This window comes from Lentzea sp., from assembly GCF_035525475.1.
Classification (GTDB): Bacteria; Actinomycetota; Actinomycetes; order Mycobacteriales; family Pseudonocardiaceae; genus Lentzea.
The window spans coordinates 1-56407 of record NZ_DATLEC010000142.1 but is presented as its reverse complement, the minus strand read 5'-3'; the positions used below and the strand labels follow the sequence as shown (position 1 = coordinate 56407).

The 56407-nt window shown below is 70.1% G+C and carries 57 protein-coding genes and 1 riboswitch (1 of these 58 cut by a window edge); of the genes, 36 read left to right on the top strand and 21 right to left on the bottom strand.

Annotated features, from left to right (window positions below):
• The 3 genes in view from VM306_RS23805 to VM306_RS23795 are tightly spaced (at most 45 nt apart) and all read right to left on the bottom strand, a layout consistent with a single transcriptional unit that may run on beyond the window.
• A protein-coding gene (locus VM306_RS23805) for a winged helix DNA-binding domain-containing protein (protein ID WP_325518756.1) crosses the window boundary here: on the bottom strand, positions 1–43 show its 5' end (the start). Its footprint begins 1049 nt before the window's first position; 43 of the gene's 1092 nt are visible here — the first part of the coding sequence; its start codon is at positions 41–43; its stop codon lies off the left edge, out of view.
• On the bottom strand, positions 40–1143 hold the full coding sequence (locus VM306_RS23800; RefSeq protein ID WP_325518754.1) for an epoxide hydrolase: 1104 nt from the start codon (positions 1141–1143) through the stop codon (positions 40–42). The genes VM306_RS23805 and VM306_RS23800 overlap by 4 nt, the downstream gene beginning before the upstream one ends.
• Positions 1144–1188: 45 nt before the next feature.
• On the bottom strand, positions 1189–1860 hold the full coding sequence (locus tag VM306_RS23795; protein WP_325518752.1) for a FadR/GntR family transcriptional regulator: 672 nt from the start codon (positions 1858–1860) through the stop codon (positions 1189–1191).
• Positions 1861–1965: 105 nt separating this feature from the next.
• Between VM306_RS23795 and VM306_RS23790 the strand changes: the two genes are divergently transcribed.
• Positions 1966–3153 (top strand): MFS transporter, encoded by a 1188-nt coding sequence (locus tag VM306_RS23790; RefSeq protein ID WP_325518750.1) that lies wholly within the window; start codon positions 1966–1968, stop codon positions 3151–3153.
• A 56-nt stretch (positions 3154–3209) separates the two neighbouring features.
• Positions 3210–3614, top strand: coding sequence for a VOC family protein (locus VM306_RS23785; protein ID WP_325518748.1), 405 nt, complete (start codon positions 3210–3212; stop codon positions 3612–3614).
• A 4-nt stretch (positions 3615–3618) separates the two neighbouring features.
• Here VM306_RS23785 and VM306_RS23780 read toward each other — a convergent pair whose 3' ends face one another.
• The 3 genes from VM306_RS23780 to VM306_RS23770 form a co-directional block, all read right to left on the bottom strand.
• On the bottom strand, positions 3619–4032 hold the full coding sequence (locus tag VM306_RS23780; protein WP_325518746.1) for a hypothetical protein: 414 nt from the start codon (positions 4030–4032) through the stop codon (positions 3619–3621).
• Between the two features lie 64 nt (positions 4033–4096).
• The gene (locus VM306_RS23775; protein WP_325518744.1) at positions 4097–5470 is read right to left on the bottom strand and encodes a mycothione reductase; all 1374 of its coding nucleotides are present in this window, start codon (positions 5468–5470) and stop codon (positions 4097–4099) included.
• Positions 5471–5662: 192 nt separating this feature from the next.
• A complete protein-coding gene (locus VM306_RS23770; protein WP_325518742.1) occupies positions 5663–6190 on the bottom strand; it encodes a YbhB/YbcL family Raf kinase inhibitor-like protein in 528 nt (175 codons plus the stop codon).
• A 179-nt stretch (positions 6191–6369) separates the two neighbouring features.
• Between VM306_RS23770 and VM306_RS23765 the strand changes: the two genes are divergently transcribed.
• The 3 genes from VM306_RS23765 (at position 6370) to VM306_RS23755 (ending at position 8182) form a co-directional block, all read left to right on the top strand.
• On the top strand, positions 6370–7053 hold the full coding sequence (locus tag VM306_RS23765; protein ID WP_325518740.1) for a polysaccharide deacetylase family protein: 684 nt from the start codon (positions 6370–6372) through the stop codon (positions 7051–7053).
• Positions 7054–7166: 113 nt separating this feature from the next.
• Entirely contained in the window at positions 7167–7634 is a 468-nt protein-coding gene (locus VM306_RS23760) for an AMIN-like domain-containing (lipo)protein (RefSeq protein WP_325518738.1), read from the top strand.
• 71 nt (positions 7635–7705) lie between these two features.
• Positions 7706–8182 (top strand): AMIN-like domain-containing (lipo)protein, encoded by a 477-nt coding sequence (locus VM306_RS23755; RefSeq protein WP_325518736.1) that lies wholly within the window; start codon positions 7706–7708, stop codon positions 8180–8182.
• 71 nt (positions 8183–8253) lie between these two features.
• Here the strand turns inward: VM306_RS23755 and lon are convergent, their stop codons facing one another.
• Positions 8254–10602: an endopeptidase La gene (lon, locus tag VM306_RS23750; RefSeq protein ID WP_325518734.1), complete on the bottom strand. Its 2349-nt coding sequence runs from the start codon at positions 10600–10602 to the stop codon at positions 8254–8256.
• 168 nt (positions 10603–10770) lie between these two features.
• On the opposite strand from lon, the gene VM306_RS23745 reads away from it, so the two are divergent.
• Positions 10771–11565 (top strand): SAM-dependent methyltransferase, encoded by a 795-nt coding sequence (locus VM306_RS23745; RefSeq protein WP_325518762.1) that lies wholly within the window; start codon positions 10771–10773, stop codon positions 11563–11565.
• Here VM306_RS23745 and VM306_RS23740 read toward each other — a convergent pair.
• The 5 genes from VM306_RS23740 to VM306_RS23720 form a co-directional block, all read right to left on the bottom strand.
• Entirely contained in the window at positions 11538–12566 is a 1029-nt protein-coding gene (locus VM306_RS23740) for a hypothetical protein (RefSeq protein ID WP_325518731.1), read from the bottom strand. The two genes, VM306_RS23745 and VM306_RS23740, sit on opposite strands and share 28 nt — an antisense overlap.
• Before the next feature lie 128 nt (positions 12567–12694).
• The gene (locus tag VM306_RS23735; protein ID WP_325518729.1) at positions 12695–14575 is read right to left on the bottom strand and encodes a patatin; all 1881 of its coding nucleotides are present in this window, start codon (positions 14573–14575) and stop codon (positions 12695–12697) included.
• Between the two features lie 126 nt (positions 14576–14701).
• On the bottom strand, positions 14702–15334 hold the full coding sequence (locus VM306_RS23730) for a CatB-related O-acetyltransferase (protein WP_325518727.1): 633 nt from the start codon (positions 15332–15334) through the stop codon (positions 14702–14704).
• Complete coding sequence (locus VM306_RS23725) at positions 15331–17205, bottom strand: ABC transporter ATP-binding protein (RefSeq protein ID WP_325518725.1); 1875 nt, start codon at positions 17203–17205, stop codon at positions 15331–15333. Before VM306_RS23725 ends, VM306_RS23730 begins: the two co-directional genes overlap by 4 nt.
• Before the next feature lie 34 nt (positions 17206–17239).
• Positions 17240–18136, bottom strand: a complete 897-nt coding sequence (locus VM306_RS23720; protein WP_325518723.1) for an alpha/beta hydrolase — start codon at positions 18134–18136, stop codon at positions 17240–17242.
• A gap of 69 nt (positions 18137–18205) precedes the next feature.
• Between VM306_RS23720 and VM306_RS23715 the strand changes: the two genes are divergently transcribed.
• Together VM306_RS23715 and VM306_RS23710 are read left to right on the top strand one after the other, a co-directional pair.
• On the top strand, positions 18206–19228 hold the full coding sequence (locus VM306_RS23715; RefSeq protein WP_325518721.1) for a M48 family metallopeptidase: 1023 nt from the start codon (positions 18206–18208) through the stop codon (positions 19226–19228).
• A gap of 15 nt (positions 19229–19243) precedes the next feature.
• A complete protein-coding gene (locus VM306_RS23710; RefSeq protein ID WP_325518719.1) occupies positions 19244–20020 on the top strand; it encodes a serine protease in 777 nt (258 codons plus the stop codon).
• An 88-nt stretch (positions 20021–20108) separates the two neighbouring features.
• On the opposite strand, the gene VM306_RS23705 is transcribed toward VM306_RS23710, so the two are convergent.
• A complete protein-coding gene (locus VM306_RS23705; protein ID WP_325518717.1) occupies positions 20109–20717 on the bottom strand; it encodes a LysE family translocator in 609 nt (202 codons plus the stop codon).
• Positions 20718–20865: 148 nt separating this feature from the next.
• On the opposite strand from VM306_RS23705, the gene VM306_RS23700 reads away from it, so the two are divergent.
• On the top strand, positions 20866–21600 hold the full coding sequence (locus VM306_RS23700) for a serine protease (protein ID WP_325518715.1): 735 nt from the start codon (positions 20866–20868) through the stop codon (positions 21598–21600).
• Positions 21601–21613: 13 nt separating this feature from the next.
• Positions 21614–22072: a GNAT family N-acetyltransferase gene (locus VM306_RS23695; RefSeq protein WP_325518713.1), complete on the top strand. Its 459-nt coding sequence runs from the start codon at positions 21614–21616 to the stop codon at positions 22070–22072.
• Here the strand turns inward: VM306_RS23695 and VM306_RS23690 are convergent.
• A complete protein-coding gene (locus tag VM306_RS23690; protein WP_325518711.1) occupies positions 22026–23225 on the bottom strand; it encodes an 8-amino-7-oxononanoate synthase in 1200 nt (399 codons plus the stop codon). The two genes, VM306_RS23695 and VM306_RS23690, sit on opposite strands and share 47 nt — an antisense overlap.
• Positions 23226–23262: 37 nt before the next feature.
• Between VM306_RS23690 and VM306_RS23685 the strand changes: the two genes are divergently transcribed.
• The 15 genes from VM306_RS23685 (at position 23263) to VM306_RS23615 (ending at position 41100) form a co-directional block, all read left to right on the top strand.
• The gene (locus VM306_RS23685) at positions 23263–24324 is read left to right on the top strand and encodes a hypothetical protein (protein ID WP_325518709.1); all 1062 of its coding nucleotides are present in this window, start codon (positions 23263–23265) and stop codon (positions 24322–24324) included.
• Positions 24325–24346: 22 nt separating this feature from the next.
• Positions 24347–25306 (top strand): threonine aldolase family protein, encoded by a 960-nt coding sequence (locus VM306_RS23680; RefSeq protein WP_325518707.1) that lies wholly within the window; start codon positions 24347–24349, stop codon positions 25304–25306.
• A 186-nt stretch (positions 25307–25492) separates the two neighbouring features.
• Positions 25493–25641, top strand: a riboswitch (cobalamin riboswitch).
• A 41-nt stretch (positions 25642–25682) separates the two neighbouring features.
• Positions 25683–27611: a putative cobaltochelatase gene (locus tag VM306_RS23675; protein WP_325518705.1), complete on the top strand. Its 1929-nt coding sequence runs from the start codon at positions 25683–25685 to the stop codon at positions 27609–27611.
• 12 nt (positions 27612–27623) lie between these two features.
• A complete protein-coding gene (cobO, locus tag VM306_RS23670) occupies positions 27624–28238 on the top strand; it encodes a cob(I)yrinic acid a,c-diamide adenosyltransferase (RefSeq protein ID WP_325518703.1) in 615 nt (204 codons plus the stop codon).
• Positions 28235–29632, top strand: coding sequence for a cobyrinate a,c-diamide synthase (locus tag VM306_RS23665; protein WP_325518701.1), 1398 nt, complete (start codon positions 28235–28237; stop codon positions 29630–29632). The genes cobO and VM306_RS23665 overlap by 4 nt, the downstream gene beginning before the upstream one ends.
• An 18-nt stretch (positions 29633–29650) precedes the next feature.
• Entirely contained in the window at positions 29651–30697 is a 1047-nt protein-coding gene (locus VM306_RS23660; RefSeq protein ID WP_325518699.1) for an SAM-dependent methyltransferase, read from the top strand.
• Positions 30697–31524: a hypothetical protein gene (locus VM306_RS23655; RefSeq protein WP_325518697.1), complete on the top strand. Its 828-nt coding sequence runs from the start codon at positions 30697–30699 to the stop codon at positions 31522–31524. The genes VM306_RS23660 and VM306_RS23655 overlap by 1 nt, the downstream gene beginning before the upstream one ends.
• Positions 31521–32777 carry a cobalamin biosynthesis protein gene (locus VM306_RS23650; protein ID WP_325518696.1) on the top strand — a complete coding sequence of 419 codons (1257 nt, stop codon included), beginning with the start codon at positions 31521–31523 and terminating at the stop codon, positions 32775–32777. Before VM306_RS23655 ends, VM306_RS23650 begins: the two co-directional genes overlap by 4 nt.
• Before the next feature lie 100 nt (positions 32778–32877).
• Entirely contained in the window at positions 32878–34248 is a 1371-nt protein-coding gene (locus VM306_RS23645) for a M36 family metallopeptidase (protein WP_325518694.1), read from the top strand.
• Positions 34249–34372: 124 nt separating this feature from the next.
• Positions 34373–35146, top strand: coding sequence for a serine protease (locus VM306_RS23640; protein ID WP_325518692.1), 774 nt, complete (start codon positions 34373–34375; stop codon positions 35144–35146).
• Between the two features lie 51 nt (positions 35147–35197).
• Positions 35198–35914, top strand: a complete 717-nt coding sequence (locus VM306_RS23635) for a PIG-L deacetylase family protein (RefSeq protein WP_325518690.1) — start codon at positions 35198–35200, stop codon at positions 35912–35914.
• A gap of 51 nt (positions 35915–35965) precedes the next feature.
• Positions 35966–37171 carry a uroporphyrinogen-III C-methyltransferase gene (gene cobA, locus VM306_RS23630; RefSeq protein WP_325518688.1) on the top strand — a complete coding sequence of 402 codons (1206 nt, stop codon included), beginning with the start codon at positions 35966–35968 and terminating at the stop codon, positions 37169–37171.
• A gap of 84 nt (positions 37172–37255) precedes the next feature.
• Entirely contained in the window at positions 37256–37984 is a 729-nt protein-coding gene (gene yaaA, locus VM306_RS23625; protein WP_325518686.1) for a peroxide stress protein YaaA, read from the top strand.
• Positions 37985–38359: 375 nt separating this feature from the next.
• Positions 38360–39343, top strand: coding sequence for a serine protein kinase RIO (locus VM306_RS23620; protein WP_414672439.1), 984 nt, complete (start codon positions 38360–38362; stop codon positions 39341–39343).
• A gap of 233 nt (positions 39344–39576) precedes the next feature.
• Positions 39577–41100 carry a DEAD/DEAH box helicase gene (locus VM306_RS23615; RefSeq protein ID WP_325518682.1) on the top strand — a complete coding sequence of 508 codons (1524 nt, stop codon included), beginning with the start codon at positions 39577–39579 and terminating at the stop codon, positions 41098–41100.
• 78 nt (positions 41101–41178) lie between these two features.
• Here the strand turns inward: VM306_RS23615 and VM306_RS23610 are convergent, their stop codons facing one another.
• A complete protein-coding gene (locus tag VM306_RS23610; protein WP_325518680.1) occupies positions 41179–41535 on the bottom strand; it encodes a hypothetical protein in 357 nt (118 codons plus the stop codon).
• Between the two features lie 3 nt (positions 41536–41538).
• Positions 41539–41766 (bottom strand): hypothetical protein, encoded by a 228-nt coding sequence (locus VM306_RS23605; RefSeq protein WP_325518678.1) that lies wholly within the window; start codon positions 41764–41766, stop codon positions 41539–41541.
• Positions 41767–42006: 240 nt separating this feature from the next.
• Here VM306_RS23605 and VM306_RS23600 point away from each other — a divergent pair, with 240 nt between their 5' ends.
• The gene (locus VM306_RS23600) at positions 42007–42969 is read left to right on the top strand and encodes a GNAT family N-acetyltransferase (protein ID WP_325518676.1); all 963 of its coding nucleotides are present in this window, start codon (positions 42007–42009) and stop codon (positions 42967–42969) included.
• Between the two features lie 178 nt (positions 42970–43147).
• Here VM306_RS23600 and VM306_RS23595 read toward each other — a convergent pair whose 3' ends face one another.
• Positions 43148–43507: a VOC family protein gene (locus VM306_RS23595; protein ID WP_325518674.1), complete on the bottom strand. Its 360-nt coding sequence runs from the start codon at positions 43505–43507 to the stop codon at positions 43148–43150.
• A 134-nt stretch (positions 43508–43641) separates the two neighbouring features.
• On the opposite strand from VM306_RS23595, the gene VM306_RS23590 reads away from it, so the two are divergent.
• Positions 43642–45384, top strand: coding sequence for a proline--tRNA ligase (locus tag VM306_RS23590; protein WP_325518672.1), 1743 nt, complete (start codon positions 43642–43644; stop codon positions 45382–45384).
• A 58-nt stretch (positions 45385–45442) separates the two neighbouring features.
• Here VM306_RS23590 and VM306_RS23585 read toward each other — a convergent pair whose 3' ends face one another.
• Both VM306_RS23585 and VM306_RS23580 read right to left on the bottom strand, forming a co-directional pair.
• Complete coding sequence (locus VM306_RS23585) at positions 45443–46459, bottom strand: hypothetical protein (RefSeq protein WP_325518670.1); 1017 nt, start codon at positions 46457–46459, stop codon at positions 45443–45445.
• A 79-nt stretch (positions 46460–46538) separates the two neighbouring features.
• On the bottom strand, positions 46539–46946 hold the full coding sequence (locus VM306_RS23580; protein WP_325518668.1) for a secondary thiamine-phosphate synthase enzyme YjbQ: 408 nt from the start codon (positions 46944–46946) through the stop codon (positions 46539–46541).
• A gap of 89 nt (positions 46947–47035) precedes the next feature.
• Here VM306_RS23580 and VM306_RS23575 point away from each other — a divergent pair, with 89 nt between their 5' ends.
• Genes VM306_RS23575 through VM306_RS23565 form a run of 3 tightly spaced genes read left to right on the top strand, consistent with a single transcriptional unit; the run spans position 47036 to position 49233 of the window.
• Complete coding sequence (locus VM306_RS23575; protein ID WP_325518666.1) at positions 47036–47500, top strand: DUF4442 domain-containing protein; 465 nt, start codon at positions 47036–47038, stop codon at positions 47498–47500.
• Positions 47493–48446, top strand: a complete 954-nt coding sequence (locus VM306_RS23570; protein ID WP_325518664.1) for an aminotransferase class V-fold PLP-dependent enzyme — start codon at positions 47493–47495, stop codon at positions 48444–48446. Before VM306_RS23575 ends, VM306_RS23570 begins: the two co-directional genes overlap by 8 nt.
• Positions 48447–48501: 55 nt before the next feature.
• Entirely contained in the window at positions 48502–49233 is a 732-nt protein-coding gene (locus VM306_RS23565; RefSeq protein ID WP_325518662.1) for a hypothetical protein, read from the top strand.
• Here VM306_RS23565 and VM306_RS23560 read toward each other — a convergent pair.
• The gene (locus VM306_RS23560; RefSeq protein WP_325518660.1) at positions 49230–49658 is read right to left on the bottom strand and encodes a ferritin-like domain-containing protein; all 429 of its coding nucleotides are present in this window, start codon (positions 49656–49658) and stop codon (positions 49230–49232) included. The two genes, VM306_RS23565 and VM306_RS23560, sit on opposite strands and share 4 nt — an antisense overlap.
• A complete protein-coding gene (locus VM306_RS23555; RefSeq protein WP_325518658.1) occupies positions 49655–50095 on the bottom strand; it encodes a hypothetical protein in 441 nt (146 codons plus the stop codon). Before VM306_RS23555 ends, VM306_RS23560 begins: the two co-directional genes overlap by 4 nt.
• Positions 50096–50233: 138 nt before the next feature.
• Here VM306_RS23555 and rimP point away from each other — a divergent pair, with 138 nt between their 5' ends.
• From rimP to rbfA, 6 genes are all read left to right on the top strand, one after another.
• Positions 50234–50758 carry a ribosome maturation factor RimP gene (rimP, locus tag VM306_RS23550; RefSeq protein ID WP_325518656.1) on the top strand — a complete coding sequence of 175 codons (525 nt, stop codon included), beginning with the start codon at positions 50234–50236 and terminating at the stop codon, positions 50756–50758.
• Positions 50755–51768 (top strand): transcription termination factor NusA, encoded by a 1014-nt coding sequence (gene nusA, locus VM306_RS23545; protein WP_325518654.1) that lies wholly within the window; start codon positions 50755–50757, stop codon positions 51766–51768. The genes rimP and nusA overlap by 4 nt, the downstream gene beginning before the upstream one ends.
• A 117-nt stretch (positions 51769–51885) precedes the next feature.
• Positions 51886–52152, top strand: a complete 267-nt coding sequence (locus VM306_RS23540) for a YlxR family protein (protein ID WP_325518652.1) — start codon at positions 51886–51888, stop codon at positions 52150–52152.
• A 62-nt stretch (positions 52153–52214) separates the two neighbouring features.
• The gene (gene infB / locus VM306_RS23535) at positions 52215–55427 is read left to right on the top strand and encodes a translation initiation factor IF-2 (protein WP_325518650.1); all 3213 of its coding nucleotides are present in this window, start codon (positions 52215–52217) and stop codon (positions 55425–55427) included.
• 71 nt (positions 55428–55498) lie between these two features.
• Positions 55499–55795 carry a DUF503 domain-containing protein gene (locus VM306_RS23530; RefSeq protein ID WP_325518648.1) on the top strand — a complete coding sequence of 99 codons (297 nt, stop codon included), beginning with the start codon at positions 55499–55501 and terminating at the stop codon, positions 55793–55795.
• A gap of 13 nt (positions 55796–55808) precedes the next feature.
• Positions 55809–56258 carry a 30S ribosome-binding factor RbfA gene (gene rbfA, locus VM306_RS23525; protein ID WP_325518646.1) on the top strand — a complete coding sequence of 150 codons (450 nt, stop codon included), beginning with the start codon at positions 55809–55811 and terminating at the stop codon, positions 56256–56258.
• The last annotated feature ends 149 nt before the right edge of the window (positions 56259–56407 follow it).

Below are 56407 nucleotides of genomic sequence, written 5' to 3'. Positions count from 1 at the left end.
GGAGCGTGCGGTTGAGGGTGCGGTTCGAGAGTGTTGTGCTCACAGTGATCCGAAGAACTTCCTGATGTCTTGGACCAGCAGGTCCGGCTCCTCCATCGCGGCGAAGTGCCCGCCGCGGTCGAACTCGGTCCAGTGCACGATCGACGGAATCATCTTCTCCGCCAGTGATCGCACCGGCACGCTGATGTCGTGCGGGAAGACCGCGACGCCCGTGGGCACGGCAGACGGCTGCGACCGGCCCCACGTCGCGGCCTGTTCCTTGTAGAGCGCCGCGGACGAACCCGCTGTGCCAGTGAACCAGTAGACGGACACGTTGGTCAGCATCTGGTCGCGGTCCACGGCGTCCTCGGGCGCACCGTCGTTGTCCGTCCAGTCGTGGAACTTCTCCGCGATCCACGCCAGCTGCCCGACCGGTGAGTCCGTCAGCGCGTAGGACAGCGTGCGCGGCCGGCTGCGCTGCAGGTGCATGTAGCCGGACAGTTCCTTCTGGTAGAGGTCGAGCGACTCCAGCGCGCGCAGTTCCTCCTGCGTGAGGTCGTTGACCCCGGACGGCCGGAACGTCTGCAGCATGTTCACGTGCACGCCGATGACCTGCTCGGGGAACACGCGGCCGATCTCCTGCGCGATGCCGGAACCCCAGTCGCCGCCCTGCGTGCCGTAGCGGTCGTAGCCCAGGCCCTCCATGAGCTTCGCGAACGCCCACGAGACGCGCAGGACGTTCCAGCCGGGCTTGCGCACCGTCCCGGAGAAGCCGAAGCCGGGGATCGAGGGGATGACGAGGTGGAAGTCCTGCGACAGGGGCTCGATCACGTTCAGGAACTCGACGACCGACCCGGGCCAGCCGTGGATCAGCAGCAACGGCACGGCGTCCGGCTTCTCCGAGCGGACGTGCAGGAAGTGGATGCGCTGGTTGCTGATCTCGGTGGTGAACTGCGGGTACGAGTTGAGACGCTCTTCCTGGGCGCGCCAGTCGAACCCGCCGCCCCAGTATTCGGCGAGCGGGCGCAGGTAGCTCAGCGGGATGCCGTAGGACCAGCCGACGCCCGGCAGGTCGTCCTCCGGCCAGCGCGTGCCGGCGAGGCGTGAGCGGAGATCGTCGACCTCGGCCTGCGGGATCTCGATGCGGAACGGCGTGATCTCCATGGCCCCCACGCTGTGAGCTCGTGCGGACAGCCCTCGTCCGCGTTGCTAGCAGAACTTCTCGATCAGCTCCTCGAAGAACCCGCCCGCCTCGATCGCCGCCTTCTCCTGGTCACCGTCGCGGACCGCGTGCAGCAGCCCGGTGTGCGACACCTGGTCGTTGCCGGGCTGGCTGGTGTCGACAGAGGCCGCCACCGAAGCTTTGACCGCCTCGGTCAAGCCCTGGTAGAGCTCCGCTAGAAGCGCGTTGTGCGAGCACTGCACGAGCAGCACGTGGAACGCGGTGTCGTGCTCGATCACCTCGGCCCACTGCTCGTCCTCCATCGCCGCGTCGCGCTTGTGCAGCAGTTCCGTGAGGCGCGCGAGCTCGGCTTCGGTGCGGTGCTTGGCGGCCAGGCGGGCGCCCTCGACCTCCAGGGTGCGGCGGACCTGGAGCACTTCCTTCAGCTCGGTCCCGCACATGCGGCGGACCGCGCCGGAGATCTCGCTGGTGGCGCGGACGAACGTGCCGTCGCCCTGCCGCACCTCCAGCAGACCGGCGTGCGAGAGCGCGCGCACGGCCTCGCGAACCGTGTTCCGGCCGACCCCGAGCGCGGTGACCAGCTCGGGTTCGGGCGGGATGCGCTGCCCGACGGGCCATTCGCCGCTCGTGATCGCCCCTCTCATCTGGTCGATCACCTGGTCGACGAGGCCTGCACGTCGGGTAGTGGCCAACGGCACAGCATCATCCTTTCATCCGAACATCCCATGTCTGCGATAGTGGTGCCTGTGACGATCCCGCAGACGACCTTTGCCGCACAGACTGCCACCGATCGAGGTCGCAGGGTGACGGTCGTCAAGAATCGTCACGTTCCGCTTGTCGGGTCCATGCTGCTCGCGATCGGGGTCGCCCTCGCTGCCGCGAATCTCCGGCCCGCGGTGACCAGTCTGGCCTCGGTCCTCGGTGACGTCCGCGCCGCCCTGGGCGTTTCGGCCGCTTGGACCAGTGCGCTGACCGCCGTTCCGGCGCTCTGCTTCGGCTTCGCGGCGTTCGCGGCGCCGTGGCTCGGCCGCCGTCTCGGCATGGCCCGCGCGATCGGTCTGTCACTGGGGGTGCTCACGCTCGGCCTGGTGCTGCGTGTGATCGACGGTCCGTGGGTCGTGCTGGGTGGCACCTTCATCGCGTGCGCGGGCATCGCCGTGTCCAACGTGCTGATCCCGGTGGTGGTGAAGGCGTCCTTCCCGAACAAGGTCGGGCTGCTCACCGGTGTGTACACGGGAACGTTGTCCGCCGGCGCCGCCCTCGCCGCCGCGTTGACGCCACGGCTGGAGGACTACCTCGGCTCGTGGCGGCTTGCTGTCGGCGCGTGGGCGTTGTTGTCAGCCGGTGCGGTCATCGTGTGGTTCGCCGGCGCGCGTCACGGCTCCGCGGCGTCCGTGGTGCGGTCGGTCACCCCGGTGGAGAAGCGCTCGTTGCTGCGCAGCCCGCTGGCGTGGGTGGTCACGGTGTTCTTCGGCCTGCAGTCGCTGTTCGCCTACACCGTCATGGGCTGGCTGCCGGCGATGCTCGTCGACTCCGGTGTGGACCGCAACACCGCCGGCATGCTGCTCGCCGTTTCCATGCTGCTCAGCGTTCCGGTGAGCCTGTTCGTGCCGCCGATCGCCGCCCGGTTCTCCAGCCAGGGCCCGATGGTGCTGGTGCTCGGCGTGCTGTCGTTCGCGGGCATGCTCGGGATGCTGGTGGCCCCCGCCGCCGCACCCGGCCTGTGGGTGGTGCTGATCGGATTCGGCATGGGCATGTTCCCGCTGGCGCTGCTGATCATGTCGCTGCGCACCAAGTCCACTTCGGACACCGCGCGGCTGTCGGCCATGGCGCAGAGCCTCGGGTACCTGATCGCGGCATCCGGGCCGTTCGCGTTCGGCGTGCTGCGCGAGTCCACGGGGTCGTGGACGACGTCCCTCGTGCTGCAGCTGGTGCTGCTCGCCGCGCTGACCGCGCTCGGCATGGTCGCCGGCCGTCCGCGCTACGTCTAGCCAGCTGGTCAGGAATCGAGAAGCACGGCGTTCTCGCTGGTCCTAGCGTTACCGACATGGACATCACCATTCACGCGACGTTCCTCCCGCACACCGACCCCGAGGCGTCGCTGGCCTTCTACCGCGACCTGCTCGGCTGGGAGGTCCGCGCCGACGTCGGCCAGGGCACGATGCGCTGGATCACCGTCGCCCCGGTGGGGTCGGGCTCCGCGGTCGTGCTGGAACCGCCCGCCATGGCGGAAGGACTCACGGACGTGCAGCGCACCGCCATCGCCGAGATGATCGAGAACGGCTCGTACGCGTTCATCAACCTGTCCACGCCCGACCTCGACGGCGTGTTCGACAAGCTGCAGGCGGGCGGCGCCGACGTCGTGCAGGAACCGGCTTCGCAGCCGTGGGGCGCCCGCGACTGCGTGTTCCGCGACCCGGCGGGCAACACCGTGCGGATCCAGCAGGCCTAGGGCCCTAGTTCGAGACGAATCCGCGGTGCAGCACCGTGAGCTGGTCGGCGAGGTAACGGGCCCACGCCTTCGCCCGGTCCCGGTCCGGTGCCGCGCCGCCGAAGCTGACGGGCCCGATCGCCCCGAGCCGGCGCACCATGCGTGTGACGTCGTGGGGCACGGGCGGAGTGCCGCGGTGGAACAACCACAGCGGCGTGTGCTTGAGAGAAGCCTTGTGCCGCCGCACGAAACGATGTGCGTCCCGTGCGGCGGCATCCCCCAGGATCACGGCACCGAACCCCAGCAGCGTCTCCGCGGCGGCGACCGGGAGAACGGTGACTCTCAGCCCGCAGCACGTGAGCTCGGCACCGATGATCTCGGCGATCTCGTCCGTGGCAGCGGTTCTCGATGTGTAGGCGACGAGGACTTTGTCGGTCATCGCTGCATAGTGCTGGGTTTTGTGCCGTGGCGGCAGCGGCGGAAGACCCTGTCCTTTGGGACGTTCAGTCCAACGGCAGGTTGAGCAGCGCGTTCTCCACCAGCTCCGGCATGGCCGGATGGATCCAGTACTGGCCCTGCGCCATGGACCTCGCGTCCAGACCGAAGCTCATCGCCTGGATGAGCGGCTGGATCACCGTCGACGCCTGCGGGCCGAGGATGTGCGCGCCGATCAGCTGACCGGTGGCCGGGTCGGCGAGCAGCTTCGCGAAGCCGGTCGTGTCCTCCATGGCCCAGCCGTACGCGATGGACGCGTAGGCCTGGCTGGAGGTGACGTACCGGATTCCCCGTTCCCTGGCCTGCTCCTCGGTGAGACCGACGCTCGCGATCTGCGGGTTGGAGAAGACGGCCGCAGGGACGAAGCGGTGGTCGGACTTCCTGGGGTTCCCGGGGTTCAGCAGGTTGTGCTGGACGACCTTGGCCTCGTGGTTGGCGACGTGCTTGAGCTGGTGCTCGGAGCTGATGTCGCCGAGAGCGTGGATGTGCGGCTGAGAGGTCCTCTGGAACTCGTCGACCTTGATGCGGCCGTCGGCGTGGAGCTCGATGCCCGCCTTGGCGACGTCCAGCAGGTCGGTGTTCGGACGGCGCCCGGTGGCGATCAGGAGCTGTTCCGCCTCAACGGTTTCCTCGCCGTTCGGGCCTTCCAGGTGGAGCCGGACGCCGGTGCCGGTCTTCTCGGCGCGGGTGGTCTTGCGCTGGAGCCGCACGTCCCACTTCTGCTTGGCGATCTCGGTGAAGCGCTCGGCGATCTCGAGGTCCTCGTGGCGGAGGAGGAGGTTCGAGCGGGCGATCACGGTGACCTTCACGCCGAAGCTGCTGAAGACGTGGGCGAACTCCGAGGCGATGAAGCCGCTGCCCACGATGATCAGGCTCTTCGGGAGCTCGTCCAGGCGCATGATGGTGTCGCTGGTGTGGTAGGCGGTGGTGTCCAGGTCCGCGATGTCCGGGATGCTGGGGCGGCTGCCCGCTGCGATCACCACCCTGTCGGCCGTGATGGTCTCGCCGGTGCCCGTGCTGATCGTGTTTTCGTTTACGAACGTCGCTGTGCCCTCGTAGACCGTGACGTTCGGGTTCTCGTTGGCGCGCCAGTTGCGGCCGCCCTCGGCGATCGGGTCGATCCTGTTGAAGATCCGGTCTCGGATCTCTGGCCAGTGGATGGCGTCGGTGTGCGCGTCTACGCCCAGCTTCTTGGCGTTGGCCGGGGCTGCTGCCTGGTCCGCGGTGTGGACGAACATCTTGGTGGGGATGCAGCCCACGTTCAGGCAGGTGCCTCCGAAGGTGCCCTTTTCCAGGATGGCGATCTGCCAGCCTGCCATGGCTTCGTTCGGGATGCTGTTGCCGGAGCCGGTGCCGATGATGACCAGGTCGAAGTGCCTCACGTGTCGATCCAACCATTTTGTGTGGTGGCGTGTTCCCTGGTCCGGGGGTTACGTGGGGCTTACGGTTCCTGTTCTACTGCTCGGGGCTCCGCCCCGGACCCCGCCAACTGATCGAGGACCGGGACCACCCTGCCAGGCGGCTTTGCGAAGAGCGTTCAAGCGGCTCGCGTCGCTCGCCTTCGGCTTCGTCTGTCAGTGCTGGTAGATCGGGGTGATGATGGCCCTTGCCAGGGTGTGGAAGGCCAGGTTGAAGCTCACCACCGCCGGGGAGGCGTCTGCGTCCACGTCCAGCTTCTCCACGTCTACCGCGTGCACCACGAAGAAGTAGCGGTGCGGCTGGTCGCCCTTCGGCGGGGCGGCTCCTCCGAAGGCTCGGGTGCTGTAGTCGTTGCGGACGTGGAAGGCGTCGCCTGGGAGCGTGTCGTCCGAGGCTCCTGCTCCTGTGTCCAGCGAGGTGGTGGTGGCGGGGATGTTCACCGCCACCCAGTGCCAGAAGCCCGACGGGGTCGGGGCGTCCGGGTCGTAGCAGGTGACCACGAAGCTCTTCGTTTCTTCTGGGTGGCCTGACCAGGAGAGCTGGGGTGAGGTGTTGCCGCCTTCGAAGACCTGGTCTTCGGGGAGCTGCTTGCCGTCCCGCACGTCCGCTGAGGTGACGGTGAAGGTGCCCACCTGGGGGAGCAGCAGGTAGGGGTCTGGAGCGACTGGGCGCTCGAGGCTCATGGAACTCCTCCTTTTTGTGATCAGTTCGAGCCTATCCCCGTGCAACGGACAGGGCCTGTGGGACGTCAACTCGGTGGAGGGGGAGATTGATGTCCAGGTTGCGGCTTTGCGCTGCCTTTGTGCTGGTTGTTGGGCTTGTTTCGTGTGGGCCGGCGCCCGATGAGCAGGTCGGTGGGCCCGTGTTGACCACGGCGCCTACCACCACTGCGGCCACCACGTCCGTCGAGCGGCCCAAGCGGATGTTCGAGCCGCCTTATCCGTACGGGACCGTGCAGGCCAAGGCACCTGCCGTCGTGGACGGGATGGTGCCTGTCGTCACGCACGTTCCCACTGACAAGCCGTACGTTTTCATCACCATCGACGACGGGGCCGTGCAGCACCCGAAAGCTCGGGAGCTGATGATCGAGGCCGGGGTGTGGCCTTCGGTGTTCCTCAACACCAAGTACGCCGAGGGGCACAAGGACTACTTCAAGCAGTTGCCGGTCACCGTGCAGAGTCACACGACCAACCACCCGAACCTGCTCGGCAGGCCGTTGGAGTTCCAGAAGCACGAGATCTGCGGGAACGCCGACTTCCTGGCGGCGGACTACGGGAAGCGGCCCACGTTGTTCCGGCCGCCGTTCGGCAACTACGACGCGACTACGCGCCATGCTGCTGCCAGCTGTGGGTTCAAGGCGCTCGTCAACTGGACTGCCGCGGTCAACGACGGGCACGTGCAGTTCCAGTCCGGGGACCGGCTCAAGCCGGGGGACATCGTGCTCATGCACTTCCGGACGACGTTCGTCGAGGACTTCACCGCGTTCCTCAACAGGGCCAAGCAGGACGGGCTCACCCCGGTGCCGCTGGAGGACTTCCTCGGGTAGCGGTGCAACCTCGGTGCGTGTTCGCGCGTGGTCAGGGTGGGGGACCTGGGGAAGAGTCCGCCCGGTCGCGTTCTGACGGCCGTGGCGGGCGTCGAACGTCCTGAGGGAGACGAATGAAGAAGCGTCTTGCCGCGGTGCTGCTCGCAGTGGTCGCGGTGTTCACGTTCGTTCCAGTCGCGTCGGCGAGCGGTCATGCCGAGCTGACGGACATCCAGACGAGCAAGCACGACGGCTTCGAGCGGGTCGTGCTCGCCATGAACGGCCTGCCCAGCGGTTCCGTGTCCAGTGTGGGCACCGAGGTGTGGGACTGCGCCGCGGACAAGCGGGTTCCCGTCGCGGGGCGGGAGATCGTCAACACGACGCACTTCAGCGCCGCGACGTACGACGAGAACTTCAAGCGGACCTACACCGGGCCGCGCAACTTCGTGCCGCAGGGCCTGACCAACGTCAAGGGCATCGCCATCTCGTGCGACTTCGAGGCGACGCTCGGCATCGCGGTCGGGTACGAGAACCCGGACTCGTGGCACGAGATCCGCACGCTGACCAACCCCGACCGGGTCGTCATCGACATCCACTCGTAGAGCAGGAAGCAACTGTGGCGTGAGTCACACGTCTTCCAGTCATCGATAAGCCCTGGAGAGGGGGCACGAAGATGAACAAACGCCTTGCCGCAGTGCTCGTGGCGGTGCTGTCGGTCTTCACGTTCGTCCCGATGGCGTCGGCGCAGAGCACGCCGACCATGTCGGACATCCGCACCGGGCAGCACGCCGGGTTCAGCCGCGTGGTGCTGGACATGTCCGCGTCGCCGTCGGAGCACCGGGCCAGTGAGGTCACCAGCGTCGCGCACTGCGCCTCCGGCAACCCGATCACCGTCGCCGGCGGTGACGTGCAGGAGATCCTGCAGGTCACGCTGATCGGCGCCGCCGCGCACGACGACAACGGGAACCCGACGTACACGGGGTCGCGGAACTTCGCGACGCCCGGCCTCGCCAACATCCGCGGGATCGCGCTCACGTGCGACTTCGAGGCCACGCTGGGCATCGCCGTCGGGTACAGCAACACGTACTCGTGGCACCGGGTCTTCACGCTGACGAACCCGAACCGGGTCGTCATCGACGTCGGCCTGTAGACAGCGGAAAGCCTCGTGGGAGCAGCAGTCGCCGCTGCTGCTCCCACGAGGGGTCTTACCGGTCGGAGGTGTCACGCCGCCATGGTGGCGACGGCCTCCTTCGACAGCGCGTGCTCCAGCACCTCGGCCACGTCCGAGACGAAGTGCACGGTCAGCTGCTCGCGCACCGACTCCGGCACGTCGTCCAGGTCCGGCTCGTTGCGCTGGGGCAGCAGCACGGTCGTGATGCCCGCGCGGTGGGCGGCGAGGAGCTTCTGCTTCACGCCACCGATCGGCAGGACGCGGCCGGTCAGCGAGATCTCGCCCGTCATCGCCACGTCCGAGCGCACGGGGCGGCCGGACAGCAGCGAGGCCAGTGCCGTCGTCATCGTGACGCCCGCGGACGGTCCGTCCTTCGGCACCGCACCTGCCGGGACGTGGATGTGCACTCCCCGGTCGGCCAGTGACGCGGCCCTCTCGTCGTGCGAACGCAGGTACGACAGCGCGATCTGCGCGGACTCCTTCATCACGTCGCCCAGCTGGCCGGTCAGGGTCACGCCGGACGCGCCGGTGTCCTTCGGGGCCAGCGAGGCCTCGATGAACAGGACGTCGCCGCCGACACCCGTGACGGCCAGGCCCGTCGCCACACCGGGGACCGAGGTGCGCTCGGCCGACTCCGGGGTGTTCTTCGGGCTGCCCAGGTACGACCTGAGCGACGGCTGGTCGACCGTGATCGGCAGGTCCTGCTCGCCCAGGGCGACCTTCGCGGTCACCTTGCGCAGGATGCGCGAGAGCGCGCGCTCCAGTTGCCGCACACCGGCTTCACGGGTGTACTCGCCCGCCAGCTGGTGCAGCGCGGGCTTGTCGAACGTGACGTCCTCCGGCGTGAGGCCGGCGCGTTCGACCTGCCGCGGCAGCAGGTGCTCGCTGGCGATCGTGACCTTCTCGTCCTCGGTGTAGCCGTCGAGCTGGACGAGCTCCATGCGGTCGAGCAACGGCGCCGGGATCGACTCCAGCACGTTCGCGGTCGCGAGGAACACCACGTCCGACAGGTCGAGCTCGACCTCCAGGTAGTGGTCGCGGAACGTGTGGTTCTGCGCCGGGTCCAGCACCTCGAGCAACGCCGCCGTGGGGTCGCCGCGGTAGTCGGAGCCGACCTTGTCGATCTCGTCGAGCAGCACGACCGGGTTCATCGACCCCGTCTCGCTGATCGCCCGGACGATCCGGCCCGGCAGCGCGCCGACGTACGTGCGGCGGTGACCGCGGATCTCGGCCTCGTCACGCACGCCGCCGAGGGCCACGCGGACGAACTTGCGGCCCATCGCCCGTGCCACGGACTCACCGAGCGACGTCTTGCCGACGCCGGGAGGGCCCGTCAGCGCGAGCACGGCGCCGGAACGACGCCCGCCCACGACGCCCATGCCGCGGTCGGCACGCCGCTTGCGCACGGCTAGGTACTCGGTGATGCGCTGCTTCACGTCGTCCAGGCCGGCGTGGTCGGCGTCGAGGATTTCGCGCGCCGCCTTGATGTCGTAGGAGTCCTCGGTCCGTTCGTTCCACGGGATCTCGAGGACGGTGTCGAGCCACGTCCGGATCCAGCCCACCTCCGGCGACTGCTCGGAGGTGCGCTCCAGCTTGTCGACCTCGGCCAGCGCGGCCTTGAGGACCTTCTCCGGCAGCCCGGCGGCCTCGACGCGGGCGCGGTAGTCCTCCTGCTCGGTGGCGGGCTTGCCCTCGAGCTCGGCCAGCTCCTTGCGGATCGCGGCCATCTGCTGGCGGAGCAGGAACTCGCGCTGCTGCTTCTCGACGCCTTCCTTGACGTCCTTCGCGATCGTCTCGTTGACGTCGAGCTCGGTCAGGTGCGCCTGGCCCCACTCGACCAGCTTCTCGAGCCGCTCGGTGACGTCGGACGTCTCCAGCAGCCAGATCTTCTGCTTCTCGTCGAGGTAGGAGGCGTATCCCGCGAGGTCGGCGAGTGCCGACGGGTCGGTGATCTGCTGCACCGAGTCGACCATCTGCCACGCGCCGCGCGTCTGCAGGATGTTCGTCACGAGAGCGCGGTACTGCTTCGCGAGCTCCCTCGTCCGGTCGGTGATCGGGGAGTCGTCCGCGATCGTCGCGTTCACCCACAGCGCCGCGCCCGGCCCCGTGGTGCCCGTGCCGATGCGCACGCGCTTGGTGCCGCGCACGACGGCAGCGCGTTCGCCGCCCGGCAGGCGTCCCACCTGCTCGATCTCGGCCAGCGTGCCCACGGGGGCGTACTTGCCGTCGAGCCGCGGGACGAGCAGCACTTGATGATTCGCGGCTGTCGTGGCGGCGTCTACCGCCGCCCGAGCCTCGGCGCTGGCGTCCGCACCGGAGATGCGGACCGGCACCACCATGCCGGGGAGCACCACAACGTCGTCCAGCGGCAGCACCGGCAGGGCCAAAGTCTCGCCCATCTCCATCACCCTCCAAAGTTGAGTCTTTACCGCTCAACCAACTTCAGCGGGGTGGTGTTCCCCCGTGGCGTTCGCTGTGAGCGAGCAGCCCTCACAGGCCGACACGATCGCCGTTGACGCGGCCGGCGGTGGACACCCGTGCGGCGCGCGGGTGAGGATGCGCGCGTGATGGAAGAGCTGAAGTGGGTCCCGTCCACGGTCGACGTCACGCGCCCGAGCGTGGCGCGGATGTACGACTACTACCTGGGTGGCTCGCACAACTTCGAAGCCGACCGCGCCGCCGCCAAGCAGGTGGAGCAGCACTTCCCCGGCGTCGCCCAGAGCGCGCAGGCGAACCGCTCGTTCCTGCGCAGGGTCGTCCGCCACCTCGTCGCCGAGGGCGTCGACCAGTTCCTCGACCTCGGATCGGGCATCCCGACCGTGGGCAACGTCCACGAGATCGCCCAGCAGGACAACCCGGACGCCAAGGTCGTCTACGTCGACTTCGAGCCGGTCGCCGTCTCGCACAGCAACGCCCTGCTCGCCGACAACCCCAACGCCAGCGCGATCCTCGCCGACCTGCGCGCGACCTCGTCCGTGATCAAGGGCGCCCGCGAGGTGCTCGACTTCTCCCGCCCGGTCGGCGTGCTGATCATCGCCGCGCTGCACTTCGTCCCCGACTCGGACAAGCCCTACGAGGCCGTCGCCGAGTACATGGCCGACCTGCCCTCCGGCTCCTACCTGGCGATCACGCACGCCAGCTGGGACACGCTCAGCGACGACGAGCGGACGGAGGCCGCCGAGATCAAGAAGATCTACAACAGCTCCGACAACTCGCTGACCATGCGCACGCTCGCCGAGGTGACCAGGTTCTTCGACGGCATGGAGCTGCTGGAGCCGGGCGTCGTCGCGGTCAACGACTGGCGCCCGGACTCCTTCGAGGACCACACGGGCATCTACGGCGCCGTCGCCCGCAAGCCCTGAAGCAGGCGGTCCCGGATCGCGTTCGTCTCGCGGTCGGTGAGGGTGCGTTCCGGCGCCCTCATCGTCACGCGGACGAGCACGTTCTTCTGACCGGGCCGTGCCCCGAGGCGTTCCCGGACGTGCCGCGGCAGGTCCTCGGTCCTCGTCTCGCCGAGGATCTCGATCTCCTCGACGACGTCCTCGGGGACCAGGGCGCGGATGCGGTCGCCGAGCGTCTCGACGTCGTCGTCGCCGTCCGCCATGATCGAGATGTCCCTGATGGCGGCGGGGTGCCGCGAGATCGGCCGGTACTCGGCCAGGTCCAGCATCTGGCCCGCGATGCGCGGGTCAGCGTTGCGCAGCAGCCGGATGTCCGGGATCCCCTTGCGCAGCATGAGGATCCGGTCCAGCCCGAGTCCCATCGCCAGACCGTGCGGGTGGTCTTCGAGGACGTGCGGTGCGGCCCGTCCGCACTCGCCGATCTCCAGCCACTCACCGTCGTGCTCCGCGTCGATCTGCTTGCCGTGCGTGGTGTACGGGTGCTGCGCGTCGATCGTGCGGTAGCGCCTGCCGGGGAGCACCGTCGTGACGACGGTGTGGATGAGGTCGTCCAGTTCTTCGCGGTTGTGGGAGATCCGCCAGATGTCGAGCTGGTGCGGCGTGCCGGTGTGCAGTCGGTCGACGGTGTCACGGCGGTAGACGAGGCCGGGGCAGAGCAACGTGACGTCCGGGATCGCGTCCTTGAGCGCCGGTGGGATCATCGCCGTGGTGTGGCTGCGCAACATGCACGTCTCGCTGACGTACCGGGTGTAGCGGGCGTCGCGGGTGATCGCGTCGGCCGGGTAGCCGAGGCGCTCGTAGTTGTGCTCCACCGGCACGAGCGGGTGGTGGCGGACCTCGCGCGGGTCGTCGAGGGCGGCCTCGAGGTCCGCGATCAGCAGCTGCATCGCGTGCGGGCCCTGTGCGGGGTCGGTGAGGTCGCGGACGCTCAGGGCGTGCACGAGTTCTTCGGTGCGGTACATGGGACTTCCCGTTCTGCTGGTCGGGCTGGGATGCGGAGTCCCCCGACCGACGGGAAGGTTTTCTACGCGCGAGCCACCCACGCGGGCCGGGGGTGGCTAAATCGCGTCATGGAACCAGGCTAGCGCGGCTACTCCGGCGGTGTCAGCCGCAAATCCGGGTCCACCGGCGGAGCTCCGTCGAACGGCCCGTCGTCCTTCAGCCGCCCGACGTGGTCCAGCGCGAGCTCGATCTCCGCCCGGAACGGGTCGCCGTCGGCCGGAGGAGTGCGGAACCACTCGTGCAGCTCCCGCGGGATCTCGAACCGCTCGAGCAGCTCGTCGTACATCGCGTCGCGGTCGGCGGCCTGCTCGCCGAGCTCCTGGTACTCGCGCAGGGCCATGCGCAGGCGGATCCAGCGGTAGCGGTCTGTGTTGCGCTGCTGCTGGAACCGTTCGCGCAGCAGGTCACCCGCGTGCTGCCCGCGCAGGGCGAGGCGCCGGATCGTGGCGGGCGGCATGAACAGGTTCGAGCCGCCCTCGTCGGCGGCCTGCCGGACGTGCGCGATGCGGCCGCGGTAGCCGGGCAGCGCCGACTGCATGGTGTCGCGCCAGTCGAGGAACGTGTCCAGGATCGACACCAGGAAGCGCGGCATCGTGGTCAGCGACGCGTACCGAGTGCCGGAGGTCGACGCGTCCTGCTCCGGCAGCCACACCTCGTCCGTGTCGCCGTTCGGGTAGGACTGCAGGCTCAGGCCGAACGTGGGCCAGCGCGGCAGCAGCGAGTCGAAGAAGTGGATCGGGAAGTTGCTGGTGATGCCGCCGTCGGAGAACCAGTGCACGCGCCCGTCCCTGCACAGCGGCACGGCGGCGATCAGGCCGGGGAACGACAGCGACATCCGCACGGCCAGCACGACCGGCAGGTCCTCGAGGCCCGGCAGGTCCCGCAACGGCATGTGCTCGTGAAGCGGGCACTTCGCAGCCGTCGGAGCGCCGTTCATCCGCTCGACCACCCGGCGCGGCAGCACGTAGCCGAGGCACTCCTCGCAGTACTGCCAGCTCTCCTTGAACGGCAACCGGTACGGCCGCCCCTCGGACAGGTCGGTCGTCATCAGCACGAGGGTGATCTCGCCGAGGTCGCCGAACGTCAGCACGTCCCCGGTCCCCGCGATGTCGTCGAGGCGGTCCGCGATCCAGTCGGCCAGCGGCGGCACACCCGTCGACTTCGGCATGCCCGCCAGCCGGTCGAGCCACGACGGCGTGAAGTCACCCGTGCCCGGCACGAGTCCGAAGTGGATGGACCGCGCGTTGTTCCTCATGAACCGCTGCATCGCGTACCCGTACGTGATGATCAACGCGCTGACCGCCGCCAACGACAGCACCAGCCACACCAGCAGCCCGACCGCCGCCGTCGCGTGGTGCCGCGAGAAAGCCAGCCCGAGCACGAGCGGCACGGCGACGAACACCCAGCCGGGCCAGGGCAGGCTCGACCGCAACGGCCACAGCACCAGCACCAGGCAGGCCACCGCCAGCACGACGACCAGCACCCCGAGCCAGGCCGGGTACGCCGACGGCGCCAGCAAAGCCGACCACAGCACCGGCCCGCCCAGCCACAACGACACCATCAACGTGAGCACCGACTTCGCCCGCCAGCCCACAGCACCCAGCAACGCGAAGAACAGGCAAGAAATGGCGCTGCGCCCGGTCGTCTCGCGTTTCTGCATGGTCGCGACGACGATCCGGTAGAGCGCACGCGTCCTGTCGGTGGGCTGGAACAGCTGAGCCATCCGCCACCGGTCGGCACCCGTGCCGGAGGTGAACCAGTCGATCAGCTCCGCGAGCTTCTCGAACCCGCCGGAAGCACGACCACGCTCCGCGGCCGCCGTGAACGCCGCGGCGATCGCACCCGCCGACGCGCCACCGATCTGCTTGAACTCGTAGTGGCGCGCCAGCGACGCGACGGCGAGCGGGTACACGACTCCGCTGGTCGTGCCTCCGCGCATGGTCAGGTCGCAGTAGCGGTCGTACTCCATGTGCTCATGATCGCGCGGCCGAGGTGAACCTCGGGAAAAGTTCACTCAGACGCCTCGTGACTTGTTCCAGGGCCGTTCGGCGTAGGAGCCGGCCCATGACCACGTCCTGGGCCGCCGGCAGCGCCTTCACGCGAGCTCCGCCAGCTCCGCCGGCGTCCCCGTCATGATCACGCGGACGTGCTCCGTCACCTTCTCCACCGGCCAGTCCCACCACGCGACCCGCTCCAGCACCGCGATCTCGTCCTCGCTGTACCGCTTCTTCAGCAGCCGCGCGGGATTCCCGCCGACCACCCCGTACGCCGGCACGTCCGACACCACCACCGACCCGGACGCGATGATCGCGCCGTTGCCGATGCGCACGCCGGGCATGATCAACGACTGGTAGCCGATCCACACGTCGTTGCCCACCACCGTGTCGCCGCGGCTCGGTGCGCCCAGGGCGATGTCCAGGGTCTTCTCGGCCCAGGCGCCGCCGAAGATGGTGAACGGGAACGTCGACACGCCGTCGGTGCGGTGGTTGGCGCCGGCCATGATGAACCGCACGCCCTCGGCCAGTGCGCAGTAACGGCCGATGACCAGCTTTTCGGTGCCGAAGTTGTAGAGGACGTTGCGTCGTTCGAAATCCTCGGCGTGGTGCGGGTCGTCGTAGTAGGTGTACTCGCCGATCTCGATCTGCGGGTTCTTCACCAACGGCTTGAGGAGCACCGTGCGGGCGATGTCCGGCAACGGGTAGAGGTTGTCGGGCGAGGGGATGGTCACGGCGCTCCGATCGGCTCTTCGCTGAACTGCGTGCGGTACAGCTTGGCGTAGTGGCCTTCCAGGGCCAGCAACGACTCATGCGTACCACGTTCGACGACCTGGCCGCGGTCGACGACGAGGATCTGGTCGGCCGCGCGGATGGTCGACAGCCGGTGTGCGATCACCAGGGAGGTGCGGCCGGCCAGCGCCTCGACCAGCGCCTCCTGCACCGCCGCTTCCGAGCGCGAGTCCAGGTGTGCGGTCGCCTCGTCCAGGATCACCACGCGCGGCTTGGCCAGCAGCAGGCGTGCGATGGTCAGCCGCTGGCGTTCACCGCCGGAGAGCCGGTAGCCGCGTTCGCCCACGACCGTGTCCAGCTGGTCGGGCAACGACGACACCAGGTCGGCCAGCCTGGCTCGCCCCAACGAGTCCCAGATCTCCTCGTCCGTGGCCGCGGGGGCCGCCAGCCGCAGGTTCGACCTGATCGACTCGTGGAACAGGTGCCCGTCCTGCGTCACCATGCCCACGGTCTCGCGGATCGAGTCGAACGACAGGTCGCGCACGTCCACACCGGACAGACGCACCGCGCCGGAGTCCGTGTCGTACAGGCGGGGCAGCAGTGACGCGATCGTCGACTTGCCCGCACCCGACGAACCGACCAGCGCGATCAGGGAACCCGGCTCGGCGACGAACGACACCCCGCCCAGGATCTCCTCGCCGCCGCGCGTGTCGAGCGCCGCGACCTCCTCCAGCGACGCTAGCGACACCTTGTCCGCCGACGGGTAGGCGAAGCGGACGTCCTCGAACTCGACCGACACTGGCCCGTCCGGCACCGAGACCGGCGAGTCCTTCTCCTTGATCAACGGCGGCAGGTCCAGCACCTCGAAGACCCGCTCGAACGACACCAGCGCGGTCATCACGTCCACCCGTGCGCCTGCCAACGCCGTCAACGGCGCGTACAGCCGCGTCAGCAGCAGCGCCAGCGTCACGATCGTGCCCGGCGCCATCTGCCCGGCGAACACGAACCAGCCGCCCAGGCCGTAGACCAGCGCCAGTGCCAGCGACGACACCAGGGTCAGCGCGACCAGGAACAGCCACTGCGCCACCGCCGTCCGCACCCCGATGTCGCGCACCCGCCGCGCCCGCGACCCGAACTCCTCGCTCTCCAGCGACGGCCTGCCGAACAGCTTGATCAACGTCGCGCCCGGCGCCGAGAAGCGCTCGGTCATCTGCGTCGTCATCGCCGAGTCGAGGTCCGCCGCCTCGCGGTGCATGGACGCCAGGCGCTTGCCCATCCGCCGCGCCGGGATCAGGAAGATCGGCAGCAGCAGCATCGCGAGGACCGTGACCTGCCACGACAGCGTCAGCATCACTCCCAGGGTCAGCGCCAGCGCGATCACGTTCGTGACGACGCCGGAGATCGTCTCGGAGAACGCCCGCTGCGCCGCGATCACGTCGTTGTTCAGCCGCGACACCAGAGCGCCCGTGCGGGTGCGGGTGAAGAACGCGATCGGCATCCGCTGCACGTGGTCGAAGACGGCCTGCCGCAGCCGCAGGATCAGGTCCTCGCCGACCCGCGACGACTGCCACCGCTCGGCGAGCGAGAAACCGGACTCCAGCACCGCCACGCCGGCGATCGCCAGCGCCAGCCACACCACCAGCCCGAAGTCGCGCCCCTCGAAGATGGTGTTGACCACGCGACCGGCCAGCACCGGCGACGCCACGGCCAGCACCGCGGACACCGCGCTCGTGGCCAGCAGGGCGTAGACGGCCAGCCGCTGCGGGCGGGCGAACCGGGCGACACGCTTCAACGTCACCCGGCTCACGCGACGATTCTTCTCGTCCTGCATAGCGCTTTCGAGCGCGTACCAGTAGTTGAAGTCGATGCTCATGACGGTCAGTCTCGAACTTCGACCTATGACGAGGTCAAGCCGTTTCGAGGAACTCGTCCACCTCCGCCAGCGCCGCGGCGCGCACCGGCTCCGGCGACAGGAACAGGTCGTGCATGCCGGCCTTGATCTCCACGACCCTGACCGATGACCCGATCTTCGGACCCCACTTCCGCATGCCCTCGACGTCGAGCACCGCGTCGGCCTTCGACACGTCCTCGCTCCACTCGCGGGCGTTCAGCACGCTCCTGTCGGAGTGCAGCACCAGGACGGGCACGCGCACGTCGAGTCCCTTGTGGACCTTCTCCTGGGCGAGGAGGACCGCGCGGATCCACCCGGCCAGCACGGGGAAACCGGCGAGCGGCTTCCACCTCAGGTCGAAGTCCCACTCGCCGTTGCGCGAGCTGTGGATCGCGGCCCCGTAGGCCTCGCCGAGGTTCGCGCGGATCTTCGTCTTCGGGGCGATCCGGCCGACCAGCTTCACGACCTGCCGCATGAGCGGCGGCTCCACCACGTCGAGCCACGGGCTGTTGAGCACCAACGCGTCGATGAGCTCACCGGCCCGTCGTTCGTGCGCCCACAACGACGTCGTGAGCCCGCCGGTCGAGTGCCCCATGAGCACCACGCGCGTGTGCTCCTCGCGGACCTTCGCCACCGCGGCGTCGATCTCCTCGAAGTACACCGCCATGTCGGTCGTGTAGTTCGGCACCTCGCCGTCGCGCAGCGAACGGCCGTATCCGCGCAGGTCGACGGCGTAGAAGTCGTAGCCCTGCGCCGTGTAGTGCTCGGCCACGTGCTCCTGGAAGAAGTAGTCCGCGAAGCCGTGCACGTAGAGGATCGCTCCCCGGTCGTTGGCCGCGGCACGGCGGCGGACCAGGGTGGCCGCTGCCCCGCCGCGCAACGGCAGAACGGTGGTGTCTTCGTCGCTGCTCACCGGGCAAGTCTGCAACGGTCCTCGGCCGATTCCGCACACCCTTGTCCGGATCGTGTCTAACCTGGGCACATGACGGGGGACATCGAACAGTCATCCAGGGTGCGCTTTCCGGGGATCAGCCCGCGCGCCTACGAACATCCCGCCGACCGGGGCGCCCTCGCGGTGCTGAGGGCGGTGCCCGCCGTGGCACCGATCCTCAAGGCGGTCGCAGGAGCCTTCTCCGAACGGGGTGAGCGCCTGCTGCAGGTGGCGTCCTCCGTGCGGGTCGGCCCGAAGCAGTACCCGCAGCTCGACCGCATCCGCAACGAGGTGGCGGCGGCGTTCGACCTGACCGAGGTGCCCGAGCTCTTCGTCGAGCGCAGCGCGGGGGCCTACGCCTACACCTACGGCATCGACAAGCCGTTCATCGTGATCAGCACCGGTGCGGTCGACCTGCTCGACAACGAGTCGCTGCGGTTCCTCATCGGTCACGAGACGGGCCACGTGATGTCGGGCCACGCGCTGTACAACACGCTGTTGCGCAGGCTCATCGACCTGACGACGTCGTTCGCGTGGGTGCCCGCCGGTGCGATCGCCATGCGGGCGGCCATCGCCGCGCTGCGCGAGTGGCAGCGCAAGACCGAGCTGTCGTGCGACCGGGCGGGCCTGCTGGCCTGCCAGGACCCGCAGGCGGCGCTGCGCACGCACCTCGCGCTGGCGGGCGACCTCGGCGGTCAGGTCGACATCGCGTCGTTCCTCGCCCAGGCCAAGGAGTACGAGGAGGTCGAGGACATCCGCGACAGCATCCTCAAGCTCCTGCACACCGAGACCCGCTCGCACCCGCTGGTCGTGGTGCGCGCCGCCGAGCTGCAGCGCTGGTCGGCGAGCGAGGAGTACCGGGAGATCCTGACCGGCACCTACGCGCGCCGCGAGGACGACAGGCCGACCAACAACCTCACCGAGGACGTGAAGGGCGCCGCGCGCTCCTACCGCGAGTCGATGAACAACTCGGTCGACCCGTTGATCAAGACGATCAACGACATCGGGGAGTCCGTGATGGGCGCCGCGAGCAAGGTTTGGAACAAAGTTGCTCCAAATGGCCCAGCGGAGTAGCTACCATGTGGAGTCATGAGACGACTCCTCGTGCTGGTTCTCTCCGCATTGCTGGCTTCGACGGGTGTCGCCACCGCCGACGAGCGCATCGTCGGCGGTGAGCGGGCCTCCATCGAGGCCAACCCGTGGGCCGTCCACCTGACCGACTCCCGCGGCGGCCAGTTCTGCGGCGGCACCCTCGTCGCGCCGACGAAGGTGATCACGGCGGCGCATTGCGCCCTGGGGCGTTCGACCAGGGACCTGCGGGTCGTCGTCGGCCGCGAGGACAAGCTGGACCGCGAGTCCGGCATGTCGGTGGCGGTGTCCGACATCTGGATCCACGAGCGGTACGTCTCCGCCGACCAGGGCGAGGACGTCGCGGTCCTGACGCTGCGCAGGGCGGTGCCCCAGACGCCGCTGCCGTTCGCCGAGCCCTCCGACGAGGCGCTCTACCGGCCCGGCACGGAGCTGCGCGCGCTCGGCTGGGGCCGCACCAGCGAGAACGGCAGGACGTCGCGATACCTCCTGCAGGCCACGCTGCCGGTGCTGCCGGACGACTACTGCGTCGACGCGTACCCGCAGTTCGTGAGGGCGGACATGTTCTGCGCGGGCTACGAGGGCGGCAAGGTCGACACCTGCCAGGGCGACTCGGGCGGCCCGATCGTCGCGGGCGGCAAGCTCGTCGGCGTCACGTCGTGGGGCGAGGGCTGTGCGCGCAAGGGCAAGCCCGGTGTGTACGTCCGGATCTCCCGGTACGCCGAGGACCTCCACCCCGTCGTGGGCACGGCGCCGCCGGTGACCGCCGAACCGTAGTGCCGCAGGACGTGCGAACCTGGCCCTTCGAGGCGACTCCACGGCGGGCCAGGGGTGATCCCCGGCCGCGTGCTGCCGTTGCTGCGGGTCAGACCACGAGACCGACGGACATCGTGAGGAACACGGCCGCGCACACCGCGTCCAGCGCGGTCGTCACACCGGGGCGCTTGAGCCGGCCGGCGACGCGCGAGGCCGCCAGCACGATCATCAGCTCCCAGATCGCGGCCAGGCCGAGGAACACGACGGCCAGCATCGTGAGCTGAGGTGCCGGTTCACCCGATCCGATGAACTGCGGCAGGAACGCGAGCGAGAACAGGATCATCTTCGGGTTCGTGATGTTGGTCAGGAACCCCTGCCGGAACGGCCGGTCGCCCACGACCTCCTCCGGCGCGCCGCCGGAACGCCTGATCAGCCCTCGCGTGATGGAAACCGCCAGGTAGAGCAGGTAGGCGGCACCGGCCCAGCGCAACGCCGTGAGCACCACCGGATACCGCGCGAGCACCACGCCGAGGCCCGAGATCACCAGGGCCACCTGGACCGCCGCGGCCGAGTGGATGCCACCCAGGGCGAGCAGCCCGGCGCGGGTGCCGGAGCGCATCGACGTGCGCAGCAACAGGAACGCGTCAACACCGGGGGTCACGATGACGACCGCGCACGCGATGAGGAAGGCCGGAACCTGGCCGAAGTCGAACAACACCGTACATACCCCCGTGATCTGTGCCACTGACCGCAAAATCTCCGGCCCGACGCGACACTAACACGAGAATCTCCGGTTTTGACGCCGTCCCAGTGCGATCGCTACGGTAGGTGACCGGTCGTCCACCTGGCGCAACGAGGAGTGGTCCGTGAGGGGTAAGCGAGTTGCCGTGCTCATGGCGGTGATCGCACTGGTCAGCGGTGGGCCGACGGCCGACGCGATCGTCGGGGGGACGCCCGCGCGGATCTCGGACACCCCGTGGGTTGTGGCGGTCACCACCACGGACGGGCAGCTGATCTGCGGTGGCGCCCTGGTCGCCCCGGACAAGGTCGTGACCGCCGCGCACTGCGTCACGCTGAAGGGCGTCGTCGGCAGGAACCAGCGCGCGCCCGAGCAGCTCCGCGTGGTCGCCGGCCGCACGGACCTGCGGCTGCAGGCCGAGGGCGTCGAAGCCGCGGTCGCGAGCGTCTGGCGCCACCCCGAGTACCGCGAGGTCGTCCAGGGAGACGACGTGGCGGTGCTGACGCTGGGCCGCGCGCTGCCGTACCGGACGATCTCGCTCGGCGAGGCCGGCGACGAAGGCGTGGTGCTCGGCTACGGCCGCACCGCGGAGAACGCGCCGCCGGCCATGACGCTGCGCAAGGTGACGGTGCCGATCCTGTCCGACCAGGAGTGCGAGCAGAAGGAGCCGGCCTTCCGGCCGGGCCCGATGCTGTGCGCCGGGCGTGGTGGCCGTGACGCGTGCACGGGCGACTCGGGCGGGCCCCTCGTCGTGCGCGGCAGGCTCGCGGGCGTCGTGTCGTTCGGCCGCGGGTGTGCGCGCCCCGACGAACCGGGCGTCTACACCAGGCTGGCTCACTACCGGTCGGCTCTGGGCTTCTGATATCCAAGGTGCGGTGCGAACCACACCGTTTCCCGCCACCCTGCGGCGGCAGTGGGGCCTCGATCTGAGCCCCGGCCAGCTCTACGCGATCCTGCGACTGCGCCAGGACGTCTTCGTCGTCGAGCAGAACTGCGTCTACTGCGACGTCGACGGCCGTGACCTCGAACAGGGCACACGGCACTTCTGGCTGGAGGCGGACGGGTCGCACGATCCGGTCGCCTACCTGCGGCTGCTCGAGGAACCCGACGGCACGTTCCGCATCGGACGTGTCGTCACCGCGCGCATGGCCCGGGGCCGGGGCTTCAGCCGCAGGCTCATGGAGGCGGCACTGGCCGACATCGGCGACACGCCGTGCGTGCTCGACGCGCAGACGTACGTGACGTCGTTCTACGCGTCGTTCGGCTTCGTGGCCGAAGGCGCGGAGTTCATCGAGGACGGGATTCCACACCTGCGGATGCGGCGCACTCCCTGATCACGCGCACCGCGCGCTCGACGTCGGCCTCGGTCAGATCGGCGCGCGCGGTGAGCCGCAGCCTGCTGACCTGGTCCGGCACCGACGGCGGCCGGAAGCAGCCGACGACCACGCCGTTCGCGCGGCAGGCCTCCGCCCACCGCAACGCCTGCTCAGGACCCGGCGCCCGCACGCTGACCACGGCGGCCGTCGGCGTGCTGGCCTGGAAACCGGCTTCCTTCAGGCGGTTGCTCAGGTCGTGCGCGACGGTCAGCGCGCGCTCGGGGCGGTCCGGCTCCTCGCGCAGGATCTTGATCGCCGCGAGGGCCGCCGCCGCGCTGCTCGGCGCGAGGCCGGTGTCGAAGATGAACGTGCGCGCGGTGTCGATGAGGTGCTTCATCACGCGGCTCGGGCCGAGCACCGCGCCGCCCTGCGAGCCGAGCGACTTGCTCAGCGTCAGCGTGGTGACCACGTCCGGCGCCTTGATGAGACCCGCCTCGGCGACCGCGCCACGGCCACCCGGCCCGACGACACCGAGGCCGTGGGCGTCGTCGACGACCAGGCCGGCACCGGTCGCGCGGCAGGCCTCGTACAGCTCGGCGAGCGGCGCGATGTCGCCGTCGACGCTGAAGACCGAGTCGGTGACGACGATCGCGCGCCGCTTGCCGCGGGTCTCCAGCGCGTGCCGGACCTTGCGCACGTCGCAGTGGTCCGCGACGACGACGTCGGCCTTCGACAGGCGCGTGCCGTCGATCAGCGACGCGTGGATGTGCTGGTCGGCGACGATCGCCGTGCCGGGACCGGACAGCGCCGTGACCGCGCCGAGGTTCGCCATGTAACCGCTGCTGAACACCAGCGCCGACTGCGCGCCGCAGAAGTTCGCGAGCTCGTACTCCAGCTCGTTGTGCAGCTCCGTCGAGCCGGTGACCAGACGCGACCCCGTCGAGCCCGCACCCCACTTGAGCGTGGCGGCGGCCGCGGCACCCGCGACGCGCTTGTCCTTCGCGAGTCCGAGGTAGTCGTTGCTGGCGAGGTCGAGGTCCGTCGAGTCGGCCGCGCGCGGCCGCACCCGCCGGGTCAGACCCGCCTTGGCGCGCGCTTCGGAGCGGACGTCGATCCAGTCGAACGCCGACTCACTGCCGCTGGACACTGCCTCGGTTGTGCTCACGGTCACCGCCTGAGTCTCCCATCCGCCGACTAGCGTGCCGCTCGTGGACCTGTTCACCTTCACGCGCGCCGAACTCACCTCGCCGGTGCAGTTCCTCGACGGCCGCTGGGTGGTGTCCGCCTACGACGACGTGCGCGCCGTGCTGGCAGACCCGGTCACGTTCCTGCCCGACAACGCTTTGACCGCCGTCACGCCGGTGGCGCCCGCCGCGTTGCGCGCCCTGGTGAGGGCCCGCTTCTCGCTGCCGCCGACCTTGGCGAACAACGGTTCGCCGTCACACGCCCGGCTGCGCAAGCTGGTGGCGTCGTTCTTCACGCCGGCCCGCGTCGCCGCAGCGGAGCCTCGCATCCGGTCCCTCGTTCTGGAACGGCTGGGTGGCTCAGATCTCGTGCGCTCGCTCGCGTGGGACCTGCCCGCGATCGTGCTGATGGACCTCCTCGGTTGTCGGAATGTTGACATTCCGACATTGAAGCGGTGGAGCTCCGCGTCGCTCGAGTTCTTCTGGGGCGACCTGTCCCGCGAGCGGCAGATGGAGCTGGTCGACGACGTCGGCGAGTTCCACCAGTGGCTGGTCAAGCGCTACGACGCGCGGGACGGTGAGCTGTTCTGCGCGCTGGCCGATGCCGGTGTGTCCGCGGAGGACTCCGCCGGTCTCTGCTACTTCCTGTTGATCGCGGGTCAGGAGACCACGACCCAACTGTTGTCCACGGCGTTGCGCCGCGCTTTGCAGGATCGCGCGTTGTGGGCGCGCCTGCCGCTGCCCGGCGTCGCCGAGGCGTTCGTGGAGGACGTGCTGCGGACCGAGACGCCCGTGGTGACCTGGCGGCGGTTGACCGCGCGTGAGGTGGTCTTGTCCGGTGTGCGTGTTCCGGCCGGTGCCGAGCTCGTGTTGTTGCTGAGCGGTGAGGAAACCGACCCGCGCCATCTGGCGTTCGGGTACGGCCGACACTTCTGCCTGGGAGCCGGGCTGGCCCGGCTGGAGGCCGCGGTGACGTTGCGGACGGTGGCCGAGCACGAGCCGTCGCTGGAGCTCGCGGGCCCGGAGCCGGAGTGGCTGCACCTGCTGTCGTTCCGCGCCCCTAAGTCGGTGGCCGTCAGCCGTTGAGCTGAGGTTGGATGCGGTGGTGATGAACCGCCAGCTCTCGGGTGTCCGCAAGAAGTCGCTGCTCGAAGCGCTCGGCCCCGTGCCGGACGTCGACCCCGACCGCTACGGCGACGGTGGCCCGGTGGGAGCCCTGGAAACCCGCGTGGCCCAGCTGCTCGGCACCGAGGCCGCGCTCTTCGTGCCGACGGGGACGATGGCGCAGCAGATCGCGCTGAAGTGCTGGGCCGACCGCACCCACAACCCGATCGTGGCGATGCACCCGCAGGCCCACCCGCTGCACCACGAGGACGACGCGCTGACCGTCCTGTCGGGCCTGCGCCCTGTCAAGGTCCGCGACGCCGACGTCGCCACCTGCCCCGAGCCGTACGGGACGCTGCTGCTGGAGGTGCCGGACCGCGAGGCCGGGTTCGTCCTGCCGACGTGGGACGAGCTGACCTCGCTCGTCGACGCCGCCCGCGAACGCGACGCGGTCGTGCACCTCGACGGCGCGCGGCTGTGGGAGAGCACGTTCGGCCTGGGCAAGCCGCTGGCGGAGATCGCCGGCCTGTTCGACTCGGTGTACGTGTCGTTCTACAAGTCCCTCGAAGGCATCTCCGGCGCGGCGCTCGCCGGCACCCGGGACTTCGTCGACCAGGCACGCGTCTGGCGGCACCGGTACGGCGGCATGCTGTTCCAGCAGTGGCCGGCCGCCCTGTCGGCTCTGCACGGTCTCGACACCGTGCTGCCGAAGCTCGGTTCGTACGTCGAGCACGCCAAGGTCGTGGCGGAGGCGATGGGACTGCCAGAGCCGCACACCCACCAGTTCGCGCTGCACATCCCCGGCGACCCCGCGCGGCTGACCGAGCTGAGCGGCGAGTTCCTCGGCTCGTTCTGGCGGGACGGGACGCTCGCGAAGACCGAGATCACGGTCGCCGGGCCCGCGCTGGAGTGGACGGCGGACGAGGTGCGGGAGGCCTGGACGGAGTTCCAGGGCCTGCTCTGACGCCACGCCTCTGTCTGGTCTGATCATTGCGAACCCGGCCAGGTGCGTTACTCGCGTCGCCTGATTGGTCACGGCGGTGCAAGCCGTCTGAAATCGCGAAACCCGGCCCACCCACCGTCCGGAAGGCTGCCGGGTCCACTTCGCAGCGCTACTGCGACTGCACTCTCCCGACGCGATGTCGCTCACCTGGCTGTTGGTCGCGGGGGTGCGAGGTGCGACGATGCCGGGGCTGTGAGGGGAGCGCGAGGAAGCCGGTGCGAATCCGGCGCCGTCCCGCGACTGTGACCGGTTTGGAGAACCGGGAGTCAGGAACTCGTCCCCCTCTTTACTCCGACCGACCGCGGGCGTGGACACCCGAGGAAGGACTTCACCGAGCATGTTCCCCTTTTCGGCTGTCGTCGGACATGACGACCTCCGGCTGGCCCTGCTGCTGAACGCCGTTCATCCCGGCATCGGCGGCGTTCTCGTCCGCGGCGAGAAGGGAACCGCGAAGTCGACGATCGTGCGTGCCCTCGCCGCGTTGCTGCCGGAGCTGGACGTTTCGAAGAACTGCCGGTTCGGCTGCGCGCCCGGCACGACGGACTGTCCCGACGCGCCGCACGACGGTGTCGAGCGCAGGCCGGCGAAGCTCGTCGAGCTGCCGGTGGGCGCCACCGAGGACCGGCTGGTCGGGTCGCTCGACCTGGAGAAGGCGCTGACCGAGGGCGTGCGGGCGTTCCAGCCTGGGCTGCTGGCCTCGGCGCACCGGGGCGTGCTCTACGTCGACGAGGTCAACCTGTTGCACGACCACCTGGTCGACCTGCTGCTCGACGCCGCGGCGATGGGGCGTGCTCACGTCGAGCGCGAGGGCGTGTCGGTCTCGCACCCGTCGCAGTTCCTGCTGGTCGGCACCATGAACCCCGAGGAGGGGGAGCTGCGGCCGCAGCTGCTCGACCGGTTCGGGCTCACGGTGTCGGTGAAGGCCGCGCGGGACGTCGGTGTGCGCACCGAGGTCATCCGGCGCCGGCTCGCCTACGAGGCCGACCCCGTGACGTTCGCGGCGAAGTGGGAGGCCGAGGACGCGAAGCTGCGGCAGCGGATCGACGACGCCAAGGAGAAGCTGCCCGGAGTGTCCCTCCCGGACGGTGAGCTGCGCCGGATCGCCGCCGTCTGCGCGGCTTTCGAGGTCGACGGCATGCGCGCGGACCTCGTCGTCGCCCGCGCCGCCACCGCCCACGCCGCGTGGCGCGGGGCCACCGAGGTCGAGGAGTCGGACGTCGAGGCCGCGGTCAGGCTCGCCCTGCCGCACCGGCGCCGCCGCGACCCGTTCGACGAGCCCGGCATCGAGGAGCAGCAGCTCGAGGACGCGATGCGCCAGGCCGCCGAGCACGCGGAAGAACCCGGCGACGACGACAACGGCCCGGATGACAACGGCCCTGACGACGACGGTCCCGGCGGCGGTGAGCTGCCCGAGCCGCAGGAAGGCCCGAAGGGCAACGGGAACGCGCCGCAGGACCGTCCGGCACCGGAACCCGCGCCCGCGTTCAAGGCGCGGATGCTGGAGGTTCCCGGAGTCGGCGAAGGCGCGCCCGGCAAGCGTTCCCGGGCACGCGCCCGCACCGGCAGGGTCGTGCGGTCGTCCAAGGTGGACGGCAGCGGCCTGCACCTGGTCGACACCCTCACGAACGCGGCGCCGCACCAGGCGGCGCGCGGACGGACGGGTCCCGGGCTGCTCCTCACCGCCGCGGACCTCCGCAAGGCGGTCAGGGAGGGCAAGGAGTCGAACCTCGTCCTGTTCGTCGTCGACGCCTCGGGCTCGATGGCGGCGCAGAAGCGGATGTCGGCCGTCAGCGGCGCGGTGATCTCGTTGCTGCGCGACGCCTACCAGCGCCGCGACAAGGTCGGCGTGGTCACGTTCCGCGGCAACCAGGCCGAGGTCGCCCTTCCTCCGACGACTTCCGTCGACGCGGCGGCGACGAGGCTCAAGAAGATGCGCACGGGAGGCCGCACCCCGCTGGCGGACGGTCTGCTGAAGGCCCACCGGGTCCTGGAGATCGAACGGCTCAGGGACCCGCGCAAGCGCCCGCTCGTCGTGCTGCTGACCGACGGCCGCGCGACGTCGTCCGGACTCGGCGGCGACCCCACCAAGGACGCGTTGAAGGCCGCCGGACTGCTCGAACAGACCGCCGTCGTCGTCGTGGACTGCGAGCAGGGCCACGTCCGGCTCGGGCTCGCGCAGAAGATCGCCGAGGCGCTGCGGGGCACCTGCGTCCGGCTCGACCAGCTCAGCGCCGACCACCTCGCCGGCGTCGTCCGGGCAGCGTGAGGGGAGACCACAATGCCTCAGGGACAACCGACCGAGGTTCCGAAGGACGGCCTGACCACCCGTCAGCGCCGCAACCGGCCGTTGCTGATGCTGCACACCGGGGAGATGAAGGGGAAGTCGACGTCGGCGTTCGGCATGGCGCTGCGCGGCTGGAACCAGGGCTGGGACATCGGCGTGTTCCAGTTCGTGAAGTCCGCCAAGTGGAAGGTGGGCGAGGAGACCGCGTTCAAGGCGCTCGGCAGGCTGCACGACGAGACCGGCGAGGGCGGCGCCGTCGAGTGGCACAAGATGGGCGAGGGCTGGTCCTGGACCCGCAAGCAGGGCACCGAGGACGACCACGCCGACGCCGCTCGCGAGGGGTGGGCGGAGATCGCCCGCCGCCTGAGCGCCGAACGCCACGGCTTCTACGTCCTCGACGAGTTCACCTACCCGCTGCACTGGGGCTGGATCGACGTGGACGAGGTGGTGGACGTGCTGACGAACCGGCCCGGTCACCAGCACGTCGTCATCACCGGCCGGTACGCGCCGCAGAAGCTCGTCGACGCCGCCGACCTCGTCGTGGAGATGACCAAGGTCAAGCACCCGATGGACGCCGGGCAGAAGGGCCAGCGGGGGATCGAGTGGTGAACCGGCTCGTCGTCGCGGCGCCCGCCTCCGGCAGCGGCAAGACCACGGTGGCGACGGGCCTGATGGCCGCGTTGCGCCGGGCCGGGTCGCGGGTCGCGCCGTTCAAGGTCGGGCCCGACTACATCGACCCCGGCTACCACTCGCTCGCCACCGGCAGGCCGGGGCGCAACCTCGACCCGGTGCTCGTCGGCGAGCAGCGCGTCCCCGGCCTGTTCGCGCACGGTGCCAAGGGCTGCGACATCGCCATCGTCGAGGGCGTGATGGGCCTGTTCGACGGCCGCGTCGACACCGCGGGCGTCGGCTCGACCGCGCACGTCGCCAAGCTGATCAACGCACCCGTGCTGTTCGTCGTGGACGCACGCGGGCAGAGCCGGTCGCTCGCGGCGCTGCTGCACGGGTTCCGCAGCTACGACCCCACGGTCCGGCTCGGCGGCGTGATCCTCAACCAGGTCGGGTCGGAGCGGCACGAGCAGGTGCTCCGGTCGGCGTGCGACGAGGTAGGGCTCGACGTGCTCGGCGTCCTGCCGCGCGATCCGCAGTTCTTCCTGCCCTCACGGCACCTGGGGCTCGTGACGGCGGCGGAGCGCGGTCCGGAGGCCGTGTCCGCGGTCGACGCGATCGCCGCCGCGGTGGCCAAGCACGTCGACCTCGACGCGGTGCGCGCACTCGCCAGGTCGGTGCCGTCGATGGCCGTCGCCGCGTGGGAACCGCAGGTCGACCGCGTCGAGGACGAACCGGTGGTCGCGGTGGCGGGCGGAGCGGCTTTCACGTTCGGCTACGCGGAACACGTCGAGGTGCTGAGGGCGGCGGGTGCCGCCGTGGCCGTCGTCGACCCGCTCCGCGACGAGGACCTCCCGGAGGGCACCACGGGCCTGGTGCTGCCGGGCGGTTTCCCCGAGCAGCACGCGGAAGCGTTGTCGGGCAACGTGAAGTTGCGAGAGGCGGTGGCGCGGTTCGCTCGATCGGGTGCCCCGGTCCACGCGGAGTGCGGCGGGTTGCTGTACCTCGCGAAGTCGCTCGACGGCCACCCGATGTGCGGCGTGCTGGACGCCGAGGGGTTCATGACGCCGAAGCTGACCCTGGGCTACCGGGACGCCGTGGCGTCCGCGGACTCGCCGCTGCACCCGGCCGGCAGCCGCGTGACCGGCCACGAGTTCCACCGCACCCAGCTGTCCACGCCGCACTCGGCCCCGCCCGCGTGGCACTGGCGCGGCGTCGACTCGCGGCCCGTCGCCGAGGGGTTCGTGGCCGGTGGTGTGCACGCGTCCTACCTCCACACGCACCCGGCAGGCGACCCGGAGGCGGTGGCCCGTTTCGTGCGGGCCTGCCACCCGTTCGTGGACAGATCGGCAGGCGGTACGGTCATCGCTCAAGCCTCTCTCCGAACCCCCTGAACCCCCTGTGGAGCTGTCGTGACGACGACCGGTCGGGTCTCCTTCGTCGGCGCCGGTCCCGGTGCCGCCGACCTCATCACCGTCCGCGGCGCGCGCCGCATCGCGGAAGCCGACGTGGTCATCTGGGCTCCCAGCGCGGTGGACGTGGAGTGCGTCCGCGAGCACGCCCGCGCCGAGGCCGAGCTGGTCGACTTCTCGCGCGTCACGCCCGAGGAGATCACGGACCTGTACCGCCGTGCCGCCGCGTCACGTCAGATGGTCGTGCGCCTGCACGCGGGTGACGCCGCGACCGGTGGTGGCGTGCAGGAGCAGCACGACCTGTGCGTGCGCCTCGGTCTCGACGTGGAGGTCGTGCCGGGTGTGTCGGTGGTGGCGGCCGCCGCCGCCAGGATCGGCCGCGAGATCACGTCGACCGAGGCCTCGTCGGCCGTGCTGATCTCGCCGGAGAGCAGCGAGCTCGTGCGCGAGTTCGCCGCGCTGCAGACCACGATGGCCGCCACGGTCTCGGGCGCGCGGGTCGGGCAGTTCGTGGAGAAGCTGCTGGAGGGCGGCTACGCGGCCGAGACCCCGGTCGTCGTGGCGTACAAGGTGAGCCAGGCCGACGAGCTGGTCGTGCACACCACGGTCGGTGAGCTGGAGTCGGTCGTGAAGCAGCACAAGTTGTACCGCCCGACGCTGTTCCTGGTCGGCGCCGCGGTGAAGGCGCCCACGCGCCGCGTCTCGGCCTCGGTCACCGCCTCCGCCGACGAACCGGCCCGCACCGCCCGCCCGACCCGCTGGTCGCGCCGTGCCGCCTCGCGCATCGCCACGCGCACCGACGAGCCGATCCCGGCTCCCCTGCCCGTTCCCGCCACCGCCGCCACCTCGGAGCCCAACCCGGCGTGGACAGCGGTCGAGGAAATACAGCAGTCGGTTCGCAAGCCCGCCGAGGAGCCCGCGCCCAAGCCGAAGCTGACCGTGGTCGCGGCCGAGATGTCGAAGCCGCCGACGGTGCGCGCCTCGACGTCGGCGCAGAAGAAGAAGCAGACCCCTCATAAGCCCACCAAGCGCACCGCCGGCAACTGATGACCGCCTCAGTCGAGAAGCTGCGGAAGGCCGCCGGCCGTCCCGTCGAGGTCGTCGACGCCGCGGACGGCCTGCGCCCGGCGCTGAACGTGTGCCGCGCCCGGTCCGCCGTGGTCGTGAAGCTGGCCGAGGGCATCGGGCCCGCCGAGGTCGGTGCGGGCATCGCGGGCTGGCGCCGCACGTTGATCGTGTCGGACGGCGATGAGCTGACCACTGTGGACCCGCGTGACGCGGTGACCCGCCGCTGGACCGCGCCCGACGCGGTGCTGTGCCTGGCGGACACCGAGTTCCTGCGGTCGGGCGACGGCTGGGCGCTGCCGGAGGACGCGTTCGGGAGCCGCACGCACGTCCTCGGCGCCGAGGTCCGCGCGTTCGTGCTGGCCCGGCTAGCCCCGCGTCCCGGTGTGCTGGTGTGGGACGTGCTGGCCGGATCCGGCGCGGTGGGCGTGGAGTGCGCACGGCTGGGTGCCGCGGTGATCGCCGTCGAACCCGATCCCGTGCAGTGCGTGCGGATCATCGCGAACGCCTCCGCGCACGGCGTCGACGTCCGCGTCGAGGAGTCCGAGCTGGACGCGTCCTCGTTACCGCGCCCGGATGCCGTGTTCGTCAGCCGCGGCGATCTCAGCGCGGTCAAGGCGAGCGCGGCGGTGTCGGCCAAGCGCCTGGTCGTCGTGACCGAGGGCGTCGACGAGATCGTGCCCGCGCGGGACGCGTTGCAGGCCGCCGGGTACCAGGTGGAAGGCGTGCACTGGACCGCGTCGCGGCTGGTCGACTCGGGATTCGCCCCAGCGGTCCCGGTGACGGTGTTGTGGGGAAACAAGAAGTGATCGGTGTGTTCGCGGGCCCGGCGCAGCGCGGTGACGCCGCCGACCTCGCCGGCCTCCTCGGCTCCGACGCCGTCGTCCCCGACGGCCCCGTCAAGCCCGCCGCCCTCACCCTCTGGCCCCGCCTCGGCGCGGCCGTCTTCTTCCTGGACGCGGGGTCCGCCGTCCGCCTGATCGCGCCCCTGTTGCGCGACAAGGACTCCGACCCCGCCGTGGTGTGCGTGGACAAGCACTTCGTCGTCGCGCTCGCGGGCGACGCGGACGACCTGACCCGCCACATCGCGGACGTGCTGAACCTCGCGCCCGTCGTCACCGGCGGCCCGTTGATCGACTCGGTGCTGGACGAGCTGGTCGAGCAGCTCGACGCCACCGCGGACGGCGACGTCGCGGCGTGCGTCGCGGCCATCGACGCGGGCGAGAAGGTCGTGCTGCGCAACCCGTTGAACTTCCCGCTGCCCGCGTTGCCGCCGAACGTCGTGGCGGCCGGCGAGGACGCGACGTGGGTGATCGTCGTCGACGACAGGGCCGCCGCGACGAAGGACAACGTGCTGCGGATCGTGCCGCGCACGCTCGTCGTCGGTGTGGGCTCGACGCGCGGTGCGTCGGCCACGAGCGTGGGCGCGGCACTGTCGGAACTGGACCTCCAGGGCGGCCTCGACCTGCGTGCCATCAAGGCGTTCGCGACGGCGGACGCCAAAGCGGACGAGCCCGGCATCGTGGACGCGGTGGAGGACTGGGGTTTCTGGCACGGCGACACCGCCGAGCTGCTGACGTTCCCGACCGAGGAGCTCGCCGAGATCGGTGTGCCGAACCCTAGCTCGGTGGTGCGCAACTCGATGGGCACGGCGAGCGTCGCGGAGGCGGCGGCATTGCGTGGCGCGCTGCAGGTCGGCCGCGGCGCGCCGGTCGAGCTGGCGGCCGAGAAGTTCAAGCGGGACAACGTGACCGTGGCCGCGGCACGGGTGCTGCCGCGCGGCCGGCTCGCGCTGGTCGGGCTCGGGCCGGGGCCCGCCGAACAACGCACGCCGCGTGCGGAGGCGGAGATCCGGCGGGCCGCGTTCGTGGTCGGGAGCCCGGAGGCGATCGAGGCCGTCGCGCCGGTTCTGCGTTCCGGAACGGAGATCCGCCACGAGGGCGCGCACGAATTGGCCGCACTGGGCGCCGCGGTCGCATTCGTCGCTTTCGGAACCGGACCAACGCTGGACATTCCGGTCGAAGCCGACGTGGTTGTTGTTCCCGGAGTCTGGGAGCGCTGACGTTTTTCCTTCTTTCGTAGGGTCTCCACCGAAGTTTTGTTGATTAGCGTCGCCATGCACACGGCCCACCCTGCCCGGGCCCGAAGCACTGGAGACCGACATGAGATCCCGTCGTCTCGTCGCGGTGGCCTGCACGGCCGGCGTCGCACTGTCCCTGCTGGCCGCCAACGCCCAGGCGGCGGCGCCGAAGGAAGGCCTGCGCCTGCTGGCCGTCCGCGACTCCCTGACCGCCACGCACACCTGGTACGAGCAGACCTACGACGGCAAGGCCGTGCTGGGCGCGTACTACGTCGAGCACGTCGACAAGGCGACCGGTGCGAAGACCGTGGACGACGGCCGGCTCGCGGTCGGCGCGGTCGACGTGACGCCCGCGGTCAGCGCGGAAGCGGCCGAGGCGAAGTCCGCCGGTGTGCCGGAGGGCGCGAACCTCAAGGTGCTGCCCGGCACGGGCCTGGTCTACGAGGTGATCTCCGACAACGGCAAGGGATCCGAGCGCACGCTGGTGCACGCGGAGTCCGGAGCCGTCGTCCGGTCCGAGAGCCTGGTCAAGCACGCGAACGGCACCGGCAAGGTGTTCAGCCCGAACCCCGTGTCCTCGCAGCAGAACCAGAACCTCAAGGACGGCGACGACGCCGACTCGGCCGTGCCCGCCGCCGCGTACCGGACCGTCACGCTGTCCGATCTGGACGGATCCGGTTACCTCAAGGGCAAGTACGCGACGGTGACCGGCGCCAAGAGCAAGCTCGCGTACAACAAGAGCAACAAGTTCGAGTACACGCGGGCCAACGACTACTTCGAGCAGGTCAACGCCTACTGGGGTGTCACGGAGGCGCAGAAGTACATCCAGGGCATCGGTTTCACCAACGTCAACAACGAGCCCCAGAAGATCACCACGCTCGGCCTGGCCGACGACAACTCGTTCTACGACCCGTCGAAGGACCAGATCACCTTCGGCACCGGCGGCGTGGACGACGCCGAGGACGTCGAGGTCGTCTGGCACGAGCTCGGCCACGCGATCCAGGACGCACAGGTGCCGGGGTTCGGCTCCAGCACGGAGGCGGGCTCGATCGGTGAGGGCTTCGGCGACTGGTGGGCGCTGATCATGTCCTCCCGCGACGCCCAGGACACGGCGGTAACTCCGCTGGCGTGCATCATGGACTGGGACGCCACGGCCTACACGACCGAGACGCCGCACTGCCTGCGCCGCACGGACACCGAGCTGAAGTACGCCGACCGCAACGGCGAGGTGCATTACGACGGCCAGATCTGGTCCCGTGCGCTGTTCGACGTCTACAAGAAGTTCGGCCGGGACAAGTCGGCGAGGATCGTGCTGGAGTCGCAGTTCTCCTACTCGCCGTCGACCACGATGGCCGCTGCCTCGAAGGCCGTCGTCGCCGCGGCCAAGAAGCTCTACGGCGACGCTGACGCCGCCACGGTCCAGGCAGCTTTCACGGCACGGGGAATCGCCTGAGTCAAACGTCAAGCCGGACATCTCCGACTAATGGCGGTTATGTCGCCGATTCCCTCCCGGTGACGCTGTGTGTGCTAGTGCTCCACTCCCTGCACATACAGCGTCATCGGGAAGGACTGGCAACATGGCGAAAACCCTGCATCGCCTGATCGTGTCCGTCGTGGTGTCCGCTCTCGCGAGCATCTTCTTCATCGCCCCGGCCGCCAGCGCCGACGTCTCGCCGATGATCGTCGGTGGCACGCGGGCGAGCACCTCGACGTACCCCTGGGTGGTCTACCTGGCCTCCACCTCCGGCTCTCAGTTCTGCGGCGGAACGCTGGTGAAGGCCAACAAGGTCCTCACCGCCGCGCACTGCGTCTCCGGCCGTTCGGCGTCCAGCACCCGCGTGGTGCACGGGCGTGACGACAAGCAGAGCACCGCGGGCACGGTCGCGAGCGTGACCAAGATCTGGGTGCACCCGAGCTACACCACCGCGACCGCCGGTTACGACGTGGCCGTGCTGACGCTGGACCGCAACATCAGCTCGGCGACGCTGCCGCTCGCCACCCCGTCGGACACCGCGCTCTACGCGGCGGGCAACTCGGCGCTCATCCTCGGCTGGGGCACCACGTCCTCCGGCGGGTCCGCCTCGCGGTACCTGCTGCAGGCCAACGTGCCCCTGACGTCGGACTCGACCTGCAAGACCGCCTACTCGCAGTACAGCAACACCTCGATGATCTGCGCCGGCTTCCCGCAGGGCGGCGTCGACACCTGCCAGGGCGACTCCGGTGGCCCGCTGGTGTTCGGCGGCAAGCTCATCGGTGACACGTCCTGGGGCCGCGGGTGCGCCGGCGCCGGCTACCCCGGCGTGTACGGCCGCATCGCCACGTACTACTCCGTGATCACCGCTCAGCTCTGAGCGGTCGTGTGACTGTTGCAGGGTGCGTGCCCCGGCGCGCACCCTGCACGCATGTCTGATCTAGAAGCTGTGCCGGAGGACTGGTCGAGCGCGCTGGTCGTCGTCGCTCACCCCGACGACATGGAGTACGGCGGTGCGGGCGCCATCGCGCGTTGGACCGCTCAGGGCAAGAAGATCGCGTACCTGCTCGCGTGCCGTGGCGAGGCCGGCATCGACTCGATGGACCCCGCGGAGTGCGGGCCGTTGCGCGTGAAGGAGCAGATCGCGTCGTGCGCGGCCGTCGGCGTCACTGACGTCGAGTTCCTGGACCACCCGGACGGCCTCATCGAGTACGGCATCCCGTTGCGGCGTGACATCGCGGCCGCGATCCGCCGTCACAAGCCGGAGTTCGTGATCACCGGCAACTACCGCGAGACGTGGCCCGGTGGTGGTGGCCTGAACATGGCGGACCACATCGCCGTCGGGCGTGCCACCGTCGACGCCGTGCGCGACGCGGGCAACCGGTGGCTCTTCCAGGATCTGGGACTGGAGAAGTGGGACGGCGTCAAGTACGTGGCGGCCGCGTCCTCGCCGTTGTCGGGGCACGCCGTGGACATCACCGACTCGTTCGACGCTTCGGTGGCATCGCTGCGCGCCCACAAGGCCTACCTGGACGCGTTGAGTGGCGACATGGCCGACCCGGAGCCGTTCCTCCGGCGGATGGCCGAGGCGACGGGACAGCGGTTCGGGGGCGTTCTGGCGACCTCGTTCGAGCTGTTGCCGCTGTGACCATGTTCCCTTCGGCTGGACACGACGTGTCCCGTGTGGATGCTTCTACGCATGCCCTTTGAACAGCACTACCTGGCCGGCCTCGACCTCCGGGGCCGGCGCGTCCTCGTGGTCGGCGGTGGCACGGTCGCGCAACGCCGTCTGCCCCGCCTGATCGCGGCCGGCGCCGTCGTCGAGCTCGTGTCGCCGTCCGTCACCCCCGCCGTGCAGGGCATGGTCGACGCGGGGGAGCTGACGTGGCACCAGCGTCGTTTCGAGGCCGGTGACGTCGAGGGCGCGTGGTACGTGGTGGCGTGCACTTCCGACATCGAGGTGAACGCGCAGATCGGCGAAGAGGCGCTTTCGCAGCGTGTGTTCTGCGTGCGCGCGGACATCGCCGTCGAGGGCACGGCGGTCACACCGGCCACCGGCACGCACGACGGCATGCTGCTCGGTGTGCTGGCGGGCGGTGAACACCGCCGTTCGGCTTCGGTGCGCGACGGGCTCGTGGCGGCGTTGCGCGACGGCCGCATCGCGGACCAGGCCGCACCGCCCGTGGGTGTGGCCCTGGTCGGCGGCGGACCCGGTGACCCCGAGCTGATCACCGTGCAGGGCAAGCGCTTGCTGGCCCACGCGGACGTGGTCGTGGCGGACCGCCTGGCACCCCGTGAGCTGCTGGAGGAACTGCCCGCGCACGTCGAGGTCGTGGACGCGGCGAAGATCCCCTACGGGCGCGCGGCGACGCAGGAGTTCATCAACCAGACGCTGGTCGACCGCGCCAAGGAGGGCAAGTTCGTCGTCCGGCTGAAGGGCGGCGACCCGTACGTCTTCGGGCGCGGCTTCGAAGAGCTGCTGGCGTGCGTGGAGGCCGGTATCCCCGTGACGGTGGTGCCAGGCGTGACGTCGGCGTTCGGTGTGCCGGCGTTGGCCGGTGTGCCGGTCACGCACCGAGGGGTGGCGCACGAGGTAGTCGTCGTCTCCGGTCACGTGGCGCCGGACGACCCGCGTTCGCTCGTGGACTGGTCCGCGATCGCACGCCTCAGCGGCACCGTCGTGCTGATGATGGCCGTTGAACGCGCCGGTGCGTTCGCCACGGCGTTGATGGAAGGTCGTCCGGGGTCGACGCCCGTCGCCGTCGTGCAGGAAGGCAGCACGGCGTCCCAGCGCGTGCTGCGGTCCACTTTGGACTCGCTGGCTGCCGACATGGCCGAGCACGCGATCCGTCCACCGGCCATCATCGTGGTCGGTCCGGTCGCCGGCATCGCCTCCGCGAAGTGACCTGCTGACGACACGCCGGAGGCCGCTCCTCGCACCAGGGGAGCGGCCTTCGCGCACCGGGGCCTTGCCCTACCCTTGCGAACCGTGCTGGTGCTGCTTCCCCCGTCGGAGACCAAGGCGATCGGCGGCGACGGCCCGCCGCTCGACCTCGACGCGCTGTCGTTCCCCGAGCTCAACCCCGTGCGCGACAAGCTGGTGTCCGCGCTCGCCGACCTGGCCGCCGACGTCCCGGCGAGCCTCAAGGCGCTCGACATCTCCGAACGCCAGGTCGACGAGGTGCACCGCAACGCGGCGCTGCGCACGTCGCAGACGACGCCCGCGCTCCTGCGCTACACCGGCGTGCTCTACGACAACCTCGACTTCCCGTCGTTGAAGAAGATCGAGAAACAGCGCGCCTACCAGCGGCTCGCCGTCGCGTCGGCGCTGTTCGGGGCGGTGCGCGGCGGCGATCCGGTGCCCGCGTACCGGTTGTCCGGCGGCAGCACGCTCCCGTCGCACGGCAGCCTGCGCACGGTGTGGAAGCCGTCGCTGGAACCCGTTCTGCGGGAGGTCGACGAGTTCGTCGTCGACCTGCGGTCCGGCGCGTACTCGAGCCTCGCGAGGATCCCGCACGCCGTCGTGGTCAGGGTCGTCACCGGCGAGGGCAAGGTCGTCAGCCACTTCAACAAGGCGCACAAGGGCCTGCTCGCCCGCGCCACCACGACCACGAGTGTCGAGCCGAGCGACCTGAAAGGCCTGGTCAAGCTCGCGAAGAAGGCCGGGCTGACGATCATCCCGACCGGTGAGAGGACGGCGGACCTGATCACGGATTAGGGCCTGTGCCGAGGTCTCGTTCGATGAGAGTCGAGCCTGAGGTGGTTCCTGGCGGTGCGGCCGGAGGGCCCGCATACCGCTGTTGTATGCGGGCCCTCCGGCCGTGCCCCCAGGGGCCGCCTCAGGCCCGGCTATCGCGAACATGGACTTCGACACAGGCCCTAATTCGGTTGCGGCCGGTGGGGGTCGCAGGGCAGTCTTCTGACTCGAAGCGTGACAACGGAGCTGGATCGAGGAGGTGCGTGATGTCAGAGCCTGTCTTTGGACGTGGCACCGCACTCGCGACCCGTCCAGCCGCCCCTCGCGCCTGATCAGCACCGTTTGATCGCAGAGCGCCAGTGGGGCGGTCACCTCCACCGCTTGGGAGACCCCACCGTGCGCGAGCACGATCTTTCCGACCGTTACGAATCCGCTTTCTCCGACGCCGACACCATGCGACGCAAGGGAAAGCGCGCCAGGCGTTCCGACGACGCCGAACCCACGCGCCGCGGCCGCATGACCGAAGAGGAAAAGCTCCGGATCGCCCGGCTGCGCGAGGACCAGCTCAGCACCGCGGACACCCCCGAGGACGGCGACCGCTGGTCCACGTGGGGCGACCGCTGGTCCACGTGGGGCGACGCCGACCAGGGGCCGAAGCCCCACCCGGACTGGCTCGTCACCGAGCTCGCCGCGGTCGACCGCGAGCTGGGCATCCTGAAGACCGGCAAGGAGGCCGACGTCTTCCTGCTGGAACGCGCGCTGGGTGAGAAGGCCTGCCTGCTCGCAGCCAAGCGCTACCGCAGCAACGACCACCGGATGTTCCACCGCGACGCGGGATATCTGGAGGGTCGCCGGATGAAGAAGTCCCGCGAGACGCGGGCCATCCAGAACCGCACCGCGTTCGGGCGCAACCTGATCGCGGAGCAGTGGGCCGTCGCGGAGTTCGCCGCGCTGGCCAGGCTGTGGCAGATCGGCGCACCCGTGCCGTATCCCGTGCAGCGCAGCGGCACCGAGCTGCTGCTGGAGTTCATCGGGGACGACGAGGGCAACGCCGCGCCGCGGCTCGCCCAGATCCGTCCCGGCGAGGACGAGCTGCTCGACCTGTGGCGTCAGCTCGTCTCGACGCTGACGACGCTCGCCGAGGCGGGCATCACGCACGGCGACCTGTCCGCGTACAACCTGATGGTCCACGACGGCAGGCTCGTCGTGATCGACCTCCCGCAGGTCGTCGACCTCGTCGCGAACCCCAACGGCGTGGAGTTCCTCGACCGCGACGTCCGCAACATCAGCGGCTGGTTCGCCTCGCGCGGCCTCCCGCCGGAGATCGCGGACCCCTCCTCGCTGGTGGCGACGCTGCTGGACGTGGCGGGCATGTCGTGAGCCCTTCGCGCGCCCGGCAGTGTCCAACAACACGGCCGGGCGCGCGAAGCGCTCGCATAGATCAGCTAGACTGTGCTCTACACCGATGAAGGCCTGCCGGCCGTTGACCGGTGTTTCCACCCACTCATCAGCGGCGTGACCACCACGCCGGGCTCGTCCTTGTGATCGGCACCGCGGTACCTCGCGGGGCAGCCTCGAGACGTGCCATGTCCCGGAGGTTTGTTTTGCCATCAATGTCCGAAGGCCGTTCCGAGCGTTCGACCAGCCGCAGGTCACCGCGGCGCCGCTCGGGTCGCCAGGGCAACTCCTCGCGTCCGCAGCAGCGGGTCGAGGAACCGATCGTCGCCGAGGTCTTCGAGAGCACGCTGCCGGAAGGCCCGCTGCCCTCGTTCGCCGAACTCGGCCTGGCCGACGCGCTGATCCGCTCGCTCGTCGCCAACGAAATCACGGAGCCGTTCCCGATCCAGGCGGCCACCCTTCCCGACGCCATGTCCGGCCGTGACATCCTCGGCCGCGGCCAGACGGGCTCGGGCAAGACGCTCGCGTTCGGTCTCGCCATGCTGACCCGCCTCGCGGCCGGCCGCTCGCAGCCGAACAAGCCGCGCGGCCTGATCCTCGTCCCGACCCGCGAGCTCGCGATGCAGGTCGAGACGGCGCTCACGCCGCACGCCCGCTCGCTGGGCCTGTGGTGCCGCGTGATCGTCGGCGGAACGTCGTTCCCGCGTCAGGTCGAGCACCTGCGCCGCGGCGTCGACCTGCTGATCGCCACGCCGGGCCGGCTGTCGGACCACGTCCGCCAGGGCACGTGCGACCTCGGCTCGGTCGAGATCACCGCGCTGGACGAGGCCGACCAGATGGCGGACATGGGCTTCATGCCCCAGGTCCGCGCGATCCTCGACCTGACCCCGCAGGACGGCCAGCGCCTGCTGTTCTCCGCGACGCTCGACGGCGACGTGGACAAGCTGGTCCGCCAGTACCTGCACAGCCCGGTGACGCACTCGGTGGCCCCGGCCACGGCGAGCGTCACGACGATGGAGCACCACCTGCTGTTCGTGTCCGCCGAGGACAAGCAGAACGTGGTGAACGAGGTGGCCGCGCGCGAGGGCCGCACGATCATGTTCGTGCGCACCAAGCACCACGTGGACCGCCTGGCCAAGAAGCTGCGTTCGATGGGCGTCAACGCCGGAGCGCTGCACGGCGGCAAGGCGCAGAGCGCGCGCACCCGCGTGCTCGGCGACTTCCGCGACGGCACCATGCCGGTCCTGATCGCCACCGACGTCGCCGCGCGCGGCATCCACGTCGACGACGTCTCGCTGGTCGTCCACGTCGACCCGCCGGCCGACCCGAAGGACTACCTGCACCGCGCGGGCCGCACGGCTCGCGCAGGTCAGTCCGGCACGGTCGTCACGCTGGTCACGCACGACCAGCGCCGCGCCGTCCAGGGCATGGCCGCCCGCGCGGGGATCCACCCGGAGAGCACGAAGGTGCGCCCCGGTGACGAGGACCTGATCCGCATCACCGGCGCCCGCATCCCGAGCGGCGACCCGATCGTGGAGCGCGAGAAGCCCGCCCGCCGCAGCGGTGGCCCCGGCCGTCGCTTCGGCGCCCCGGCCGTCGTCGGCCGCGGTGGCTCCGGCCGTCGCACCGAGGGTGGCGAGTTCCGCGGCGGCCCGCGCCGTGCGGAGCGTTCCGAGGGCGGTCGCACGTTCGGTCGCACCGAGCGGCCCGGTCGTCCGCGCCGGGCAGTGCAGCACTGACACACCGTTGAAGGCCGCCTTCTCCCACTCGTGGGGAAGGCGGCCTTCGCCGTGTTCAGGGCTTGGTCGTTGCTCCGCTCACGGCGCCTGCAACGTCAGGTAGGCCAGGCCGAGCGTGCCGCGCCACCCCTTGACGCGGTAGTCGCGGTGGGTATCTGCCCGCGCCCTGACCTCGTCGGCGTGCGGGGAGTCCGGGTTGGCGCGCAGCCAGCGTTCCCCGGCCAGGCCGTGGCCGTTCTCGAAGACGTCCCACTCGTCGAGGCAGGCCTGTTCCAAGCCCAGCAGGCGGTAGCCGTGGGTGTGGGCGAGGTCCACCAGATCGGCCAGGGAGCCGTACTGGTCGCGAGGGATCGGCATCGCCGCCAGCTGCTCGTCAGTCGGCTCGCGTTCCCAGAAACCCTCGCCCAGCAACAGCTTTCCGCCTGGCCGCAGCAAACCTCACACAGCCGTCAGGGTGTTCGCCGTGTGCTGCAACGGGTCTCCGCCCCACACCTGGCCGGCGCCGTTGACGACGACCGCGTCGAACGGCCTGTCCGGCTGGAACTGGGCCACGTCGGCCACCCGAAGGGTGACGCGTGCGGCCAGCCCTCGTGCCGTGGCGTGCGCGATGGCAGCGGCGTCGAAATCCAAGCCGGTGCCGGTGGCGGTCGGGTTGGCTTCCAGCACCCGCAGCAGGAACTCCGCCTACCCGCAGCCCGCGTCGAACACGCGGGCGTCGTCCAGCGGGTGCAGCGAGCGGATCAGGCGGTCAGCCCGTTCCTCGGACAGGCCCGTGGAACGTCAGGTCCTCGTGCAGCGGCGCGGTCTCCGGAGTTGTCATCGCACGCAGGATGACGTCGGCGGCGCAGCGCGGGCAACGCGTTATTCAGTTGTCGGGCCCATCACCTCCCCGTAGCTTTCGTCGACGTGGAACTCGTGTGGCGCTCGCTCACGACAGCGGACACCTCGGTGGTGTCCGCGCTCTACAACGCGGCCGAGTCGGCCGACGACACCGGCGAGCTGCTGTCCGAAGAGGACTTCGCCGAGTCGTTCGCCAAGCCGGGCCTCGCGGACAGGTCGGTCGCCGTGTCGGTGGACGGCGTGCTGGCGGCGTACGGACTGTTCGAACCGCGTGACAACCCCTTTGGCACGAACCGCGTCCGGCTGGACGGCGCCGTGCACCCCGAGTTCCGGCGCAAGGGCATCGGAACCCAGCTGATGCGCCGCCTCACCGCGATGGCGCACGAGCTGCACAACGCACACCACCCGGCCATGCCGCTAGTCGTGTGCACCATGGTCGAAAGCCGCTCGGCCGGTCACGTGGCGCTGGTCGAGAAGCTCGGCTTCAGCGCGGACCGCCACTTCTACGAGCTGGAGGTGGCACTGGGCGAGTCACTCGCCCAGGTCCCGGTCCCGGCGGGCTACGAGATCGTGCCGTTCTCGCCTGCTCACGACGAGGAAGTCCGGCTGGTGAGCAACGAGGCGTTCAACGAGCACTGGGGCTCGGTCGAGCGCAGCCCGGCTGAGTGGGCGAAGTCGTTCACCGACAGCCTGCGGTTCGTGCAGGAGACCTCCTTCCTGGCGCTGAAGGACGGCGCCGTGGTCGCGTTCGTGCTCTCGCGGCACTACCCGGTCGTCGAGGAGATGACCGGCGTGCGCGAGTTGTGGATCGGGGATGTCGGCACGCTCGCGGGACACCGCGGGCGCGGGGTGGCCTCGGCCCTGCTGAGCTGGACGCTGGCTCAGGCGAGGGCGCAGGGCTACCACCGCGCCGGGCTGTCCGTGGACTCGGCCAACCCGACCCGAGCGCTCGGCGTGTACGAGCGCGCGGGGTTCGGCGTGGTGCGGACGTGGGTGGACTACGGGTTGCCGGTCGGGCCGGCGAGCTAGCTGTTCGGCTGTCTCGCTGACGGGCCTGCGAGTTCGAGCTCTTTCGACCGCCTGGTCGGCGCGGACTCGTTGCCCTCCAGGTCGGCCAGCCCGACCCGCACGCTTGGCGTGAGTGAAGCGCGCGGGTTCGGGGTGGTGCGACCTGGACCGACGACGGTCTGCCCGTCGGGCCGGCGAGCTAGAGCTCTTCGCCCGCCTGGCCGACGCAGAACTCGTTGCCGTCCGGGTCGGCCAGCACGGACCAGACGAGACCGGGCACGCTGTGCACCGCGACCTCGGTGGCGCCGAGCCCCACCAGCCGCGCTACCTCCGCCTTGCGGTCCGGCACGTGCGAGTCGAAGTGGATGCGGTTCTTGCCCGGCGTCACGTCCGGCACCTGCTGGATGCCGACGGCCAGGCCGCCCTCGGCGTTCGGTGCGAGGACGATGAACTCGCCCCAGTCGTTCTGGATCGTGGTGTTCAGCGCGGCGGTCCAGAACTCCGCGAGCTTGCGGGCGTCGCCGGTGTCGATCGTGATCATGGCAATGGTCAGAGGCATGCGACGGACGCTACTCAGGGGGTCCGACAATTTTCGCCCGTGCGGTTCAGCGGTGGTGGAACCCGCCGCCGCGCAAGAGTGGACGGGGCAACCAGTAGGCTGCTCCGACAGCCCGTGAACGAGGAGTACCCACCGTGATCACCAGGATGTCGTCGCTGTTCCTGCGCACTCTTCGCGAGGACCCGGCCGACGCCGAAGTGCCCAGCCACAAGCTGCTGGTGCGCGCCGGCTACGTCCGCCGCGTCGCGCCGGGCGGATACTCCTGGCTGCCGCTGGGACTCAGGGTCCTGCGCAACATCGAGGCCGTCGTCCGCGAGGAGATGGACGCGTTCGGCGCGCAGGAGATCCAGTTCCCCGCCCTGCTGCCCAAGGAGCCCTACGAGGCGACCAACCGGTGGGAGGAGTACGGGCCCAACATCTTCCGGCTCAAGGACCGCAAGGGCGCCGACTACCTGCTCGGCCCCACGCACGAGGAGCTCTTCACGCTCACCGTCAAGGGTGAGTACAGCTCCTACAAGGACTACCCGGTCACGCTCTACCAGATCCAGACCAAGTACCGCGACGAGGCGCGTCCCCGCGCGGGCATCCTGCGCGGCCGCGAGTTCCTGATGAAGGACTCGTACTCGTTCGACCTCACCGACGAGGGCCTGAGCAAGTCCTACCAGGACCACCGCGACGCCTACATCCGCATCTTCGACCGCCTCGGCCTCGAGTACGTCGTCGTGTCGGCCACGTCCGGTGCGATGGGCGGCTCGGCGTCCGAGGAGTTCCTCGCCGTCGCCGAGACGGGCGAGGACACCTTCGTGCGCAGCACGGAGTCCGGCTCCGCGGCGAACGTCGAGGCCGTCACCACGCCCGTGCCCGCGGAGCAGTCGATCGACGACAAGCCCGCCGCGCAGGTGCACCACACGCCGAACACGCCCACCATCGAGACGCTGGTGGACTTCCTCAACGCGAACACCGACCGCGAGTTCACCGCGGCCGACACGCTGAAGAACGTCCTGGTGAAGCTCCGCCACCCCGGCAAGGACTGGGAGCTGCTCGCCGTGGCCGTCCCCGGCGACCGGGAGGTCGACTTCAAGCGCCTCGAGGCCGCGATGGAGCCCGCCGAGGTCGCGATGGTCGACGAGGCCGACTTCGCCAAGAACTCGTTCCTGGTCAAGGGCTACATCGGTCCGGGCGCCATCCAGGCGAACGGCATCCGCTTCCTCGCCGACCCCCGCGTCGTCAAGGGCACCGCGTGGGTCACGGGCGCGGACAAGGCCGACCACCACGTCGTCGACCTCGTGGCGGGCCGCGACTTCACGCCCGACGGCGTCATCGACGTCGCCGAGGTCCGCGAGGGCGACGCGTCGCCGGACGGCAAGGGCGTGCTGGTCGCCGCGCGCGGCATCGAGATCGGTCACATCTTCCAGCTGGGCCGCAAGTACGCGGACGCGTTCTCGCTCGACGCCCTCGGCCCGGACTCCAAGCCGGTCCGCATCACCATGGGCTCGTACGGCATCGGCGTCTCGCGTCTCGTCGCGGCCATCGCCGAGCAGTCGCACGACGAGCGCGGCCTGATCTGGCCCCGCAACGTCGCCCCCGCCGACGTCCACGTCGTCGTGGCCGGCAAGGACGAGGCGCTCGCGCAGGCCGGTGAGGACTTCGCGAAGCAGCTCAGCGCCGCAGGCCTCAAGGTGCTGCTGGACGACCGCAAGGCGAGCCCCGGCGTGAAGTTCGCGGACGCCGAACTCGTGGGCATCCCGACGATCCTGGTGGTCGGCCGCGGCCTCAAGGACGGCGTCGTCGAGGTCAAGGACCGCAAGTCCGGTGAACGCGCCGACGTGCCGGTGGCCGAGGTCGTCGAGCACCTGGTCCAGGTCGTCCGGGGCTAGCGGACAGTCGGACAGCCGAGAACGCCGGGCAGGTGAACCTGCCCGGCGTTTCGCATGACTAGGTCGTCGGCACCAGCGAGTCGACGATCTTCTGCAGGTCTGCTTCCTTGAGCAGCGGCGGAGTCGTGCCGCCACCGCCGCCCTCCAGGTCGCCGTTCACGACCAGCACGTGCAGCTTGCTGCTGCCGTTGAGCACGACGACCTTCAGCATTCCCTTGCTCGCCAGGCACTTGTTGCCGGACTGGGTGACGGTCGCGTCGACCTGCACGCCCTCGACGACGACCTTCTTGTTGTCCTTCTGGGTGTGCTGGATCTTCACCGGCTTGGGCTGCGTCAGCTCGACCTTGGGGGCGCCGCCCGACGAGTAGAACTGCGCCGAGATGGCCTTGGTGAAGTCCGCCGCGGTCTGGTTGAGGTCGGCCTTCGGCAGCAACGCGCCGCCGTTGGTGCCCTTGGTGAACGGCTTGCCCTCGCACGTGTAGTCGCCGTACGAGGTGACGCCGGTCAGCGAGACGCCGTCGAACTTCTCGACCGGGATGCTGGCGTCGACGATGTCCCAGGTGTTCGGGACCTCGTAGGTGTAGCCGAGGGAGGTCTTCACGCACTGCGCGCCGTCGTTCTTCGGGCAGGCGGCGTCGGTCTGCTGCGAGGAGGACGTGGGCGCAGGCGTGGACGACGTGGTGGTGCCGCCCTGCGCGTTCGGGTCGTCGCCCGAGTCCGACAGCAGGAACCAGGTCAGGCCGCCGCCGACGAGCAGCACCAGGACCACGGCGCCGAGCACCAGCCAGAGCGTCTTCTTGTTCTTCGGCGGCTCGTCGTCGAAGCCGCCGTACACGCCCAGGCCGCCGTACCCGCCGTAGCCCTGCTGGGGGAACCCGCCCTGCGGCGTGTACCCGCCCTGCTGCGGGGGTGGGCCCTGCTGGGGGAAGCCGCCCGACTGCGGGTAGCCGCCGCCCTGGTAGTTCCCGCTGGGGTAGTTCCCACTGGGGGAGTTCCCACTGGGGGAGTCCCCCTGCTGCTGGCCCCAGCCCTGCTGGTCGTTCCAGCCGCCCTGTCCGCCACCTGGGTACGTCACGGGCAAACGGTACCCCGAGGGTCTGACAGCCTTTGGGGTCGTCGAGCGTTGCCCCACCAGCTGAGACAGGAGCGGCGCCCTAGCCGGCGAGGAAGCTCAGGCGGACCGTGCGGACGGGGTTGTCGACATTGGTGTCGACGAGGCAGATCGACTGCCAGGTGCCGAGCGTCAGCACACCGCCCAGCACCGGGATCGTCGCGTACGGCGGGACCAGCGCGGGCATCACGTGGTCGCGGCCGTGACCGGGGGTGCCGTGCTTGTGCCGCCACCGCACGTCGCGGGGCAGGATGCGCTCCAACGCGGTCAACAGGTCGTCGTCGCTGCCCGCGCCCGTCTCGATGATGGCGACCCCGGCCGTCGCGTGCGGCACCCACACGTGCAGCAGGCCGTCGCCGGTCTCCTCCTCGATGAACCGCTGGCACTCCCGGGTGAGGTCGTGGACGACCTCCTCGGAGCCGGTGCGGACCTGGATCTCCTCGCTGCGCATGACCCGGATCTTACGAACGACCCGGCGGAGGACGCACGTCACACGCCGTCGTCGGAGGAGCCGGCAGACGTCGTGTAACACTGTTTTTTATGAAGGCAAGCCGCCTGCGCCTCGGGATGAACCTGTGGCCGCCGTTCCTGTTCGCCGGCATCCGCGTCGAGGAGATCTCGCCGGACTACCGGTATGCGCGCGTGCGGATGCGTCTGCGTCCGTGGAACCGCAACTTCTTCGGCACCCACTTCGGCGGCTCGCTGTTCGCGATGACCGACCCGTTCTGGGTGTTGCTGCTGTTCAACCAGCTCAAAGGTGAGCACGTGGTGTGGGACCGGGCCGGTGAGATCGAGTTCGTCACGCCCGGCCGCGGCACCGTCACCGCCGAGTTCCGGCTGACCGATGAGCACGTCGAGCAGGTGCTGGAACAGACCGGGTCCGGTGCGAAGGCCCTGATCTGGTTCGACACGGACGTCGTCGGGCAGGATGGAGCCGTGATCGCGAAGGTGAGGAAGCAGGTCTACGCACGCCGCAAGCGCGACAAGCGGCTCGCGCATGCGTGAGGCCTTCGGGGCCGTCTTCGACGTCGAGCCCGGTTACCTGAACACGGCGTCCATCGGCGTGCCCCCGCGGCACGTCGCCGACGCGGTCGCGGCCGCCCACGTGCGGTGGCGGCGCGGCCAGGACACCTCGGGCACGTTCACCGAGGCCGTCGAGACCTCCCGTGCGGCGTTCGGCAAGCTCGTCGGAGTGCCCGTGACCTCGGTCGCGTGCGGCGCCACGGTCTCGCAGTTCGTCTCGCTGGTCGCCCAGGCGTTGCCGGCCGGGTCGAAGATCTTCGTCGAACCCGGCGAGTTCACCAGCGTCTCCCTGCCGTTCGTCGCGGCGGGACACCAGATCGTGTCCACAGTGGACGAATGCGACCTCGTCGCAGTGAGCCTGGTCCAGTCGGCGGACGGCTCGATCGCGGACCTCGAGGCGTTGCGGGCGCCGGGCAAACCGGTGCTGCTGGACGTGTCGCAGGCAGCCGGGTGGATGCCGCTGTCGTTGGCATGGGCCGATTTCGTCATCGGCGTCGCGTACAAGTGGCTGATGTCCCCACGCGGTGCGGCCTGGATGGCGGTCCGTCCCGACCGGATGGACCTCCTGCGGCCGGTGGCGGCGAACTGGTACAGCACCGGCGAGAACTACGGCACCGAACTGCTGCTTCGCCCGGACGCGCGGCGGTTCGACCTCTCGCCCACGTGGTTCTCCCACGTCGGTGCGGCGGTCGCCCTCCCGTGGGTGGCCTCTTTGGACCTCGACGCCGTACGCGCGCACTGCGTCGGTCTGACCGATCGGCTCCTCACCGGACTGGGGCTCCCGCCCAGCGGTTCGGCGATCGTCTCGGTGGACGTGCCGCCCGTTCCCGGCGTCGTCTCCTCGGTTCGCGCAGGTCGTACCCGGTTCGCATGTCACATGTACAACACGGTCGAGGACGTTGACCGGGTGCTCGAAGCGCTTGCCTGACTGCCGTCAGTTACCGTTGGTCCTTGTGTCGGACCCACATCAGTCACCTGAAGAGGTGACCCAGAACCTGCCTCGCTTCCCACCGAGGCCGACCGACACCGCGCCGCTCTACCCGGCCGACGAGCTGATGAAGCTCCAGTCGATCATGGACCACCGCCAGGGGCACCAGCCCGCGCCGCCGCCCGCACCCCCGCGCAAGTCGACGTGGGTGGGCAAGGCACTGGCTCTCGTCGGCGTCGCGGTGGTGTCGGGCTTCGTGTGGTGGGTGTTGCAGCCGTCGGACCCGGTGGACCAGCCGATCTCCCAGCCGCAGAAGACCGCGGGGGAGTTCGAGTTCACCACCGTGGCGCAGTTGCCGGAGCCGGTGAAGGACAGCGACTGCGCCGCCCACGCGAGCGGCCAGACGCAGACGTTCCTGAAATCCACGCCGTGCCTGCAACTGACCCGTGCGTTCTACACGGCGAAACTGCCTGACGGACGGGTCGTGTACTCGTCGGTGTCCGTGGTGAAGATGCGCACGGCGGACGAGGCGCGGCAGCTCAGGGAGCTCACCCAGAAGGACGGCACCGGCAACGTCAAGGACCTCGTCCTGGACAAGGCCATCAGCGTGCCGCCGCTGACCACGCTGGCCAACGGCGGGTACGCCTCCGAGCAGCGCGACCAGGAGGTCGTGATCGTCGAGTCGGACTCGCCGGTCAAGAGCGCCGACGCCCTGGCGCACAACAAGGAGATGAAGAAGGTCTCCGCGGACGCGATCAGGCTCGCGTCCGCGTTCGCCGGGAACTAGCCAGAGGCGACGCCCGGCATCGTGATCGATGCCGGGTTCGTGCCGGCGACCTTGCGCCACCGCGTCGCCCGCACCGCCGCCGCCGTCAGCGACTCCAGCGCCGACGTCCGCAGGCCCGAGTCGTCGGTCCGCTCCAGCACGCCCCGCCACGCCGCACAGGTGTCCTGCTCCACGGCCACGAGCGCCGCCAGCGCCGAGGGCCCGTCCGAGACGGGGGACGGCGGCAGGTAGGCCGCGGCGGGCGGGTTCGGCGTCGCGCCGTGGTCCCGCAGCCAGCGCTCGGTCACGTCACGCCGCGCCCGGTGCGCGTTCGCACCCTCCGCGACGGCGGCGGCCTGGCTGCCCAGGAACGCCGACACCATGCCGTGGGTCCACAACGCCGCGTGCTCGGTCCCGAGCGCGGTCTGGACGGCGTCCACGTTCACGCGAGCACCTCCCTCAGCGAGGCGCAACCCGCCGCCACCGAACCCACGAGACCGGCGCGGTAGGCGGGCAGCGAGGCCACGACGGCCGAGGCGTCGCGGACGGCCTCGTCGAGCGCGGTCCGCATGGCCGCCAGCGGGTCCGGTGGCGTGGGCGGTGTGGTGGGCGCGGGCGGGACCGTGGACGACAACGGCGGGCGCTCGCGGTCGACCTCGGCCTGCAGCAGGGCGGCGTGCGTCTCACGGGCCTTCGCGATCTCCGCGGCCGCGGGCGTCGTCAGCGTCTGGGCCAGCTTGGCGTCCGCACGCGCCTGTGCGGCGAGGGCCGACAACGGGTCCGGCGGCGGTGGCGGAGCGGGCTCTGCGGTGCACGCAACGGCGAGCGGTGCGGCGGCCACCGCGAACAGCACACGGCGGCGGCTGACCGATTCGGAGATCACACGGCTCATGTTGCCAGCAGCCCCGGGAGGACGTGGGGGCGCGGTGGGAGCCCGGCGAACGAGATAGTCTGGTCGTCCACGGCCGCCGAAACACCGTCGGTCGGGGTTTCCATGCGTTCGAACTGAAGGAGACACCACGTGTCCAGCCCGCCGCGCGGAGAGCTTTCCGCGCAGCTAGCACCCGTTGTGCGGGAAGCTCTCGAAGCCGCAGGCTTCGACCTCGACGCGCTCGACGTGAATCAGGCTGGGCGCCGCCGTCTGGTCAAGGTGGTCGTGGACGGCGAGGACGGCATCGGGCTCGACGAGGTCGCCGAGGCGAGCCGCGTGGTCTCCGCCGCACTCGACGAGCACGACCACATCATCAACGGGCCGTACACCCTCGAGGTCACCTCGCCGGGTGTCGACCGCCCGCTCACCCGCCCGCGCCACTGGAAGCGCGCGCACCTGCGTCTCGTGAAGATCAAGCAGCCCGACACCGCCGAGTGGTTCGGCCGGGTCGGCGAGTGCGACGAGACCGGGGTCGAGCTGCTGCACCAGGGCGAGCTGCGGCGCGTGGAGTACCGCCACATCGAACGCGCGGTCATGGAGATCGAGTTCAAGCAGCCGCCGGTCGAGGAACTGGCTCGGCTCACTCGGAAAGCACCGGAGGAGGAGCCGAGGTGAACGTCGACATCGCCGCCCTGAGGGCGATCGAACGTGAAAAGGACATCCCCTTCGAGACGGTCCTGGAGGCGATCGAGTCAGCACTGCTGACCGCCTACAAGCACACCGATGGGCATGCCACGCATTCGAAGGTGGAGATCGACCGCAAGACCGGTGTCGTGCGCGTGATCGCGCAGGACCTGGGGCCGGACGGCGCGGTGCGGGAGGAGTGGGACGACACTCCCGAGGGCTTCGGCCGCATCGCCGCCACCACCGCGCGCCAGGTCATCCTGCAGCGCCTGCGCGACGCCGAGCACGAGCGCACGTTCGGCGAGTTCGCCGCCAAGGAGGGCGAGATCATCGCGGGCGTCGTGCAGCGCGACGCCCGTGCGAACGCCCGCGGCATGGTCGTCGTCCAGGTGGGTGACACCGAAGGCGTGCTGCCGCCGGCCGAGCAGGTGCCGGGTGAGCAGTACAACCACGGCGAGCGCATCAAGTGCTACGTCGTGAGCGTGTCCCGCGGCGCGCGCGGACCGCAGATCGCTCTTTCGCGCACGCACCCGAACCTCGTCCGGCGGCTGTTCGCCCTCGAGGTCCCGGAGATCGCGGACGGCACCGTGGAGATCCCCGCGGTGGCACGTGAGGCAGGTCACCGTTCGAAGATCGCGGTGAAGACGACGGTCGCCGGAGTGAACGCCAAGGGCGCCTGCATCGGCCCGATGGGCGCCCGTGTGCGCAACGTCATGCACGAGCTCGGCGGTGAGAAGATCGACATCATCGACCACTCGGACGACCCGGCCACTTTCGTCGGGAATGCGTTGTCACCTGCGAAGGTTGTGTCCGTACGGGTGCTCGACGAGCGCGCCAAGACGGCTCGCGTCGTGGTGCCGGACTTCCAGCTGTCGCTGGCGATCGGCAAGGAGGGGCAGAACGCCCGTCTGGCCGCTCGCCTGACCGGGTGGCGCATCGACATCCGCAGCGACGCGGAGGCTCCGGCCGCCGACGCGGTCACATCCGGTTCGGCTGAATGAGCTCCAGGGGATAGAATTATCAACGGTTCAACGTCGGGAGCGGTTTCCCAGCACATCGGCCCTGTTCGCACGTGCATCGGGTGCCGCGCACGGACGTTGCCATCCGAGCTGCTGCGTGTGGTCGCGGTGGACGGTTCGGTGGTTCCGGACGTCCGTCGGCGACTTCCTGGTCGAGGTGCTTGGTTGCATTTCGATCTCGAATGTCTCCGCAACGCCGAGCGGCGACGGGCGTTCTCGCGGGCCTTCAAGGTCCAGGGAGCGCTCGACGTCGCTTTGTTGCGCGAGCACGTGGAGCAGACCACGACCGCGGGACAGCCCTGTGGTCAGCAGGAACAAGGAAGCAGGTCGACCCGTCATGAGTCAGCCGTGAAGCTGAAGACATGAACGCGCGACGTTAAGACGAGGTCGATGGGACTTGCCCGCCGGCCTCACGACTTAGGAGAGCAGTGGCAGGTAAGGCCCGCGTGCATGAGCTCGCAAAAGAGCTTGGTGTCACGAGCAAGGAAGTTCTGAACAAGCTCGCCGAACAGGGCGAATACGTGAAGTCCGCGTCGTCGACCGTCGAGGCCCCCGTGGCCCGGCGGCTCCGTGACGCCTACGAAGCCAAGTCCTCGAAGCCGTCGGCCCCCAAGCCGTCCGCTCCGAAGCCCAAGGCACCCGCACCCGCCGCTGCCGCGGCGCCCGCCGCACCGGCGGAGCCCAAGCCGGCAGCATCCGACTCCAAGCCCTCGGCGCCCAAGGCCTTCTCCGGCCCGAAGCCCGGGGCACCGCGCCCCCCGGCGCCCAAGCCCGCTCCGGCAGCTCCTGCCGCGCAGGCCCCGGCTCCCGCGGCGGCGCCCGCACCCGCTCAGCAGCCAGAGGCTCCGGCCGCCGCACCGGCACCCGCCGCGTCGGCTCCGGCCGCCCCCAAGGCAGCTCAGGCTCCCGGCGGCAAGCCGGGTGGCCCGCGTCCGGGCCCGCGCCCGGCTCCGCAGCAGACCCAGCAGCAACAGCCCCAGCAGCAACAGCCCCAGCAGCCGCAGGCTCCGGCCGCGTCGGCTGGTGGGCAGTCCCCGTCCGTGGTGCCGCCGCGCCCGCAGTCTTCCAAGCCTGCAGGCCCGCGTGCCCCGCGTCCGGGCAACAACCCGTTCGGCGTCGGTGGCGGCAACGCTCCCTCGCCGCGTCCGGGTCCTCGTCCCGGCCCGCGTCCGGAGCAGGGCGATCGCCCGTCCGGCCCGAAGCCCGGTGACCCGCGTCCGGCCAGCCCCCGTCCGGGCGGCGCGCCCGGCCAGGGTGGCCAGCGTCCGGCAGCCGCTCAGGGTGGCGGCCGTCCCGGCCCCGGTCAGGGCGGTCCTCGTCCTGCCCCCGGTCAGGGTGGTCCTCGCCCGAACCCGGGCAACATGCCCCCGCGGCCGAACCCCGGCATGATGCCGGGCCGTCCGGCCGGTAACCGTCCTGGTCCCGGCGGTGGCGGCGGTGGCCGTCCCGGTGGTGGCGGCGGTGGCGGCGGTCGTCCCGGTGGGGGCGGCGGCGGTGGCGGCGGCTTCCGTGGTGGAGGCGGCGGTGCCGGCGGCGGTGGCGGTGGCTTCCGTCCCGGTGGCGGCGGTGGCGGTGGCGGTGGCTTCCGTCCCGGTGGCGGCGGTGCCGGTGGCGGTGGCTACCGTCCCGGCGGCGGCGGTGCCGGTGGCGGCGCTCCGGCCGGTGGTGGCGGCGGTTTCCGCGGTCGTCCCGGTGGCGGCGGCGCTGGTCGCGGCGGTACCGCTGGTGCCTTCGGTCGTCCGGGTGGTCCGGCGCGTCGTGGACGCAAGTCCAAGCGGCAGAAGCGCCAGGAGTACATGGACAACATGCAGGCGCCTTCGGTCGGTGGCGTCCGCCTGCCCAAGGGCAGTGGCGAGACGATCCGCCTGCCGCGCGGTGCCTCGCTGACCGACTTCGCCGACAAGATCAACGCCAACCCGGCGTCGCTCGTCCAGGTGCTCTTCCACCTGGGTGAGATGGTCACGGCGACCCAGTCGGTGTCCGACGAGATCCTGGAGCTGCTCGGCTCCGAGATGAACTACGTCGTGCAGGTCGTGTCCCCCGAGGAGGAGGACCGCGAGCTGCTCGAGACGTTCGACATCACCTACGGCGAGGACGCCGGTGACGAGGACGACCTGCAGATCCGTCCGCCGGTCGTGACCGTCATGGGTCACGTCGACCACGGCAAGACCCGACTCCTCGACACCATCCGCAAGGCGAAGGTGGCCGAGGGCGAGGCCGGTGGCATCACGCAGCACATCGGTGCGTACCAGGTGCAGACCGAGCTCGAGGGCAACCCGCGGCTCATCACCTTCATCGACACCCCGGGTCACGAGGCGTTCACCGCCATGCGTGCTCGTGGTGCGAACGCGACCGACATCGCGGTCATCGTCGTCGCCGCTGACGACGGCGTGATGCCGCAGACGGTCGAGGCGATCAACCACGCGCAGGCCGCTCAGGCGCCGATCGTGGTCGCGGTCAACAAGATCGACAAGGAGGGTGCGAACCCCTCCAAGATCCGCCAGCAGCTGACCGAGTACGGACTGGTCGCCGAGGAGTATGGCGGCGACACGATGTTCGTCGACATCTCCGCGAAGCAGGGCATCAACATCGACAGCCTCCTCGAGGCCATCCTGTTGACCGCCGACGCCTCGCTGGACCTCCGGGCCAACCCGGACATGGAGGCCCAGGGTGTCGCGATCGAGGCGCACCTCGACCGCGGTCGCGGTCCGGTCGCCACGGTGCTCGTCCAGCGCGGTTCGCTGCGCGTGGGTTCCTCGATCGTCGCGGGTGACGCTTACGGTCGCGTCCGCCGCATGGTCGACGAGCACGGCGATGACGTCACCGTCGCGACCCCGTCGCGTCCGGTGCAGGTCATCGGTCTGACCTCGGTGCCGCGTGCAGGTGACTCGTTCCTCGTCGTCGACGAGGACCGCGTGGCCCGCCAGATCGCCGAGCGTCGTCAGGCCCGCACCCGCAACGCCGCCAACGCGGCGAAGCGCAAGCGCGTCAGCCTGGAAGACCTGGACGCCGCGCTGAAGGAAACCAGCGCTCTCACCTTGATCATCAAGGGTGACAACTCGGGTACCGTCGAGGCCCTCGAGGACGCGCTCATGAAGATCGAGGTCGGCGACGACGTCGAGCTGCGCGTGATCCACCGCGGCGTCGGTGGCATCACCGAAGGCGACATCAACCTCGCCGTGGCCGGTTCCGCCATCGTCCTGGGCTTCAACGTCCGGGCCGAGGGCAAGGCGACCGAACTCGCGAACCGCGAAGGTGTGGACGTCCGGTACTACACGGTCATCTACCAGGCGATCGACGAGATCGAGGCGGCCCTCAAGGGTCTCCTCAAACCGGAGTTCGAAGAGGTCCAGCTCGGCCGCGCCGAGGTCCGCGACGTCTTCAAGTCCTCCAAGGTCGGCACGATCGCGGGTTGCATGGTCCTGTCGGGCGAGATCCGCCGCAACGCGCGTGCTCGCCTGCTCCGTGACGGCAAGGTGATCGCGGAGAACCTCCCGATCAGCTCGCTCAAGCGGTTCAAGGACGACGCCACCGAGGTCCGCGAAGGTTTCGAGTGTGGTCTCACGCTCGGCAACTACAGCGACCTCAAGCTGGAAGACATCATCGAGACCTTCGAGATGCGCGAGAAGCCGCGCGCCTAGTCGGTCGATGAGGGGGTGCGGAGCCGCTTTACCGGTGGCTTCGCACCCCTTTCTTCTGGAGGATCTTTCGCGTGTACGTGGGAGCTCTTGAATTGGACGTCCTGCTCGGTGACGTCCACTCGTTGAAGGAGAAGCGCTCGCTGGTCCGGCCCGTGGTGGCCGAACTGCGCCGGCGCTTCGAGGTCGCTGTTTCCGAGGCAGGTCATCTGGACCTGCACCGCCGGTCGCTGATCGGCGTGGCGGCGGTGGCCGCCGACCTGGAGCACGTCAGGGACGTTCTGGCCGGCTGTGAAAGGCTGGTCGCCGGACGTCCCGAACTGGAACTGCTCTCCGCCCGGACGCGTTTCGTCGGACCGGAGGACGACTAGGAAGGGGAGGCTCGTGGCCGACACGGCACGTGCCCGCAAGCTCGCCAAGCGGATCTCGCAGATCGTCGCCTCCGCTTTGGAGCACGAGGTCAAGGATCCGCGTCTGGCCAGGGTCACGATCACCGACACCAAGGTGACCGGGGATCTGCACGACGCGACTGTGTACTACACCGTTCTGGGTGAGCGGCTGGACGTCGAACCCGACTACGCCGGGGCCGCTGCCGCCCTCGAGTCGGCCAAGGGTGTTCTGCGGTCCCTCGTCGGGGCTCAGACCGGGGTGCGGTTCACGCCCACCCTGACGTTCATGACCGACACCGTGCCTGACACGGCTCGGAAGATGGATGAGCTGTTGGCTCGGGCTCAGGCTGCCGATGCCGAGGTGGCTCGGCTGGCTGTGGGGGCTTCTCCCGCTGGGGAGCCTGACCCTTACAAGGCTCCTCGTGAGGATGACGACGAGGACTGATCGGGTCCGTTCACCGCGCGGGGCTCCGCCGATCTGATCTGAAACCAGGTCGACGCCGCACGCGGGTTGATGGCACGCCTGTCGCTCTCGGCGGCTTGCTGTTGCTTTGGTCGTCGCGGTGGTGGGGTGGTTTCGTCACGAGTCGTGAC

Bases quoted from the DNA above. Each gene is read 5' to 3' on its own strand.
- VM306_RS23800 (WP_325518754.1), bottom strand. From the start codon at position 1,143: ATGGAGATCACGCCGTTCCGCATCGAGATCCCGCAGGCCGAGGTCGAC.
- VM306_RS23785 (WP_325518748.1), top strand. From the start codon at position 3,210: ATGGACATCACCATTCACGCGACGTTCCTCCCGCACACCGACCCCGAG.
- VM306_RS23780 (WP_325518746.1), bottom strand. From the start codon at position 4,032: ATGACCGACAAAGTCCTCGTCGCCTACACATCGAGAACCGCTGCCACG.
- VM306_RS23770 (WP_325518742.1), bottom strand. From the start codon at position 6,190: ATGAGCCTCGAGCGCCCAGTCGCTCCAGACCCCTACCTGCTGCTCCCC.
- VM306_RS23760 (WP_325518738.1), top strand. From the start codon at position 7,167: ATGAAGAAGCGTCTTGCCGCGGTGCTGCTCGCAGTGGTCGCGGTGTTC.
- VM306_RS23755 (WP_325518736.1), top strand. From the start codon at position 7,706: ATGAACAAACGCCTTGCCGCAGTGCTCGTGGCGGTGCTGTCGGTCTTC.
- lon (WP_325518734.1), bottom strand. From the start codon at position 10,602: ATGGGCGAGACTTTGGCCCTGCCGGTGCTGCCGCTGGACGACGTTGTG.
- VM306_RS23745 (WP_325518762.1), top strand. From the start codon at position 10,771: ATGGAAGAGCTGAAGTGGGTCCCGTCCACGGTCGACGTCACGCGCCCG.
- VM306_RS23740 (WP_325518731.1), bottom strand. From the start codon at position 12,566: ATGTACCGCACCGAAGAACTCGTGCACGCCCTGAGCGTCCGCGACCTC.
- VM306_RS23735 (WP_325518729.1), bottom strand. From the start codon at position 14,575: ATGGAGTACGACCGCTACTGCGACCTGACCATGCGCGGAGGCACGACC.
- VM306_RS23725 (WP_325518725.1), bottom strand. From the start codon at position 17,205: ATGAGCATCGACTTCAACTACTGGTACGCGCTCGAAAGCGCTATGCAG.
- VM306_RS23715 (WP_325518721.1), top strand. From the start codon at position 18,206: ATGACGGGGGACATCGAACAGTCATCCAGGGTGCGCTTTCCGGGGATC.
- VM306_RS23710 (WP_325518719.1), top strand. From the start codon at position 19,244: ATGAGACGACTCCTCGTGCTGGTTCTCTCCGCATTGCTGGCTTCGACG.
- VM306_RS23680 (WP_325518707.1), top strand. From the start codon at position 24,347: ATGAACCGCCAGCTCTCGGGTGTCCGCAAGAAGTCGCTGCTCGAAGCG.
- VM306_RS23675 (WP_325518705.1), top strand. From the start codon at position 25,683: ATGTTCCCCTTTTCGGCTGTCGTCGGACATGACGACCTCCGGCTGGCC.
- cobO (WP_325518703.1), top strand. From the start codon at position 27,624: ATGCCTCAGGGACAACCGACCGAGGTTCCGAAGGACGGCCTGACCACC.
- VM306_RS23655 (WP_325518697.1), top strand. From the start codon at position 30,697: ATGACCGCCTCAGTCGAGAAGCTGCGGAAGGCCGCCGGCCGTCCCGTC.
- VM306_RS23645 (WP_325518694.1), top strand. From the start codon at position 32,878: ATGAGATCCCGTCGTCTCGTCGCGGTGGCCTGCACGGCCGGCGTCGCA.
- VM306_RS23640 (WP_325518692.1), top strand. From the start codon at position 34,373: ATGGCGAAAACCCTGCATCGCCTGATCGTGTCCGTCGTGGTGTCCGCT.
- VM306_RS23635 (WP_325518690.1), top strand. From the start codon at position 35,198: ATGTCTGATCTAGAAGCTGTGCCGGAGGACTGGTCGAGCGCGCTGGTC.
- cobA (WP_325518688.1), top strand. From the start codon at position 35,966: ATGCCCTTTGAACAGCACTACCTGGCCGGCCTCGACCTCCGGGGCCGG.
- VM306_RS23615 (WP_325518682.1), top strand. From the start codon at position 39,577: ATGTCCGAAGGCCGTTCCGAGCGTTCGACCAGCCGCAGGTCACCGCGG.
- VM306_RS23595 (WP_325518674.1), bottom strand. From the start codon at position 43,507: ATGCCTCTGACCATTGCCATGATCACGATCGACACCGGCGACGCCCGC.
- VM306_RS23580 (WP_325518668.1), bottom strand. From the start codon at position 46,946: ATGCGCAGCGAGGAGATCCAGGTCCGCACCGGCTCCGAGGAGGTCGTC.
- VM306_RS23575 (WP_325518666.1), top strand. From the start codon at position 47,036: ATGAAGGCAAGCCGCCTGCGCCTCGGGATGAACCTGTGGCCGCCGTTC.
- VM306_RS23570 (WP_325518664.1), top strand. From the start codon at position 47,493: ATGCGTGAGGCCTTCGGGGCCGTCTTCGACGTCGAGCCCGGTTACCTG.